Annotated in this window: 49 protein-coding genes, 1 tRNA gene and 1 pseudogene; 22 read left to right on the top strand and 29 right to left on the bottom strand. The window is 59.3% G+C overall.

Annotation, left to right across the window (positions count from 1 at the left end):
• The first annotated feature begins 573 nt into the window (after positions 1-573).
• Positions 574-1515, top strand: coding sequence for a DUF808 domain-containing protein (locus tag AACX99_RS19145; RefSeq protein ID WP_339414022.1), 942 nt, complete (start codon positions 574-576; stop codon positions 1513-1515).
• Between the two features lie 51 nt (positions 1516-1566).
• Here the strand turns inward: AACX99_RS19145 and AACX99_RS19140 are convergent, their stop codons facing one another.
• Both AACX99_RS19140 and AACX99_RS19135 read right to left on the bottom strand, forming a co-directional pair.
• Positions 1567-2679, bottom strand: a complete 1113-nt coding sequence (locus AACX99_RS19140) for an SO2930 family diheme c-type cytochrome (RefSeq protein ID WP_339414021.1) — start codon at positions 2677-2679, stop codon at positions 1567-1569.
• Positions 2679-3917: a parallel beta-helix domain-containing protein gene (locus AACX99_RS19135; RefSeq protein ID WP_339414020.1), complete on the bottom strand. Its 1239-nt coding sequence runs from the start codon at positions 3915-3917 to the stop codon at positions 2679-2681. The genes AACX99_RS19140 and AACX99_RS19135 overlap by 1 nt, the downstream gene beginning before the upstream one ends.
• 164 nt (positions 3918-4081) lie before the next feature.
• Here AACX99_RS19135 and AACX99_RS19130 point away from each other — a divergent pair, with 164 nt between their 5' ends.
• The 8 genes from AACX99_RS19130 to pgi all read left to right on the top strand — a co-directional run bounded on the left by AACX99_RS19130 (position 4082) and on the right by pgi (position 15044).
• Entirely contained in the window at positions 4082-4258 is a 177-nt protein-coding gene (locus AACX99_RS19130) for a hypothetical protein (protein WP_003244646.1), read from the top strand.
• 60 nt (positions 4259-4318) lie between these two features.
• Positions 4319-7273: a sensor histidine kinase gene (locus tag AACX99_RS19125; protein WP_339414018.1), complete on the top strand. Its 2955-nt coding sequence runs from the start codon at positions 4319-4321 to the stop codon at positions 7271-7273.
• Positions 7274-7349: 76 nt separating this feature from the next.
• Positions 7350-8777 (top strand): sigma-54-dependent transcriptional regulator, encoded by a 1428-nt coding sequence (locus AACX99_RS19120; protein ID WP_339414017.1) that lies wholly within the window; start codon positions 7350-7352, stop codon positions 8775-8777.
• Positions 8778-9477: 700 nt separating this feature from the next.
• The gene (locus tag AACX99_RS19115; RefSeq protein ID WP_339414016.1) at positions 9478-10884 is read left to right on the top strand and encodes a polynucleotide adenylyltransferase PcnB; all 1407 of its coding nucleotides are present in this window, start codon (positions 9478-9480) and stop codon (positions 10882-10884) included.
• The gene (gene folK, locus AACX99_RS19110; protein WP_339414015.1) at positions 10884-11381 is read left to right on the top strand and encodes a 2-amino-4-hydroxy-6-hydroxymethyldihydropteridine diphosphokinase; all 498 of its coding nucleotides are present in this window, start codon (positions 10884-10886) and stop codon (positions 11379-11381) included. The genes AACX99_RS19115 and folK overlap by 1 nt, the downstream gene beginning before the upstream one ends.
• A gap of 236 nt (positions 11382-11617) precedes the next feature.
• Positions 11618-12418, top strand: a complete 801-nt coding sequence (panB, locus tag AACX99_RS19105; RefSeq protein WP_339414014.1) for a 3-methyl-2-oxobutanoate hydroxymethyltransferase — start codon at positions 11618-11620, stop codon at positions 12416-12418.
• A complete protein-coding gene (panC, locus tag AACX99_RS19100; protein WP_339414013.1) occupies positions 12415-13275 on the top strand; it encodes a pantoate--beta-alanine ligase in 861 nt (286 codons plus the stop codon). The genes panB and panC overlap by 4 nt, the downstream gene beginning before the upstream one ends.
• Positions 13276-13379: 104 nt before the next feature.
• Complete coding sequence (pgi, locus tag AACX99_RS19095) at positions 13380-15044, top strand: glucose-6-phosphate isomerase (protein WP_339414012.1); 1665 nt, start codon at positions 13380-13382, stop codon at positions 15042-15044.
• Here the strand turns inward: pgi and AACX99_RS19090 are convergent.
• Positions 15041-16045 (bottom strand): GlxA family transcriptional regulator, encoded by a 1005-nt coding sequence (locus tag AACX99_RS19090; RefSeq protein ID WP_339414011.1) that lies wholly within the window; start codon positions 16043-16045, stop codon positions 15041-15043. The two genes, pgi and AACX99_RS19090, sit on opposite strands and share 4 nt — an antisense overlap.
• Positions 16046-16169: 124 nt before the next feature.
• On the opposite strand from AACX99_RS19090, the gene AACX99_RS19085 reads away from it, so the two are divergent.
• The 10 genes from AACX99_RS19085 (at position 16170) to AACX99_RS19040 (ending at position 27418) form a co-directional block, all read left to right on the top strand.
• Positions 16170-17279, top strand: a complete 1110-nt coding sequence (locus AACX99_RS19085; RefSeq protein WP_339414010.1) for a DJ-1/PfpI family protein — start codon at positions 16170-16172, stop codon at positions 17277-17279.
• 79 nt (positions 17280-17358) lie between these two features.
• Positions 17359-19296: an acetate--CoA ligase gene (gene acs, locus AACX99_RS19080; RefSeq protein WP_339414009.1), complete on the top strand. Its 1938-nt coding sequence runs from the start codon at positions 17359-17361 to the stop codon at positions 19294-19296.
• A 139-nt stretch (positions 19297-19435) separates the two neighbouring features.
• The gene (locus AACX99_RS19075; protein ID WP_339414008.1) at positions 19436-20314 is read left to right on the top strand and encodes an oxygenase MpaB family protein; all 879 of its coding nucleotides are present in this window, start codon (positions 19436-19438) and stop codon (positions 20312-20314) included.
• A gap of 97 nt (positions 20315-20411) precedes the next feature.
• A complete protein-coding gene (locus AACX99_RS19070; RefSeq protein ID WP_339414007.1) occupies positions 20412-21593 on the top strand; it encodes an acetyl-CoA C-acetyltransferase in 1182 nt (393 codons plus the stop codon).
• A gap of 177 nt (positions 21594-21770) precedes the next feature.
• Positions 21771-22223: a phage infection protein gene (locus AACX99_RS19065; protein ID WP_339414006.1), complete on the top strand. Its 453-nt coding sequence runs from the start codon at positions 21771-21773 to the stop codon at positions 22221-22223.
• Positions 22224-22343: 120 nt separating this feature from the next.
• On the top strand, positions 22344-23360 hold the full coding sequence (locus AACX99_RS19060) for a class I SAM-dependent rRNA methyltransferase (protein WP_339414005.1): 1017 nt from the start codon (positions 22344-22346) through the stop codon (positions 23358-23360).
• 101 nt (positions 23361-23461) lie between these two features.
• On the top strand, positions 23462-26473 hold the full coding sequence (locus AACX99_RS19055) for a DUF748 domain-containing protein (protein WP_339414004.1): 3012 nt from the start codon (positions 23462-23464) through the stop codon (positions 26471-26473).
• Positions 26474-26483: 10 nt separating this feature from the next.
• The gene (locus AACX99_RS19050; protein WP_339414003.1) at positions 26484-26780 is read left to right on the top strand and encodes a DUF2845 domain-containing protein; all 297 of its coding nucleotides are present in this window, start codon (positions 26484-26486) and stop codon (positions 26778-26780) included.
• 3 nt (positions 26781-26783) lie between these two features.
• On the top strand, positions 26784-27083 hold the full coding sequence (locus AACX99_RS19045; protein ID WP_339414002.1) for a DUF2845 domain-containing protein: 300 nt from the start codon (positions 26784-26786) through the stop codon (positions 27081-27083).
• Between the two features lie 44 nt (positions 27084-27127).
• Positions 27128-27418 carry a DUF2845 domain-containing protein gene (locus tag AACX99_RS19040; protein ID WP_339414001.1) on the top strand — a complete coding sequence of 97 codons (291 nt, stop codon included), beginning with the start codon at positions 27128-27130 and terminating at the stop codon, positions 27416-27418.
• Between the two features lie 181 nt (positions 27419-27599).
• On the opposite strand, the gene AACX99_RS19035 is transcribed toward AACX99_RS19040, so the two are convergent.
• From AACX99_RS19035 to rlmE, 16 genes are all read right to left on the bottom strand, one after another.
• A complete protein-coding gene (locus AACX99_RS19035; protein WP_339414000.1) occupies positions 27600-27797 on the bottom strand; it encodes a CsbD family protein in 198 nt (65 codons plus the stop codon).
• Positions 27798-27859: 62 nt separating this feature from the next.
• On the bottom strand, positions 27860-28228 hold the full coding sequence (locus tag AACX99_RS19030) for a BON domain-containing protein (RefSeq protein ID WP_339413999.1): 369 nt from the start codon (positions 28226-28228) through the stop codon (positions 27860-27862).
• 294 nt (positions 28229-28522) lie between these two features.
• Positions 28523-30628 carry a polyribonucleotide nucleotidyltransferase gene (gene pnp, locus AACX99_RS19025; RefSeq protein ID WP_339413998.1) on the bottom strand — a complete coding sequence of 702 codons (2106 nt, stop codon included), beginning with the start codon at positions 30626-30628 and terminating at the stop codon, positions 28523-28525.
• A 212-nt stretch (positions 30629-30840) separates the two neighbouring features.
• Positions 30841-31110 carry a 30S ribosomal protein S15 gene (rpsO, locus tag AACX99_RS19020; RefSeq protein WP_275961681.1) on the bottom strand — a complete coding sequence of 90 codons (270 nt, stop codon included), beginning with the start codon at positions 31108-31110 and terminating at the stop codon, positions 30841-30843.
• Positions 31111-31261: 151 nt separating this feature from the next.
• Positions 31262-32179 carry a tRNA pseudouridine(55) synthase TruB gene (truB, locus tag AACX99_RS19015; RefSeq protein WP_339413997.1) on the bottom strand — a complete coding sequence of 306 codons (918 nt, stop codon included), beginning with the start codon at positions 32177-32179 and terminating at the stop codon, positions 31262-31264.
• 4 nt (positions 32180-32183) lie between these two features.
• Positions 32184-32588, bottom strand: coding sequence for a 30S ribosome-binding factor RbfA (rbfA, locus tag AACX99_RS19010; protein ID WP_339413996.1), 405 nt, complete (start codon positions 32586-32588; stop codon positions 32184-32186).
• A 251-nt stretch (positions 32589-32839) separates the two neighbouring features.
• Entirely contained in the window at positions 32840-35329 is a 2490-nt protein-coding gene (gene infB, locus AACX99_RS19005; protein ID WP_339413995.1) for a translation initiation factor IF-2, read from the bottom strand.
• Positions 35330-35356: 27 nt separating this feature from the next.
• Positions 35357-36838, bottom strand: a complete 1482-nt coding sequence (nusA, locus tag AACX99_RS19000; protein ID WP_305594383.1) for a transcription termination factor NusA — start codon at positions 36836-36838, stop codon at positions 35357-35359.
• Positions 36839-36905: 67 nt separating this feature from the next.
• Positions 36906-37367, bottom strand: a complete 462-nt coding sequence (gene rimP / locus AACX99_RS18995; protein WP_339413994.1) for a ribosome maturation factor RimP — start codon at positions 37365-37367, stop codon at positions 36906-36908.
• 302 nt (positions 37368-37669) lie between these two features.
• Positions 37670-37755: transfer RNA gene (locus AACX99_RS18990), tRNA-Leu, on the bottom strand.
• A 33-nt stretch (positions 37756-37788) separates the two neighbouring features.
• On the bottom strand, positions 37789-38172 hold the full coding sequence (gene secG / locus AACX99_RS18985; protein WP_339413993.1) for a preprotein translocase subunit SecG: 384 nt from the start codon (positions 38170-38172) through the stop codon (positions 37789-37791).
• Positions 38173-38176: 4 nt separating this feature from the next.
• On the bottom strand, positions 38177-38932 hold the full coding sequence (gene tpiA, locus AACX99_RS18980; protein ID WP_339413992.1) for a triose-phosphate isomerase: 756 nt from the start codon (positions 38930-38932) through the stop codon (positions 38177-38179).
• A gap of 65 nt (positions 38933-38997) precedes the next feature.
• A complete protein-coding gene (gene glmM, locus AACX99_RS18975; RefSeq protein ID WP_339413991.1) occupies positions 38998-40335 on the bottom strand; it encodes a phosphoglucosamine mutase in 1338 nt (445 codons plus the stop codon).
• 19 nt (positions 40336-40354) lie between these two features.
• Positions 40355-41206, bottom strand: a complete 852-nt coding sequence (gene folP, locus AACX99_RS18970; RefSeq protein ID WP_339413990.1) for a dihydropteroate synthase — start codon at positions 41204-41206, stop codon at positions 40355-40357.
• A gap of 8 nt (positions 41207-41214) precedes the next feature.
• Positions 41215-43131, bottom strand: a complete 1917-nt coding sequence (gene ftsH, locus AACX99_RS18965) for an ATP-dependent zinc metalloprotease FtsH (protein ID WP_339413989.1) — start codon at positions 43129-43131, stop codon at positions 41215-41217.
• A 181-nt stretch (positions 43132-43312) separates the two neighbouring features.
• Positions 43313-43936, bottom strand: a complete 624-nt coding sequence (gene rlmE, locus AACX99_RS18960) for a 23S rRNA (uridine(2552)-2'-O)-methyltransferase RlmE (protein WP_339413988.1) — start codon at positions 43934-43936, stop codon at positions 43313-43315.
• Positions 43937-44038: 102 nt separating this feature from the next.
• Here rlmE and yhbY point away from each other — a divergent pair, with 102 nt between their 5' ends.
• Positions 44039-44350 carry a ribosome assembly RNA-binding protein YhbY gene (gene yhbY / locus AACX99_RS18955; protein ID WP_339413987.1) on the top strand — a complete coding sequence of 104 codons (312 nt, stop codon included), beginning with the start codon at positions 44039-44041 and terminating at the stop codon, positions 44348-44350.
• Positions 44351-44408: 58 nt separating this feature from the next.
• On the opposite strand, the gene AACX99_RS18950 is transcribed toward yhbY, so the two are convergent.
• The 8 genes from AACX99_RS18950 to grpE all read right to left on the bottom strand — a co-directional run bounded on the left by AACX99_RS18950 (position 44409) and on the right by grpE (position 54623).
• On the bottom strand, positions 44409-44861 hold the full coding sequence (locus AACX99_RS18950) for a DUF4149 domain-containing protein (RefSeq protein WP_339413986.1): 453 nt from the start codon (positions 44859-44861) through the stop codon (positions 44409-44411).
• Positions 44833-45309, bottom strand: a complete 477-nt coding sequence (greA, locus tag AACX99_RS18945) for a transcription elongation factor GreA (protein ID WP_339413985.1) — start codon at positions 45307-45309, stop codon at positions 44833-44835. The genes AACX99_RS18950 and greA overlap by 29 nt, the downstream gene beginning before the upstream one ends.
• Positions 45306-48527: a carbamoyl-phosphate synthase large subunit gene (carB, locus tag AACX99_RS18940; protein WP_339413984.1), complete on the bottom strand. Its 3222-nt coding sequence runs from the start codon at positions 48525-48527 to the stop codon at positions 45306-45308. The genes greA and carB overlap by 4 nt, the downstream gene beginning before the upstream one ends.
• A 35-nt stretch (positions 48528-48562) precedes the next feature.
• Positions 48563-49711, bottom strand: a complete 1149-nt coding sequence (gene carA / locus AACX99_RS18935) for a glutamine-hydrolyzing carbamoyl-phosphate synthase small subunit (protein ID WP_339413983.1) — start codon at positions 49709-49711, stop codon at positions 48563-48565.
• Between the two features lie 209 nt (positions 49712-49920).
• Positions 49921-50724, bottom strand: coding sequence for a 4-hydroxy-tetrahydrodipicolinate reductase (dapB, locus tag AACX99_RS18930; RefSeq protein ID WP_339413982.1), 804 nt, complete (start codon positions 50722-50724; stop codon positions 49921-49923).
• Positions 50725-50796: 72 nt separating this feature from the next.
• On the bottom strand, positions 50797-51915 hold the full coding sequence (gene dnaJ, locus AACX99_RS18925; protein ID WP_339413981.1) for a molecular chaperone DnaJ: 1119 nt from the start codon (positions 51913-51915) through the stop codon (positions 50797-50799).
• A 122-nt stretch (positions 51916-52037) separates the two neighbouring features.
• Positions 52038-53954, bottom strand: coding sequence for a molecular chaperone DnaK (dnaK, locus tag AACX99_RS18920; protein WP_339413980.1), 1917 nt, complete (start codon positions 53952-53954; stop codon positions 52038-52040).
• Between the two features lie 99 nt (positions 53955-54053).
• Positions 54054-54623 carry a nucleotide exchange factor GrpE gene (gene grpE, locus AACX99_RS18915; protein ID WP_339413979.1) on the bottom strand — a complete coding sequence of 190 codons (570 nt, stop codon included), beginning with the start codon at positions 54621-54623 and terminating at the stop codon, positions 54054-54056.
• A gap of 155 nt (positions 54624-54778) precedes the next feature.
• On the opposite strand from grpE, the gene recN reads away from it, so the two are divergent.
• Positions 54779-56452 carry a DNA repair protein RecN gene (recN, locus tag AACX99_RS18910; protein WP_339413978.1) on the top strand — a complete coding sequence of 558 codons (1674 nt, stop codon included), beginning with the start codon at positions 54779-54781 and terminating at the stop codon, positions 56450-56452.
• Positions 56453-56514: 62 nt separating this feature from the next.
• On the opposite strand, the gene fur is transcribed toward recN, so the two are convergent.
• On the bottom strand, positions 56515-56919 hold the full coding sequence (gene fur, locus AACX99_RS18905) for a ferric iron uptake transcriptional regulator (RefSeq protein WP_311090729.1): 405 nt from the start codon (positions 56917-56919) through the stop codon (positions 56515-56517).
• A gap of 97 nt (positions 56920-57016) precedes the next feature.
• Here fur and AACX99_RS18900 point away from each other — a divergent pair, with 97 nt between their 5' ends.
• Positions 57017-57535: an outer membrane protein assembly factor BamE gene (locus AACX99_RS18900; protein WP_339413977.1), complete on the top strand. Its 519-nt coding sequence runs from the start codon at positions 57017-57019 to the stop codon at positions 57533-57535.
• 19 nt (positions 57536-57554) lie between these two features.
• Here the strand turns inward: AACX99_RS18900 and AACX99_RS18895 are convergent.
• Positions 57555-57671 (bottom strand): annotated as a pseudogene (locus AACX99_RS18895) (IS1595 family transposase); the annotation flags it as partial.

The following is a 57671-nucleotide window of genomic DNA, read 5'->3' as shown; positions in this document are numbered from 1 at the left end:
CAACTTTAGCGCTACCCCATAACGACCTGAATAACCAGGCTAACCTGTTGTTTTTACGATAAATAACGGGCTGATCAAAAAGCGTACAAACATCGCAAGCGGCTATACGACTAGGCCTACAAGCGCCTACGCCCACCTTATCCACAGCTCGCTCCACAGTCTTTGTGCACAACTGAACAAGTTCTGCCGCAATGGCTGTACATAACACTAAAGCGGCTTTCGGCTATGACCCTCATCAAGACAATCAACAGCCCAACAGCAGGGTACAAGCGTAACGTCACTCCACCCACCAAGGAGATACGTCCATGCCGCTCAATGACCTATTACGCAGCCTGCTCGCCGCCTATGCCAGTGGCGCCTGTGGTTCGTGCGGAAATACCAGCGACTGAACTGTACCGGCGATTTTTCGTGTACTGCGGCAAAACTGGGTTTGTCGCCTATGGCTGATGCGTGCTGACTCACGTATAAATCTGCGCACTATTGCCTACAGATCTGCCTACAGATCTGCCTGCAGATCTGCCTGCAGTTCTGCCAGGCGATTCGCCCCAGAAACCGTAGAAAGGAATCCGACCCATGGCCGGCGCTAGCCTGTTAACCCTGCTCGATGATATTGCCGCCGTTCTTGACGATGTGGCGGTAATGACCAAAGTCGCCGCCAAGAAAACCGCCGGCGTACTCGGCGATGACCTGGCGCTGAATGCCCAGCAGGTCAGTGGCGTGCGCGCCGAACGTGAGCTGCCGGTGGTCTGGGCGGTGGCCAAAGGCTCGTTCAAGAACAAGCTGATTCTGGTGCCGGCCGCCCTACTGATCAGCGCCTTCGCACCTTGGGCGATTATCCCGCTGCTGATGTTCGGCGGCGCCTTCCTCTGCTACGAAGGCTTCGAGAAGCTGGCGCACAAATTTCTCCACAGCAAAGCCGACGATCAGGCGCAGCACGCAGAACTGCTGCACGCCGTGGCCGACCCTGAGGTAGATATGCTGGCCTTTGAGAAGGACAAGATCAAAGGCGCGATCCGCACCGACTTTATTCTCTCGGCGGAAATCATCGCCATCACCCTCGGCACCGTGGCCCTGGCCAGTTTCGGCAAACAAGTGGCCGTGCTGTCGGGCATTGCCATCGTGATGACCATCGGCGTGTATGGGCTGGTGGCGGGTATCGTCAAACTGGACGATGCCGGTCTGTACCTTAACCAGCGCGGCGGCGAAGGCTTGGGCGGCCGCCTGCAACGCAGCTTCGGTCGGGGCATTCTATTTACCGCACCGTACATGATGAAGGGCCTGTCGATTCTCGGCACCGCGGCGATGTTTATGGTCGGTGGTGGCATCCTCACCCACGGTGTGCCTGCGTTGCACCACGGCATCGAACACCTCGCCGTCGAACTGGCAACTAGCAACGGCCTACTCGCGGCCCTGCTGCCAACCTTACTCAACGCCATCGCTGGGATAATCGCCGGCGCCATCGCCCTGCTGCTGGTCAATCTAGCCACGCGCCTGCGGAAAACCATCAAGCGCTAGGCCGACAGCGGCCTGCCCGCGCCCCTGTCTAGGGGCGCGATAGATTCAAACTCAGCAATCCCCTTGCAGGCTGGCAATCCAGCGCTGCAGCACCTCGACGCCTTCGGCATGCACAGTGGAGCGGCCCAGCTCCGGCATCATAATGCTTGGATCGACGCTCTCCACACGAAACAGCAGCACCGACTTGTCCGGTTGGCCTGGGTGAATATCCACCAGCCGGTCACCCGAACCTTTACCGGCGGCCACCGGCTGTTTGCACAGACCGTAGCTGATGCCGATGGCCGTGGCCGGGTCGAGCAGCAGCCCTGAAGTACGCCCCGGACCCTTGGGGTTGTGGCAGTGGCTGCAGTTGGCATCCAGGTAACTGCGCGCCTGCTGCTCCAGGCTCTCGTCTGGGCGCGGGGCCGGCCATAAGGCGTTCTGCGGCACGCCCTGCAACTCGGCCGGCAAACCCTGCAGGCGGCCCAATTGCTGCCAGTGCTGCAACTGATTGTGCGTGCCATCGGCATAGGCAAAATCCTTGTTCAGTTGGCGCGCCTTGGGGCCCAGCGGATTAACGCCCTTGCCTGCGGTTTCCTCATGGCAACCAGCGCACTGGTTGGCGTCCGGCACCTGATAAGCCACCGCCTGAGTCGTGTCCTGGGCATCCAGCAGGCTCAGCTGGCGGCTGTCGCCAGCCCATTCCAGATGCGCCTCCTGTTGCTGTTCATCCCACACATAGGGCAATGCGACCCAGCCGTCCTGCTGTTTAAGCAGGATGCGCGTTTCGATCAACTGCACCCGTGCCAACTCCAGGCCGCGCTGCGGATCGCGATCATCCTGTTCATTAAGCAGCAGCCGGCCCTGGGCATCCTTGGGGTAGTAGAAGGTCTTGCTCAGCACCGTGCCAACCGGGTAGTCGAAATGCGCCTCGGCGTAGGTTGCAGCCGTGCCCGCCGGCATCCAGACGGTGCGCAGCTTGTGTGCGTAGTCGGTGAACAACGGGGTATTCAGGTCATAGGGCAACGCCTCGGCAATCGGCGCAATAAAGCCGTCGGCGCGTTGCAGCATGCCCCACTCGCTGAGTGTTTCTGGGTAGTTGTCACCTTGCGGTAGGTACAGCGGCGCCGGCTGCTGCTCGCAACCGGCGAGCAGCAATAACGCTCCCAGTAACAAGCGACGCATCAAGTCCCCTGGTCGGCGTCAGCCGAAGCCAGTTTGACTGCCGGCAGCGGCGGCAGGCTGCAACGGTAGTCGGCCATTTCCGTGCTGATGTTCTTGTAGTTGTTCGGCCCGTCGACGTTGATCATCCCCGCATCGCCGTTGTTGATGCAGATCGCTCGATCAGCCGGCAGCTTGCCGTCGACCAGAATGTCGAGGTTGACGTAGCCATCCCAGAGAATATCCGGCAGGCGGCCGTTCAAGCCGAACTGGCTGACCTTCAGGGCCTTCAGCTCCAGGTGATCCGGGCTCTCGCCACCAGGGCCAAAGCGGTTGCCGTGAATATGGATACCTTCGGGATAGGGGTCGAAGTTCTCGGCGGTGGAGAGGTCGGTGTAACCGGTGCTGAAGTAGCTGCTGATGATCACGTTGGCGGTCTTGTGGTCGCCAATATCGTTGTCGAACACCTCGACATCATCGTTGGAGTTGATCACCACACCGGAACCTGCTGGCACGCTGGCCACCGGCGTACCCTTGTGGCCGAAGTTCTTGTGGTTGTTGCCTTCGATCTTGTTGCGGAACACCCGCGTTACTCGGCCGGCCTGCGGTAGGTTGGGCATGTTGAACACCAGAATACCGCCGGTGTTGCCAGTGGCGACGTTGTCATACACGTCGGCGTCGATGGTGTTTTCGATCTCGATGCCGGCGACGTTGCGCTCGGCGCGGCTGTTGCGTACCACCACATTGCGCGACTGGCCGACATAGATGCCGGCATCGGAGGCGCCAATAGCCACCGCACCGTCGATCAGAGTGTTCTCGGTCTGCACCGGGTAGATGCCGTAGGCGCCGTTTTCGGTAGCCGGGCCGTTGGTCCACTCGGTGCGCACGCGGCGGATAATGATGTTCTTGCCGCCTACCACTTTCAGCGAGTCACCCAGGGTGTCCTCGAAGGCGATGTCTTCGATGGTGAAATCCGAAGCGTCCACCAGCAGGCCTTCGGCGCCGGACTTCTGCCCCTTGAAGCTCAAGATGGTCTTGTCCATGCCCGCGCCCTTGATGGTCACACCGCTGACTTTCAGGCTCAGGCTGCGGTCAAGCTGGTAGGTGCCGGCAGGAATCTCGATCACGCTGCCAGGCTTGGCCTTGATCAGCTGGGTCTGCAGGTCTTTCTGAAAATCCAGATCGGCCACCGGGGCCGGTTCTTCGCTACAGGCGGCAAGCAGCACGGACAGGGTGAGCACGGAAAACGGGGCAAGGCGCATGGCAATCTCCAGCGTTTTTCTTATTAAGTGGAACGATAGTACCAATTAATAAGAAAAAGCCAAGCCCCGCACCAGCACAGCGCAACCCTCCCGACCAACAGCCAACCTACGCAGAGCGCCATGCATCCGTTACCATCGTCGGCAATTAAGCGAAGAGATGCGGTATGTATATCTATCGATTGGTACTGATCCTGGTGGTGGGGATCTACCTGTTCTCCCCGGCCATCATGGACTGGTGGATCGACCCCAACGGGGCCTGGTACCGCCCCTATCTGCTGTGGCTGATCCTGATAGTCGTGACCTTCATCCTTCAGAGTCAGCGGGATGCCGATGAACTCTGACCTGCTGCGGCGCGACGTACGTGACCACTCCTCACCCTTATTCGCTTCAGAGCCAACGTGATGCTGACGAGCTTTAGCCTGAGCCAGCTGATCCTGATCAGCGCGGCCTACCTTCTTATCCTGTTCGGCGTGGCCTGGATCAGTGAACACGGCCTGATTCCGCGCTGGGTGATCCGTCACCCGCTGACCTACACCTTGTCACTCGGCGTCTACGCCAGCGCCTGGGCCTTTTACGGCACAGTGGGCCTGGCCTACCAATATGGCTATGGCTTTCTCGCCAGTTACCTGGGGGTGTCCGGGGCGTTTCTGCTGGCTCCGGTGCTGCTCTACCCGATTCTGCGCATCACCCGCACCTACCAGCTGTCATCACTGGCCGACCTGTTCGCTTTCCGTTTTCGCAGCACCTGGGCTGGCGCCCTGACCACGTTATTTATGCTGGTCGGCGTATTGCCCTTGCTGGCGTTGCAGATTCAGGCGGTGGCCGACTCCATCGGCATTCTCACCCGCGAGCCGGTGCAGGAGCGTGTGGCGCTGGCCTACTGCGGGCTGATCATTCTGTTCACCATCCTGTTCGGCGCTCGGCATATCGCCACCCGCGAAAAACATGAAGGGCTGGTGTTCGCCATCGCCTTCGAGTCGGTGGTCAAACTGGTAGCAATCAGCGCTATTGGCCTGTACGCCCTGTATGGCGTATTCGATGGCCCGCAAGAGCTGCAATCCTGGCTGGTGCAGAACCAGTCCTCGCTGACCAGCCTGCACACCCCGCTGCAGGAAGGCCCCTGGCGCACCCTGTTGCTGGTGTTCTTCGCCTCAGCCATCGTCATGCCGCACATGTACCACATGACCTTTACCGAGAACCTCAACCCGCGCGCCATGGTCAGTGCCAGCTGGGGCCTGCCGCTGTTTCTACTGCTGATGAGCCTGGCGGTGCCGCTGATTCTCTGGGCCGGGCTGAAGCTGGGCGCAACCACCAACCCGGAATACTTCACCCTCGGCGTCGGCATCGCGGTCAACAGCCAAACCCTGGCGCTGATTGCCTATGTCGGTGGCCTCTCAGCCTCCAGTGGATTGATCATCGTCACCACCCTGGCGCTGTCCGGCATGGTGCTCAACCATGTGGTGCTGCCGCTGTATCAGCCACCGTCGGAAGGCAATATCTACCGCTGGCTGAAGTGGACCCGCCGCGCGCTGATTTTGCTGGTCATCATGGCCGGCTACGGCTTCTATCTATTGCTCGGCGCCGAACAGGATCTGGCCAACCTGGGCATCGTTGCCTTTGTCGCCACCCTGCAGTTCCTCCCTGGCGTACTCTCGGTGCTGTACTGGCCGACCGCCAACCGCAAAGGCTTTATCGCTGGGTTGCTGGCGGGGATCGGCGTGTGGGTGGTGAGCATGCTGCTGCCGATGCTCGGCAACCTGCAGGGGCTGTACCTGCCCTGGTTCAACGTCATCTATGTACTGGATGACAGCAGCTGGCACCTGGCGGCCATCGGCTCGCTGGCGGCCAACGTACTGGTGTTCACCCTGGTGTCGCTGTTTACCGAAGCCAGCCCGGAAGAAAAAAGCGCCGCCGAAGCCTGCGCCGTGGATAACGTACGCCGCCCGCAGCGCCGCGAACTGCTGGCGGCCTCGCCGCAGGAATTTGCCGCGCAACTGGCCAAACCCCTGGGCGCCAAGACCGCCCAGCATGAGGTCGAGCAGGCCCTGCGCGACCTGCATTTGCCGTTCGATGAAGGCCGCCCCTATGCCCTGCGTCGCCTGCGTGATCGCATCGAGGCCAACCTCTCCGGCCTGATGGGCCCCAGCGTGGCCCAGGACATTGTCGAAACCTTCCTGCCTTATAAAGCCGGCAGCGAAACCTACGTCACCGAAGACATCCACTTTATCGAGAACCGCCTGGAGGACTACCACTCGCGCCTCACGGGCCTGGCGGCCGAACTCGACACCCTGCGCCGTTACCACCGCCAGACCCTGCAGGAGCTGCCGATGGGCGTCTGCTCGCTGGCCAAGGATCAGGAAATCCTGATGTGGAACAAGGCCATGGAGGAGCTCACCGAAATCCCCGCGCAACGCGTGGTCGGTTCGCGCTTAAATACCCTGGGCGAGCCCTGGCGCGGCCTGCTGCAGAACTTTATCGAACTGCCCGACGAGCACTTGCACAAACAGCGCCTGGCCCTTGATGGCCAGACACGCTGGCTCAACCTGCACAAGGCGGCCATCGACGAGCCCCTGGCGCCCGGTAACAGTGGCCTGGTGTTGCTGGTTGAAGACCTCACGGAAACGCAGATGCTCGAAGACAAGCTGGTGCATTCCGAGCGCCTGGCCTCCATCGGTCGCCTGGCCGCCGGGGTGGCGCATGAGATCGGCAACCCGATAACCGGTATCGCCTGCCTGGCGCAGAACCTGCGCGAAGAGCGCGAAGGCGACAGCGAGCTGACCGAGATCAGCGAGCAGATCATCGAACAGACCAAGCGCGTGTCGCGCATCGTGCAGTCGCTGATGAGCTTTGCCCATTCCGGCAGCCATCAGAACAGCGAAGAGCCGGTGTGCCTGGCCCAGGTGGCACAGGACGCCATCGCCCTGTTGGCCCTCAACCGGCGCAGCGTCGAAGTGCAGTTCTTCAATTTGTGCGATTCCGACCACTGGGTGGTCGGTGACCCGCAACGCCTGGCCCAGGTGCTGATCAACCTGCTGTCCAACGCCCGCGATGCTTCACCGCCGGGCAGCGCGATCCGCGTCAAGAGCGAACGTTTCGAGCACACCGTCGACCTCATCGTCGAGGACGAAGGCAGCGGTATTCCCAAGGCGATCATCGATCGTTTGTTCGAACCCTTCTTCACCACCAAGGACCCGGGCAAAGGTACGGGACTGGGCCTTGCACTGGTCTATTCGATCGTGGAAGAGCATTATGGACAGATAACAATCGACAGCCCGGCCGACCCCGAGCTTCAACGCGGCACCCGCATTAGGGTCAGCCTGCCGAGGCATGTCGAGGCGACGTCCATAGCGACTTAAACCAGCTACCAGCGAGCATGCCTGCCAGGCCCCTTAGCCCAGCGGCATGCCCCGAGACCGTCGAGAGACCGAATTGATGCCTCATATTTTGATCGTCGAAGACGAAACCATTATCCGCTCTGCCTTGCGTCGCCTGCTGGAACGTAACCAATACGAAGTCAGCGAAGCCGGCTCGGTGCAAGAAGCGCAAGAGCGCTTCAGCATCCCTAGCTTCGACCTGATCGTCAGCGACCTGCGCCTACCGGGCGCACCCGGCACCGAGCTGATCAAGCTCGGCCAGGGCACGCCAGTGCTGATCATGACCAGCTACGCCAGCCTGCGTTCGGCAGTCGACTCGATGAAGATGGGCGCGGTCGATTACATCGCCAAACCCTTCGACCACGACGAAATGCTTCAGGCCGTGGCACGCATTCTGCGCGACCACCAACAGGCCAAAAACACACCAGCGCCTGCTACCGGCACGGCGAAACCCAGCGCCGACAAGGTGGTGGATAACAGTAACGGCGAAATCGGCATCATCGGCTCCTGCGCCTCCATGCAGGAGATGTACAGCAAGATCCGCAAGGTCGCGCCCACCGACTCCAACGTACTGATTCAAGGTGAGTCCGGCACCGGTAAAGAGCTGGTTGCCCGCGCCTTGCACAACCTCTCACGCCGCGCCAAAGCGCCGCTGATTTCGGTAAACTGCGCCGCCATCCCGGAATCGCTGATCGAATCCGAACTGTTCGGCCACGAGAAAGGTGCCTTTACCGGCGCCAGCGCCGGCCGCGCAGGCCTGGTCGAAGCCGCTGACGGCGGTACATTGTTCCTCGATGAAATCGGTGAACTGCCCCTGGAAGCCCAGGCCCGTCTGCTGCGCGTACTACAGGAAGGCGAGATTCGCCGGGTTGGCTCGGTGCAATCGCAAAAAGTCGATGTGCGACTGATCGCCGCAACCCACCGTGACCTGAAAACCCTGTCGAAGATCGGCCAGTTCCGTGAAGACCTGTATTACCGCCTGCACGTGATCGCCCTGAAACTGCCACCGCTGCGTGAGCGCGGGGCTGACGTGATCGAAATCGCCCGCGCCTTCCTGATCCGTCAGAGCACTCGCCAGGGCCGGCTCGACCTGAGCTTTGCCAACGATGCCGAACAGGCCATCCGCCATTACCCCTGGCCAGGTAACGTGCGCGAACTGGAGAACGCCATTGAGCGCGCGGTGATTCTCTGCGAAGGCAACAGCATCTCGGCCGAACTACTGGGCATCGATATCGAGCTGGACGACCTGGAAGACGACTTCACCGGCCTGCCCACGCAAAGCGGCGGTCTGGGGCATGAGCCGAGCGAACCGACCGAAGACCTGTCACTGGAAGACTACTTCCAGCACTTCGTACTGGAACATCAGGACCATATGACCGAGACCGAACTGGCACGCAAACTCGGTATCAGCCGAAAATGCTTGTGGGAGCGCCGCCAGCGCCTGGGTATTCCACGGCGCAAATCTTCGGGCGCAACAGCAGGCTAGAGCGTCGCAGCTGGGTGACAGATGCGTGCGACAGAGGTTCCACAGTCTGTTACCCATTCAACACTTAGTAACAAAAGCCGGGTCTTATGGTAACGAGAACCCGGCTTTTTTATGCCGCACCGCCACCCCCATACCAGCTCAAGTCATTGTTTTTAAAGGATTTGTAAAAGCTGGCACGGGTTCTGCTTTATTGCTGGCACAACAACAATAACAAGCACGCTTCAAACCTAATAAAAATAAGACGTACCGACTCCAGCACAATAAAAACAACAACGCGGAGGCGCAGCTAACTGATTCTTTTGGAAAGGAATTGCCTTTGGGGTTCGCCCCAAAACCAGGCTGAGAATAATAAAACTGCCCTAAGGCAGCGCCAGAACTGGTTGGGTCACTGTGTGATCATGGCAGCATCAGCATCCAAAGAAATCCGTTTGCTCTTGATTCCCAGCTTGGGAAGTTTTCCAAAAGTCCTTGACTGGATGGAACGGGTAAATCAACAAAAACAACAAGCCCGCCATAATAATAAAAAAAGAGCACGCACCAATTTGGGGGGGAGCTTCGGCTCCCCCAGTAGCTTCAAACTCCCCGCCTGCAGTAGTCTCCCGCCGTTTCCTGCATCAACCCCCGACTCAATGCTAGAATCCGCGCCATTCCTGCGGCCGGCATATACTCTGGCCAGTCATTTAGTCAAACAGTGCCTCCCATGCTGAAAAAGCTGTTCAAGTCCTTTCGTACCCCCATCCGCCGTGGCAAACACTCGCACAGCACGCCCGAAGTGTTGAGCCGCAGCCAGCACCCTATCGAGCGCGGTGAAATCAGCCGCTACGCCATCAGCGTGGTCGAACGCCTACAACAGGCCGGCTACCAGGCGTATCTGGTCGGTGGTTGCGTGCGCGACCTGCTGCTGGATATCGACCCCAAGGATTTCGACGTGGCCACCAGCGCTACGCCGGAACAAGTGCGTGCCGAGTTCCGCAACGCGCGGGTAATCGGTCGGCGCTTCAAGCTGGTTCACGTGCATTTCGGCCGCGAGATCATCGAAGTCGCCACCTTCCGCGCCAACCATCCCGAAGGCGATGAAGAAGAGAACAGCAGCCTGTCCTCACGCAACGAGAGCGGACGCATCCTGCGCGACAACGTGTATGGCAGCCTGGAAGACGACGCTCAGCGCCGCGACTTCACCATCAATGCGCTGTATTACGACCCAAGCACCGAGCGCATTCTCGATTACGCCAATGGCGTGCACGATATTCGCAATCACCTGATCCGCCTGATCGGTGACCCGACCCAGCGCTACCAGGAAGACCCGGTGCGCATGCTCCGTGCCGTGCGTTTTGCCGCCAAGTTGGATTTCGACATCGAGAAACACAGCGCCGCGCCGATCTACAAACTGGCTCCGCTGCTCGGCGGCATCCCCGCCGCACGCCTGTTCGATGAAGTGCTCAAGCTGTTTCTCGCTGGCTACGCGGTGTACACCTACGAGTTGCTGGTCGACTACGGCCTGTTCGGTCAACTGTTTCCGGCCAGCGCCGAAGCGCTAAAACTCAACCCGGACTACACCGACCTGTTGATCCGTAACGCGCTGGATAATACCGACCTACGTATCCATCAGGGCAAGACAGTTACTCCGGCGTTCCTTCTTGCAGCACTGCTGTGGCCAGCTCTGCCGGCCCGCGTGATCAAACTGCAGGACCGCGGCATGCCGCCGATCCCGGCCATGCAGGAAGCGGCTCACGAGCTGATCAGCGAGCAATGCCAGCGTATCGCCGTGCCCAAGCGCTTCACCATGCCGATCCGCGAAATCTGGGATATGCAGGAACGCCTGCCGCGTCGCAGCGGCAAACGCGCCGATATGCTGCTGGAAAATCCACGCTTCCGCGCCGGTTACGATTTCCTTCTGCTGCGTGAAAGCGCCGGCGAGCAAACCGGCGGCCTCGGCGACTGGTGGACCCGCTATCAGGACGTCAGCGACAGCGAACGCCGCAATATGATCCGCGACCTCAGCAGCAAGGACGACGGCCCCGGTGCGCCGCGCAAGCGCAAACGCAGCAACAGCAAGCGCAAACGTGGCCCAGGTAGTGACGCCAGCAGCCCCGCCGCGAGTGAATAATGGAGCGCGTGTATATTGGCCTGGGCAGTAACCTGGCCACCCCGCTCGAACAACTACGCAGCGCCCTGGCCGCCCTGGCCGCGCTGCCGCACTCCCACCTGATCGCTCAATCGTCCTTCTATGCCAGCGACCCACTGGGCCCCGCGGATCAGCCGCGCTATGTAAACGCGGTGGCTGCGCTGGATACCCAGCTCAGACCTCTGGAGCTGCTCGATGCCCTGCAAACCATCGAGCAGGAACAGGGCCGCACGCGCAAAGCCGAACGCTGGGGACCACGCACCCTCGATCTGGATATCCTGCTGTTCGGTGAACGCCAGCTGAATGAACCACGCCTGACCGTGCCGCACTACCATATGCACGCCCGTGCTTTTGTCCTTTACCCGCTGGCTGAGATCGCCCCTGACCTACAGCTGCCGAATGGCCGAACACTGGCTGAGCTGCTTGATGCCTGCCCTTACATAGGGCTGGAGCGCCTCAGCGCAGCAGAGCTGACCTGAAAGCAGGGCGATCTCGACTGCCGGGTCATGCAGCCGCTGCAGCACTAACCCCGGCGGCCAGTCGGCACATTGGCGGTAACGCCAGTAACAGGCCGGTAACACCTGCAATTGACTTCGAGCCCCCCCATCAGGACTATAGGCGTCCCGTTGCCCCGCACCGGTGCAATTCGCGGCCAATGCAGGCCAACTTGAAGCAGCACAACTGCTGACTGAACGCCTGAGTGAGGACAGTTTTCATGCCTGATGTAACCCTGACCACCCTGCAAAGCCTCAAGCAGAGCGGCGAGAAAATCGCCATGCTGACCTGCTATGACGCCACGTTCGCCCAGACGGCCTGCCAGGCCGGTGTCGATGTGCTGCTGGTGGGCGATTCCCTCGGCATGGTCTTGCAAGGCCATGACAGCACGCTGCCCGTCACTGTCGCCGAAATGGCGTACCACACCGCCAGCGTCAAGCGTGGCAATCAGGGCGCGCTGATCCTCGCCGACCTGCCGTTTATGGCTTACGCCACCCTTGAGCAAACCCTGAATAACAGCGCAGCGCTGATGCAGGCGGGCGCGCATATGGTCAAGCTCGAAGGCGCGGCCTGGCTGGCCGAGCCGATTCGCCAACTGGCCGAACGTGGTGTACCGGTGTGCGCCCACCTCGGCCTCACCCCACAGGCGGTGAATATCCTCGGCGGCTACAAGGTTCAGGGCCGTCAGGAAGCCCAGGCTCGGCAGATGCGTGCCGACGCCATGGCCCTGGAGCAGGCAGGCGCCGCCATGCTGCTGCTCGAATGTGTGCCCAGCGATCTGGCCGCAGAAATCAGCCAGGCGGTGAAGATCCCGGTGATCGGCATCGGTGCTGGCGGCGCAACAGACGGCCAGGTACTGGTGCTGCACGACATGCTTGGTCTCTCCCTGAGCGGGCGCACACCGAAATTCGTAAAGAACTTTATGGCCGGCCAGAGCAGCATCCAGCACGCTATCAGCGCCTACGTCAAAGCCGTTAAAGACCAAAGCTTCCCAGCAGCCGAACACGGATTTTCTGCATGAACACAGTTAAGAGCGTGCGCGAATTACGCGCCGCTATCGCCCAGGCTCGCGCCGAAGGCAAACAGATCGCCTTCGTTCCGACCATGGGCAACCTGCATGCAGGCCATGCCGCGCTGGTGGAAAAAGCCGCGCAACGCGCCGATTTCGTGGTCGCCAGTATCTTTGTCAATCCACTGCAGTTCGGCCCCAGCGAAGACCTCGACAAATACCCGCGCACCCTACTCGCCGACCAGAAAAAACTGGTAGAAGCCGGTTGCCAACTGCTGTTTACCCCGGACGTCGAGGAAATCTACCCGCACGGTATGCAAGGCCAGACCCGCGTCAGCGTGCCGGGAGTTTCTGAGGGCCTGTGTGGCGCAAGTCGTCCAGGGCACTTCGAAGGAGTCGCCACCGTAGTCTGTAAGCTGTTCAATATGGTGCAGCCGGACCTGGCAATTTTCGGTCAGAAAGACTTCCAGCAACTGGCGGTGATCCGCACCCTGGTGCGCGACCTGAATATGCCGATCCAGATTATCGGCGAGCCCACCGTTCGCGCCGAAGATGGCCTGGCGCTGTCCTCGCGCAATGGTTACCTGAATGCCGAACAGCGTGAAGCTGCGCCAGTGCTGTACCGTTCACTGCAGGAGATGGCCGCAGCAATTCGCGCTGGCGAACGTGACTACGCCAAGCTGGTTACCACTGCTCAGCAGCAACACAGCGCCGCTGGCTTTCGTCGGGACTACTTGGAAGTGCGTGAAGCAAACAGCCTACGACCGGCCACTGCCGATGATCGCCAGCTGGTGATTCTGGTGGCAGCCTTTATCGGCAGCACCCGCCTGATCGACAACCTGGCCTTCGATCTCGACACGCCAACCTGAGCAGCAGGTTGCTTCCCCCCCACACCCTCCAGTTACACTCAAGGCCCGGATCATCCGGGCTTTTTTGTATGATTTGCCGCACCTAGCACAAGGAACACGCACCAATGGCCTATTACCAGCAACCGCATGACGTCACCACCTTGCCCGCCTGGCAAGCGCTACGCGAGCAGCGAGAGCAGATGAACGACTTCAGCATGCGCGAGGCCTTTGCCAGCGATCCGCAGCGTTTTAACCGCTTCTCCCTGAGCAGCTGCGGCCTGCTGCTGGATTACTCGAAAAACCTGATCGACGAAAAGACCCTCGAGCTGCTGGTGCAACTGGCCGAACAGACCCAGCTACAGGAGTCCATTCAATCCCTGTTCAATGGCGAGCAGATCAATGCGTCCGAAGGCCGAGCCGCCCTGCACACCGCTCTGCGTAGCCCGATTGGTCGCAGCCTAGAACTCGATGGCGTCGACCTGATTCCGCAAGTTCACCGTGTGCTGCATCAGATGACCGAACTGGTCAGCCGCATTCACAGCGGCCTGTGGCGCGGCTACAGCGAAAAACCGATCACCGAGGTGGTGAATATCGGTATCGGCGGTTCGTTCCTCGGCCCACAGTTGGTTTCAGAGGCGCTGCGTCCTTTTACCCAACGCGGCGTGCGCTGCCATTACCTGGCCAATATCGATGGCAGCGAGTTTCGCGAACTGACCGCCCGGCTGGACCCGGAAACCACCCTGTTTATCGTGTCATCAAAATCTTTCAGCACCCTGGAAACCCTGAAAAACGCCCTGGCCGCACGCGACTGGTACTTGGCTATGGGCGCCCCGGAAGCCGAACTGCACAAGCATTTTATTGCCGTCACCAGCAATCCCACCGCCGCGATCGAGTTTGGCATCAAGGAGGAAAATATCTTCCCGATGTGGGACTGGGTCGGCGGGCGTTATTCGCTGTGGTCGGCCATCGGCCTGCCGATTGCTCTGGCGATTGGCGTCTCCAACTTCAAGGAGCTGCTGGCTGGCGCCTACGCCATGGACCAGCACTTTACCCAGGCGCCACTGGCCGAGAACATGCCGGTACTGATGGCTCTACTGGGCATCTGGTACGGCAACTTCTGGGGTGCGAAAAGTCAGGCGATCCTGCCCTACGACCACTACCTGCGTAACTTCACCAAGCACTTGCAACAGCTGGATATGGAGTCCAATGGCAAGAGCGTGCGCCAGGACGGCAGCCCCGTGGACTTCAGCACCGGGCCGGTGATCTGGGGCGGCGTCGGCTGCAACGGTCAGCACGCCTACCACCAGCTACTGCACCAGGGCACCGAGCTGATCCCGGCGGACTTTATCGTGCCGGTCAACAGCTTCAGCCCGTTGGCCGACCATCATCAGTGGCTGTTCGCCAACTGCCTGTCGCAGAGCCAGGCATTGATGCACGGCAAGACCCGCGCCGAGGCTGAAAGCGAGCTGCGCGGCAAGGGGCTGGATGAAGCTGAAGTACAACGCCTGGCGTCGCACAAGATGATTCCTGGCAACCGGCCGAGCAATATCCTCGTGCTCAACCGGATCGACCCGTTCGGCCTCGGCGCACTGGTTGCGCTGTATGAGCACAAGGTCTTTGTGCAGAGCGCCATCTGGGGCATCAACGCCTTCGATCAGTGGGGCGTCGAACTAGGCAAGGAGCTGGGCCAGGGCGTCTACCAACGCTTGACCGGGCAGCTCGACGCGCCAGCCAGTGACGCTTCGACCGAGGGACTGATCCAGCACTTCCGTGATCGTCACCGCGGCTAACTGCGGCAGAATCGCTGACGATACTCATCCGGAGTAACCCCCAGGCGCTGACTAAAGCAACGCCGCAGGTTGTACAGCGAAACAAAGCCGCATTGCTCTGCCACTCGTTTGAGTGAGCGTGCGCCCTGCTCCAACTGACGACAAGCTGCCTCCAGGCGCAGTTGCTGCAGAAAGTGCCCCGGCGTCATCTGCAGCTCCTCACGGCAGCGGCGGTGCAAGGTACGCACCGACAGCGCCAGCCCCGCCGCCATCGCCTGGGTATCCAGTTGCTGCTGCAGCCTGGGCTGCAGCCACTGTTTGAGGCTTTCCGCCAGACCGCCGGGCGCCCCGGTCTGCGCCAACAATTCGGCACTGAACTGGCGTTGCCCACCGCTGCGTCTGAGCGGCAGCACCAGGTCCTTGGCCACGTCCAAGGCCATTGTCGGCCCGCAGTCCTCCTCTACCAGCGCCAGGCACAGGTCAATCCCGGCAGTCACGCCAGCCGAGCTGTAGCAGTTGCCATCCTTGATAAACAAGGCATCGGCGCACACCTCAATTTGCGCAAAGCTGCGCTGCAGCAGCTCGACATAGCGCCAATGGGTAACCGCCATACGGCCATCCAGCAGCCCGGCCTGACCCAACAGAAAAGCCCCGGTGCACACCGAACAACAACGTGCCAGCGGCTCGGCGGCCTGACGTAACCAGGTGGCCAGTTGTCCGCCAGCCAGCGCCTGCATTACGCCGAAACCACCGGCCACCAGCAGCGTCGCCCCAGCCAGCTGGGCAATTGCCGGCAGGGGCTCGGTCAGCATCACCACACCCGCCGAAGCACGCACCTCGCCGCCATATTGCGAGACTAGGCGCAGGCGATAACGCGGCGGCAAGCCGGCAGCCGCCAGCCGATCATTAACCACGGCAAAGACTTCCAGCGGCCCACTGGCATCGAGCAACTGGAAGTTGTCGAAGACCAGCAGCAAAACATCCTGCAGCTCACCAGGCGGCGACAGTGGCAATTCGTGCATCTCAATCATCCTTGGCGCCTGTTCAAAGGCGCGCGAGCCCGCGGCACTGGCAGATATTCACTCAACAATGGCATTACTGCCAAACACAGACAGGCGAGACTCAAACCTCGACTGGAGACTACCCATGCCTACTCGCCTTCTGCTGCTCAGCCTGTGCCTTAGCCTATTGCTCGACACAACCACAGCGCACGCCGCAACCTCGCCACCGATAAGCGACGAAGCCATCGCCGCCTATGTGCCGCGCCACGGCCGCACACGCCCGGTGATTGCCGTGCTGGGCGAGAACCGCATGACCGAACTGGTCGACTTCGTGGTGCCCTACGGGATTCTCAAGCGCGCCGATATTGCCGAGGTGCTAGCCGTCGCCCCCGACCCCGGCACCATCAAAATGCTGCCGGCATTGAGCGTTGCCGCCGACATCAGCACAGCCGAATTCGACGCACGACATCCGCAGGGCGCCGACTACCTGATCGTGGCGGCGACTCACCATAACGACGATGCGCGCCTGCTCGCCTGGATCCGCGCGCAAGCGGGCAAAGGCGCAACCCTGCTGGGAATTTGCGACGGCGTATTCAGCCTGGCTCACGCCGGCCTGCTGAACGGGCGGCGTGCTACCGGGCATTGGTACTCGGCCAACAACCGCCAAGCACAATTCCCCAAGACTCAATGGCTGGAGCAGCGCCGCTATGTGGTCGATGGCCCGATAATCAGCAGCTCGGGGGTCAGCGCCGCCATGCCAGTATCCCTGGCCCTGGTCGAGGCCATTGCCGGACGCACACGGGCGCAACAGCTGGCCGATGAACTTGGGCTGGCCGATTGGTCGGCCACACACGATAGCCGCGCCTTTACCCTGCAGCGCGCCGACTACCTGACCCTGGCCGGCAACTGGCTGGCGTTTTGGGGGCATGAAACGCTGATCATCCCCGTACAGGCCGGGATTGATGAAATTGCCCTGGCCCTGACTGCCGATGCCCACGCCCGCACCTACCGCTCACAGGTACTAAGCAGCGCCACCGCGCCGCTGCTGACGCGCAGCGGCCTGCGCCTGATACCTGACCGCGTACACGGCGAGCCGGGCATGCACAGCCTGAGCATCGGCAAGGGCCCGGCAAGCCATGCCTTGCACCAAGCCCTGGCGGATATTGCCAATCGTCATGGCGCAGCGACTGCGCGCCTGGTCGCCCTGCAGCTGGAATACCCCAGCCCCTACCTTGCCTCGGTCACGGCGCCCTGAGCGGCCACAGCACTTGTACCAAGCACTCGCTTGGGTGCACCCTTATGGGCATCGCGGAACACAACGACAAGGACCCGCCATGTTCGACATTACCCGCCACCCCGTGCCCGACGCCGTGCGCCAACACGCCCACCTGAACAACGACGACTACTTGCGTCTTTACCAGCAGTCGATTGAACAGCCGGAAATTTTCTGGGCCGAGCAGGCCAAGGCCTTCCTCGACTGGAGCAAGCCCTGGACCAGCGTGCAGCAGGGCGACCTGCTCAGTGGTCAAGGCTCCTGGTTCAAGGGTGGCCAGTTGAACGTCAGCTACAACTGCATCGACCGCCATCTGGAGCAACGCGGCGAACAGATCGCGCTGATCTGGGAAGGCGACAACCCCAGCGAGTCGGCGCATATCACCTACAACAAACTGCACCATAACGTTTGCCGACTGGCCAATGTGCTGAAAAGCCGTGGGGTGAAGAAAGGCGACCGCGTGTGCATCTACATGCCGATGATCCCCGAAGCCACCTACGCCATGCTCGCCTGCACGCGCATCGGCGCGGTGCATTCGGTGGTATTTGGCGGCTTCTCCCCGGACGCGCTGCGCGACCGCATCCTGGACTCCGACTGCCACACGGTGATCACCGCCGATGAAGGCGTGCGCGGCGGCAAGTATGTGGCACTCAAAGCCAACGTCGACAAGGCACTGCAAAGTTGCCCGGCTGTCAGCACCGTAGTGGTGGTTGAACGCACCCAAGGCGAGATCGACTGGGTAGAGGGCCGCGATATCTGGTACCACCAGGCACTCAAGGATGTCAGCGGCGAATGCCCACCAGAGCCGATGGACGCCGAAGACCCGCTGTTTATCCTCTATACCTCTGGCTCCACCGGCAAACCCAAGGGCGTGCTGCACAGCACCGGCGGCTATCTGCTGATGGCGGCCATGACCCACAAATATGTGTTCGACTACCACGAAGGCGATATCTACTGGTGCACCGCCGACGTCGGCTGGGTCACCGGGCACAGTTATATCGTCTACGGCCCACTGGCCAACGGCGCGACCAGTCTGATTTTCGAAGGTGTGCCCAACTACCCGACAGCCTCGCGCTTCTGGCAGGTGATCGACAAACACCAGGTGAATATCTTCTACACCGCGCCCACCGCCCTGCGTGCGCTGATGCGTGAAGGCAGCGGCCCGGTCGAATGCACCGAGCGCACCAGCCTGCGCCTGCTCGGCTCGGTGGGTGAACCGATCAACCCGGAAGCCTGGGAGTGGTATTTCAATGTAGTCGGCGAGCGCCGCTGCCCGATCGTCGATACCTGGTGGCAGACTGAAACCGGCGCCATCCTGATCACCCCGCTGCCCGGTGCCACCGACCTCAAGCCCGGCTCGGCCACCCGGCCGTTCTTCGGCGTGCAGCCGGTGCTGCTGGATGAACAGGGCAAGGAAATCGAGGGGCCAGGCAGCGGCGTGCTGGCGATCAAGGACAGCTGGCCGAGCCAGATCCGCAGCGTCTACGGTGACCATCAGCGGATGATCGACACCTACCTCAAACCCTACCCCGGTTACTACTTCAGCGGCGACGGCGCACGCCGCGACGAGGACGGTTACTACTGGATCACCGGGCGGGTGGATGACGTGATCAACGTCTCCGGTCACCGCATCGGCACCGCCGAAGTGGAAAGCGCCCTGGTGCAGCACGACGCCGTGGCCGAGGCCGCGGTGGTCGGCTACCCGCACGACCTCAAAGGCCAGGGCATCTACGCCTTCGTCACGCCGATGAATGGCGTGGAAATCAACGACGCGCTGAAGAAGGAATTGCTGGCCCTGGTCGGCAAGGAAATCGGTAGCTTCGCCAAACCCGAGCTGATCCAGTGGGCACCCGGCCTGCCGAAAACCCGTTCGGGCAAGATCATGCGGCGTATCCTGCGCAAGATCGCCTGCAACGAGCTGGAAAACATGGGCGACACCTCGACCCTGGCCGACCCTGCTGTAGTGGACGGACTAATCGAGCAGCGCCTGAACCAATAACCGCAATCTCGGATGTAGGGTGGATGACGTTTCGCTCATCCACCCTTCGCCCCGCGTGGTGGAGCGCCACCCGGTGGATCACCACGCGGCGGATCGGTGAAGCGAGCCACCCTACACCAGCAAGCGAACAGCCAATTCCATGGAATTCCTGCGCCGCCGTATCGAAAGCCAAGTTCTTAGCCTCAGCGGCATCGCCCTTGGCCAAATCGACTTCGAACAGCCCCAGGGTGACCCCGGCCTGTTCGGCCCCAACTCGGTGAGCTGGCAGGTGCATGGCGACTTCACCAGTATGCTGATCGGCGGCATCAGCGCCCTGCTCTTGCAGGCCCTGCATCCACTGGCGCTGGCCGGGGTGTGGGATCATTCGAATTTCCGTGACGACCTGCTCGGCCGCCTGCGTCGCACCGGGCAATTTATTTCCGGCACCACCTACGGTTCACGCGCCGATGCAGATTGGCTGATCGACAAGGTCAAGACTATTCACCTCAAGGTTACGGGCACCGCTCCGGATGGCCGACCCTACGCCGCCAGTGATCCGGCGCTGCTGACCTGGGTGCATGTGGCCGAGGTACACAGTTTCCTCCAGGCCCACCTGCGTTACCGTAACCCGCAACTGAGCGAAGCCGATCAAGACCGTTACTACGCGGAAATCGCTCTGATCGCCGAACGCCTGGGCGCCACCCAGGTGCCGCGTTCACGCGCCGAAGTCGCCGCCTACCTAGCGACGGTGCGCCCTGAGCTGCTCTGCGACGAACGTTCGCTGGAGATTCTGCGCATTCTGTTAAACGCCCCTGCCCCCAGCTTTATCGCAGCACCGGTGGCCAAATTATTGATGCAAGCGGGCATCGACCTGTTGCCCGGCTGGGGACAGAAGATGCTCGGCCAACAGGTCAGTCCGGCACGCAGCCGCATGATCCAGGCCGGCGTACATAGCCTGGCCCCTGTGCTGCGCTGGGCCGTACGCAGTGGCGCCATCCACCGCGCGCGCAAACGCCTGCAACCGCCATGCAACAGCTGACTGGCCAGTTCGCGTGCTGGTCGTGCACAAAGCCGCTGTGCCAACATAGCGGCCTTTCGCGGCCTAGCCCGCACCGGCTATTTGAGAGGATCACGCTATGCAAGACGTCGTCATCGTTGCCGCCACCCGCACCGCCATCGGCAGCTTCCAAGGTTCACTGGCGAATATCCCGGCCCCTGAGCTGGGCGCAGCGGTGATCCGCCGCCTGCTTGAACAGACAGGTCTGGACGGCGCGCAGGTTGATGAAGTGATCCTCGGCCAGGTGCTGACCGCCGGCAGCGGCCAGAACCCGGCGCGCCAAGCAGCGATTCTTGCCGGCCTGCCCCACGCTGTGCCGGCCCTGACCTTGAACAAAGTCTGCGGCTCGGGCCTCAAGGCCCTGCACCTGGGTGCTCAGGCGATTCGTTGTGGCGACGCCGAGGTCATCATCGCCGGCGGCATGGAGAACATGAGTCTGGCCCCCTACGTCATGCCTGGTGCGCGCACCGGCCTGCGCATGGGCCATGGCAAAGTAATCGACACGATGATCACCGACGGCCTGTGGGACGCTTTCAACGATTACCACATGGGTATCACCGCCGAGAACTTGGTGGACAAGTACGACATCAGCCGCGAAGCGCAGGACGCCTTCGCCGCTGCCTCGCAGCAGAAAGCCGTGGCGGCCATCGAAGCCGGACGCTTTGTCGCTGAAATCACCCCGGTCATGATCCCCCAGCGCAAAGGCGACCCAGTGGCTTTCGCCACGGACGAGCAGCCACGCGCCGGGACAACCGCCGAGTCCCTGGGCAAACTGAAACCAGCATTCAAAAAAGACGGCAGCGTTACCGCCGGCAACGCCTCCAGCCTGAATGACGGGGCCTCGGCCGTACTGCTGATGAGCGCTGCAAAAGCCCAGGCCCTCGGCCTGCCGGTACTGGCAAAAATCGCCAGCTACGCCAACGCTGGCGTCGACCCAGCCATCATGGGCATCGGCCCGGTCAGCGCCACCCAGCGTTGCCTGGCCAAGGCCGGCTGGCAGCTGGCCGACCTGGACCTGATCGAAGCCAACGAAGCCTTCGCCGCGCAAGCCCTAGCAGTGGGCAAAGAGCTGAACTGGGATTCCAGCAAGGTCAACGTCAACGGCGGCGCCATCGCCCTCGGCCACCCGATTGGCGGTTCCGGCTGCCGCGTGCTGGTCACCCTGCTGCACGAGATGATCAAACGCGACGCCAAGAAAGGCCTCGCCACCCTGTGCATCGGCGGCGGTCAGGGCGTGGCACTGGCGATCGAGCGAGCCTGATAACAGCGCTTAGTTATAGCTAGAAAAAAGCCGGCCCCATCAATCAGAGGGCCGGCTTTTTTATTTACCATCGACAGCAATGATGATTGCTATTGACCACCTGCGTTTCTCAAGAGTCGGGCTGCGGCGCAACATTAGCCCCGTAGCCACTTACCCCACTCTTCCGAGGACACCCAGATGAACAAGTACCTGATCGCTTCCCTGCTTGCCGCCAGCCTGACCAGCAATGTGTTCGCTGCTGATGGTGCCGAACGTACCCTGAGCAACCGTATCGCCGCCGACGGTTTTGACCGTACCAGCATCAACCGTATCGCCGAAGGTGGTGCTGATCGCACCGGCCGTAACCGCGTAGCTGCTGACGGCGCTGACCGTACTGGTGCTAACCGTATCGCAGCCGACGGCTTCGACCGTACCAGCATCAACCGTATCGCCGAAGGTGGTGCTGATCGCACCGGCCGTAACCGCGTAGCTGCTGACGGCGCTGATCGCACTGGTACTAACCGTATCGCAGCCGACGGCTTCGACCGTACCAGCATCAACCGTATCGCCGAGGGTGGTGCAGACCGCACCGATGGCAACCGCGTAGCCGCTGATGGTGCCGACCGCACCGGCGTCAACCGCATCGTCTGATTACCTAGTTACTCGCAAATTGAAGGGCACCTTAGGGTGCCCTTGCTGTTTTTACCGACCCTGCGTCCCCGCAGGTGAATCTTGATAAACTGCGCACCCTCCATTTTCGAGTCGCCGCGCATGTCCTCTCTCGATCAGGCGCTGCGCGCCGCACTGCTCAACCGCCAAGACCTGCTGGCCGAACTGCATAGCCAAGGCACAGATTGTTACCGCCTGTTCCATGGTAGCCAGGAAGGTGCCGGCGGCCTGACCATCGACCGTTACGGCCCACAATTGCTGGTGCAGAGCTTCCACCAGAGCCTGAACCGCGACGAACTGCTGCAACTAACCAAGCAGTGCCAGGCCAGCCTCGGCACGCAACTGCTACTGGTGTACAACGACCGTTCCCAGGGCAACTCGCGGATCGACCGCACTGATTCGGTCTACCACGCCGAGCCTGCTGCTTTGGAAGATATGATCGGCCATGAGTGGGGCCTTAATTACCGCGTACGCGGCCGCCATGCCGGGCAAGACCCGCTGCTGTTTCTCGACCTGCGCAACGCCCGTGGCTGGGTCAAAGCTCACAGCAGGGGCAAGTCGGTGCTCAATTTGTTCGCCTACACCTGCGGCGTCGGTTTGAGCGCCGCCGCAGGCGGAGCCAGCGAAGTCGTCAATCTGGATTTTGCTGAAGGCAATCTGGCGGTCGGTCGTGAGAATGGTCAGCTCAACCCGCAGCTGGCACCCATGCAATTTGTCCAGTCGGACTATTTCCCGGCGATCCGCCAACTCGCCGGCCTGCCAATCAACGCTCGGCGCGGGCAAAAGCTGCCGCATTATCCGCGCCTTGAGCAACGTCAGTTCGACGTGGTGCTGCTCGACCCGCCCGCCTGGGCCAAGAGCGCTTTCGGTACGGTCGACCTGCTGCGCGATTACCAGAGCTTGCTCAAGCCAGCGATCCTCGCCACCGCCGATGATGGCGTGCTGATCTGCTGCAATAACCTGGCAAAAGTCGCCATGGCCGATTGGCGCGAACAGGTGCTGCGCTGCGCGGAAAAACTCGGACGTCCGGCGCGGGATTGCCAGGTACTGCCACCAGCCGGCGACTTCCCCTCTCAAGACGGCCAACCGCCACTGAAGACGCTGATCCTGCATTTCTGACCCCCCGGCAATTCAAAGGAAAACGCCACCTAGAGCCTCTGCGGAACTGCCCACGCGTGCCATACTCCAAGGCACTTCTCGTCGGGATAGATGACGTTTTTATGCTTAAAGGAATCAAGCGCGCTGCCAGCGCCATTGCCATCGCCGTTGCCCTTTACAGCCTGCTGGGCTTTCTGATTCTGCCCGGTATCGGCCTGCGCATCGCCAACCAGCAGCTGGCTCAATACGCCGAAGTACCCGCCACGCTGCAGCGCCTGCAACTCAACCCATTCAGCCTGGAGCTCAGCCTCTGGGGCCTACAGATTGGCGAAGCCGACCAGCAGCAGATCGCCTTCGAACGCCTGTATGCCAATCTGCAACTCGACAGCCTATGGAGCGGTGCACTACATCTAGCCGATATCGAGCTGGATCAGCCACACAGTGAAGTGCTGTTCGGCAAGGACGGCCGGCTCAACCTGTCCCAACTGTTCAAGGTCCCGCCCATCCAGCAATCTGCGGACGAAGAACCGGCCGGCGAACCGTTCCCACTGCGTATTTCGCGGATCAAGCTAAATGGCGGCAACCTGCACTTTCAGGATCTGCGCCCCAGCGAGCCGATTGAGTTTATCTACGACGATCTGAATTTCGAACTGCACAACCTCAGCACCCTGCAAGGCGACAATGCCGACATGAATCTGGTCGCCACTGGCCCCCAGGGCGGGCGTATCGACTGGGTCGGGCAAATCGGCCTGGTGCCGATCAGCTCCAGCGGCAGCCTGAAAGTCACTGACGGCAAGCTAAAAGGCGTGTGGCCCTACGTGCGCGACGCCGTACCACTGGTGCTGGAGGATGGCACCGTCAACCTCAGTAGCGACTACAGCCTAAATCTCGCCAAAGGTACCGAACTGCTGCTGAGCAACACCCAGCTCAGCGTCAGCAGCCTTGCCATCAAGAGCCCGACTGACAAACCGCTGCTGCGCCTGGAAAGCCTGGAGATAAGCGAAGCCAGCGTGGACTTGGTCAAGCAACAAGTCATAGTCGGCAAGGTTCGTAGCCAAAAGCTGGAAACCTGGGCCGCGCGCGAAGCCGATGGCCAGCTCGACTGGCAAAAGTTGTTGGCCAGCCAACCCGCTAAACCGGCTCCAGCTCCAGCTCCAGCTCCAGCTCCAGCTCCAAATGAGGGTGGCGCAGGCTCGATAGCGACGGAACCCGAGCCGGTAAAGAACCCAATTGAACCGGCTACAGCACAACAATCAGCGGAGCTGGAAACCGCCACTGCTGGCCAGCCGGAAGAGCCCAGCAAACCTTGGCAAGTCATCCTGCGTGACGTGCAATTGCGCGACTATCAGGTGCACCTGGCCGACCGCGCCGGCGGTGCGGAAGTCAAAATCGACCTCACTCCACTCAATCTCGATCTGAGCGACTTCAACAGCCTTGGCTCCTCGCCCTTCGCTCTCAAGCTCGACACCGGAGTAAACAAAACCGGGCAGATCAAGGCCGACGGTCAGGTGCAACTGACCCCGACCACGGCCAAGTTGCAGGTTGCCACCCGCGATATCGACCTGCGCCTGGCACAGACCTACCTGAGCCCCTTCGTGCGCCTGGAACTGCGCAGTGGCAAGCTCGGCAGCGACCTGACGGTTGACCTGCAAAGCATCGAGCCGCTGGCCTTCAGCATTGGCGGGCACGCCGAGATCAACCAGCTGCATACCCTCGACACGCTCAAAGACCGCGATTTCCTCAAGTGGCAACAGGTCGTGGTAGAAGGGCTCGATTACCAGCACGGCAAGGGCCTGGCAATCAGCCAGGTCAAGCTGCAACAGCCCTATGTGCGCTTTATCATCAACGAAGACCTGAGCACCAATATCAACGACCTGATGGTGCCTCAACCGGCCAGCACCGAGCCTGCCAAAGTACCGACCGAGAAACCGCTGCCAATCCGCATTGACGGCATCAGCATCCAGAATGGTTCAGCCAACTTCGCCGACTTCAGCCTACGGCCCAATTTCGCCACTGCGATTGGTCAGCTCAATGGCCAGATCGGCACCCTGGATAACCAGAGCCCAAAGGCCGCCAGCGTGGACGTCCAAGGTAAAGTCGACAAGTACGCACCGGTCAGCATCAAGGGGCAGCTCACCCCGTTCGACCCGATGAACAGCCTGGATATCGCCACCAGCTTCAAGAACGTCGAGCTGACCACCCTCACGCCCTATTCCGGCAAGTTCGCCGGCTTCCGTATCCGCAAGGGGCGGCTCAACCTTGATCTGCATTACCAGATCGAAAAAGGCCAGCTGAACGCCACGAACAAGCTGCTGCTGGAAGACCTGCAACTGGGTGAGAAAGTCGACAGCAAGGACGCCATGGATCTGCCGATCCGCCTGGCCGTGGCCCTGCTCAAGGACACCAAAGGCAATATCGAAATTCAGCTGCCGGTGCAGGGCAACCTCAACAGCCCGGAGTTCAGCGTGATGCCGATTGTTTGGCAAACCCTGCGCAATCTGGTGCTGCGCGCGGCCCAGGCGCCGTTCAAGTTTATCGGCGGGCTGGTCAGCGGCGGCAGCGATGTCGACCTAAGCACGGTGCACTTTACTGCCGGCAACAGCGAGCTCAACGATGACGCACAGAAGGCGCTGGATACCCTGGCCAGTGCCTTGAAGGAACGTCCAACCCTGCGCTTGGAAGTCGAAGGCATGAGCGCGCAGAGCAGCGACGGCCCGCCACTAGCTAACGATCGCCTGGAGCGCGAATACCAGAACACCTGGTACAAGATGCTGCAACGCCGTGGCGATGATGTGCCTGCCGAAGCCAGTGAACTGGTGGTGGAGAATGACGACAAAGCGGTGCTGCTCGAAGGCATCTACCGCACCCGCCTCAAGCAGCAACCGCCGGCCGAATGGGCCGAACTAGAAGATGAAGTGCGCAGCGCGAAAATGCGTGACGCTGTGCTGCAGTCCTGGGCACAGAGCAAACTGCTACAGCGTCAGCTGGCTCAGGCACGGGCAGCAGAAATAAAGAGCTATCTGGTCGAGCGCGGCGGTCTGGCCGCCGAACGCATCTACCTGCTGGATGTCAACATTGCACAGGCTGGCGCCGATGGCCGCGTCGCCACCACCCTGCACCTCGGCAGCGAGTAAGGTTTCATATATGCGCATATTGGCAACAACGCTGCTCTTTACCCTGGTAGGGGTATCGTCCCTGGCCCAGGCCGAAACGTTACGTTGCGGCAGCCAACTGGTAAGCCTGGGTGATAGGCGCTTCGAGGTACTGCAGAAATGCGGTGAGCCGGCCTTTCGCGATTTAGTCGGCTACTCCCTCGGCCCGAACGAGCGCCGCGAATACCAGATCGAGGAATGGGTCTATGGTCCCGATAACGGCATGCTGAGCATTCTTACCTTCGAGGGCACGCGCCTGCGTGCCATCGAACGTCGTCGTAGCCACTAACCAATGAAAGCACTGATTAGCGCCCTGCTATTACTGACGCCCCTCTACGCACAGGCCTCATCAACCCTGCGCTGCGACAGCGGGCTGGTCAGCCTTGATGACACCACCAGCGAAGTCAGCAGCAAATGCGGCGAACCACTGAGCCGTGACTTTCTCGGCTACCGCGAAGTGCTGGATGAATATGGTTTCTACAATGAAGTCGCGGTCGAAGAGTGGTCATACGGACCGCGCAATGGCATGTACCAATTTCTGCGTTTCCAAGGCAATCGACTGATCAAGATCGACAGTAAACGCCGTAACTAGCAACACAAAACACTCACCCAATCCAACGATAAGGACATTGCACCATGCAACGGATAGCACTCAGCCTCACCCTGCTCGCGCTGGCAACCAGTGCCCAAGCAAGCACCTTGCGCTGCGAGAAAGGCATCGCCAGCACCGGTGATCGAACTACAGAGGTCTCCAGTAAATGCGGCGAACCGGTAGCCCGCGACATGTTGGGCTACACCTTGGATGCCCACGGCAATAACGAGTTTCTTGTCGAAGAGTGGGTCTATGGCCCGCGTAACGGCATGAATTACTACCTGCGATTCGAAGGCGGTCGGCTGAAGAGCGTGGAAAGCAAACGCGGCAGCTAACACCTGCCGAGTAACCATTGGCAGCAGTTGAGAGCGCTAACGAGGCAGCCAACGCAAGATGAAAGCGGCGTTTAAGAGCCGTAAATGGGCGATTTTAAACGCAGCCTTACAAGGTAGTGGCGTTGCAAGCGCCTACTAAAAAGCCCCGCAGGCATTACCTGCGGGGCTTTTTTACGCCTGATTACAGCTTGCTGCTGAAATCACGCAGCTCTTCCTGAGCCTTTTCCTTACTCCAGCCATAACGCTCTTGGAGTTTGCCGGTTAGATACTCGGTATGGCCTTCGGCGACATCCAAGTCATCGTCAGTCAGATTGCCCCAACGCTCCTTAATGCGGCCGTTGAGTTGCTTCCATTTGCCTTTAATTACGTCGCTATTCATCGCTCAATCCTCGTAATAGTAGGGACGGAGAGCTCTTGTGCGAGCTCGCTCAGGGCATGGGTTTAATCTGCAGTTTTCAACGCTTCAGCAGATACTGCAGTTACACCTTTGATTTCTTTGGCCTTAGCTACAGCCAGATCGTGCTCCTCGTCATTGGCGACAACGCCTGACAGGGTAACTACGCCTTTGTTGGTTTCAACTTTGATATCGATACCGCTCAGCTTGCTGTCTGCCAGAAAGGTCGACTTCACTTTGCTGGTAATCCAAGTATCGCTTACCGCATCTTCCGCGTTATCCACCGCTTCACTGGCTGCCAGCATAATTGGCTGTACGGACGGGGCATCGGCAGCCATTACCGGCCCGGTAAGTAGCAGGCCCAGAGCGGTTGCTGTCATGGCGGTTACGGCGAAATGCTTGATTGGCTTTTTCATGGGTAATGCCTCCTGCGTCTACTAGTAATCTGCAAGCCTCTACAAGCTGCAGCCTCCCCAGTAATATCGCAAGTGCTGTGCCAATTTTCTTTTAAAAAATATTCTTTATAAATCAATAAGTTAATTTAAAATAAAAGTTATAACCCTCGTGCAACTTGCATGCTGGAGGCAACTCTGCAAGGCATATTGCACGACACTCTTGAGCCACACCATGGCCAGACATAGCAGTCTTTTCTCAGGCAAAAAAAAGAGCCCCGAAGGGCTCTCTTATATAGTTGCGAAGCAACCGGACGATTAAACGCCCGACGCTTTTGCAGCTGCAACATCCTTGATCGACAGCTTGATACGGCCGCGGTTGTCCACGTCCAGCACCAAAACTTCAACTTCCTGACCTTCTTTAAGAATGTCAGTCACCTTCTCAACACGAGCGTCGCTCAGCATGGAGATGTGCACCAGACCGTCTTTGCCCGGCAGGATGTTGACGAATGCACCGAAGTCGACGATGCGCTCAACCTTACCGACGTAGATCTTGCCGATCTCAGCTTCCGCGGTGATGCCCAGTACGCGCTGACGCGCAGCCTCGGCCGCTTCCTTGGTTTCGCCGAAGATCTTGATCGAACCGTCGTCTTCGATATCGATCGAGGCCTTGGTTTCTTCGCAGATCGCGCGGATGGTCGCGCCACCTTTGCCGATCACGTCGCGAATTTTGTCCTGGTCGATCTTCATCGCAATCATGGTTGGGGCGTTTGCCGACAACTCGGTGCGCGAGGTAGCGATAACCTGGTTCATCTGGCCGAGGATATTCAGGCGCGCTTCCAGGGCTTGGCCCAGAGCGATTTCCATGATTTCTTCGGTGATGCCCTGGATCTTGATGTCCATCTGCAGAGCAGTAACGCCGTTAGCGGTACCTGCAACCTTGAAGTCCATGTCACCCAGGTGATCTTCGTCGCCAAGGATGTCGGTCAGAACAGCAAACTTCTCGCCTTCCTTAACCAGCCCCATGGCAATACCTGCAACCGGCGCCTTCATCGGCACACCAGCGTCCATCAGAGCCAGGGAAGCACCACAAACGGAAGCCATGGAGCTGGAACCGTTGGACTCGGTGATTTCCGAAACCACACGAATGGTGTACGGGAATACGTCAGCAGCCGGCAGCATGGCAGCGATGGAGCGACGAGCCAGACGGCCGTGACCGATTTCGCGGCGGCCAGTAGCGCCCATACGACCACACTCACCAACCGAGTACGGTGGGAAGTTGTAGTGCAGCATAAAGGGGTCTTTACGCTCGCCTTCAAGAGTGTCGAGCAGCTGAGCGTCACGCGCGGTACCGAGGGTGGCAACGACCAGCGCCTGGGTTTCACCACGGGTGAACAGCGCCGAACCGTGGGTCTTGTCCAGCACACCCACTTCGATGTTCAGGCCGCGTACGGTACGGGTGTCACGGCCATCGATACGCGGCTTACCGTTAACGATGTTCTCGCGCACGGTACGGTATTCGATTTCGCCAAAGATTTCTTTAACTTCACCAGCCGAAGGCTGGCCTTCTTCACCTGCGAACTTGGCAACGATTTCATTGCGCAGCTCACCCAGACGGGCATAACGCTCGTGCTTAACGGTGATGGTGTAAGCCTGGGAGATGGCATCACCGAACTCGCCACGAATAGCGCTCAGCAGTGCAGTATTCTCGGCCTTCGGCTGCCAGTCCCACGTAGGCTTGGCGGCTTCAGCAGCCAGCTCGGCAACCGCGTCGATGACAACCTGGAACTCGTCGTGGGCGAACAGCACGGCGCCCAGCATCTGGTCTTCGGTCAGCTCTTTGGCTTCCGACTCAACCATCAGTACGGCGTCTTTAGTACCAGCTACGACCATGTCCAGGCTGGAAGCCTTGAGCTGCTCATAGTTCGGGTTCAGCAGGTAGCCAGTTTCCGGATGGAAGGCAACGCGCGCAGCACCGATTGGGCCGTTGAACGGAATGCCGGAAATGGCCAGGGCAGCCGAGGTACCGATCATCGCAGCGATGTCCGGATCGGTTTTCTTGCTGGTGGATATCACGGTGCAGATAACCTGCACTTCGTTCTGGAAACCTTCTGGGAACAGCGGACGGATCGGACGATCGATCAGGCGCGAGGTCAGGGTTTCTTTCTCGGAAGGACGGGCCTCACGCTTGAAGAAACCGCCTGGAATCTTGCCGGCTGCGTAGGTTTTTTCCTGGTAATGCACGGACAGCGGGAAAAAGCCTTTGCTTGGGTCGGCAGTCTTGGCGCCGGTTACGGCGACCAGTACGGCGACGTCGTCGTCAACGGTGACCAGCACTGCGCCGGAGGCTTGACGGGCGATACGGCCTGTCTCGAGGGTAACGGTCGATTGACCGAACTGGAACTTCTTGATTACCGGGTTCACGGTGTTTTCCTTCTCTTTGTTGCCCTTGGGGAAAGCGGTTCTTGCAACCGTTCTATCACTGCAACGTGAACAAACGGGTCTTGCAGAATGTGCGGGCGGTTACGGGAATCGGACCCGCTATCGTCCAAAACAGCTAAAGCAGAAAAGCAAAAGCTGGAAGCAGGGGTGAACCCCACTTCCAGCTTCGGCAGTCAGCTACGCGTAAGCATTGCTTAGCGACGCAGACCCAGGCGACCGATCAGGGCGCTGTAACGACTAACATCCTTACCCTTCAGGTAATCCAGCAGCTTACGACGCTGGTTAACCATACGGATCAGGCCACGACGCGAGTGGTGGTCTTTACCGTTGGCCTTGAAGTGGCCTTGCAGCTTGTTGATGTTGGCGGACAGCAGTGCAACTTGCACTTCCGGGCTACCGGTGTCGCCAGCAGCTTGCTGGTAGTCAGTTACGATCTGGGCTTTTTCTTCAACGCTGAGTGCCATGTGGGCAATCCTCTCAGTTAGGCAACTGCCGAAACAGTCGCAATAGGCCGGGAATCGCTTCCCGTGTTTTTAAGTGAGGTATGACCGTGCCTATTAACAGCCACCCTCGATACACGCAGACCAGAGCCGAAACCCCTTGTCTACGCTACGGTCATGCCGACCGAATCAAACGACGCGGCGCTATGCGCCCGTCTTCACTCACTTCACCGATACCGATAAAGCGACCGTTGTGATCTTGCACCCGAACCATGCCGAACTTCGGCGCTTCCGGGGCGCGTACCGGCTGCCCTTGCAGCCAGTAAAACGAACTGTGCTCGGAGAACTGCAGCAGCGGCCAGTGTTGCAGACCGCTGTCGACCGGTTGCAGGAACTGGTCAACCGCCTCACAGCCACCTTCGCCATGCACCCGCTCCAGCTCTTCGAGCGTTACGGTGCGGCTCAAGTCGAAGGGACCGGCTTTGGTTCTGCGCAGCTCTGCAACGTGTGCACCACAACCCAGCAGGTGGCCAATGTCTTCGACCAGGGTACGGATATAGGTGCCTTTGCTGCAATCGACCGCCAGGCGCGCCTGCTCCGCCTCACAGCCCAATAATTCCAGGCGCGCAATAGTAACAGAACGCGGCTCGCGCTCCACTATTTCACCAGCACGAGCCAGCTTGTAAAGTGGCTGGCCGTCGCGTTTGAGCGCCGAGTACATCGGCGGTATCTGGCTGATTTCACCACGAAAACCGGGCAAAACCGCTTCGATATCGGCGCGACCAACGGTCACCGGGCGACGCTCCAGCACTTCGCCTTCAGCATCGGCGGTGGTGGTAGTGACGCCCAACTGCATCAGAGTTTCGTAGCCCTTGTCGGCATCCAGCAGGTACTGGGAGAACTTGGTCGCCTCGCCGAAGCACAGCGGCAACACGCCAGTTGCCAAGGGATCGAGACTGCCGGTGTGCCCGGCCTTCTCGGCATTGAGTAACCAACGCACCTTTTGCAGCGCCGCGTTGGAGCTAAAGCCTTTGGGCTTATCCAGCAGAATGATGCCATCGACGGCACGACGAATACGTTTGACCTGGGCCACGCGCTTACTCCTTGGCCTCGGGGTCATCACCGTGCTGACGGTCTTCGCTGACTGCCCGCTCGATCAGCGCCGACAGCTGCGCACCGCGAATCACGCTTTCGTCGTAATGGAAACGCAGGTTCGGCACGCTGCGCAGCTTCATCGCCTTACCCAACTGCATGCGCAGGAAACCGCTGGCATCGTTGAGCACCTTGAGACTCTGCACGACGGGATCGACACCCTCTTCAGGCTCGTTACCCATGATGGTGACGAACACCTTGGCGTGGCTGGAGTCACGGCTGACCTCCACTGCCGTCACGGTCACCAAACCACCCAGACGCGGGTCTTTGACTTCCAGGCGGATCAACTGCGCCAATTCGCGCTGTATCTGGTCGCCGATGCGCTGGGCCCGGCTAAATTCTTTGGCCATTTCTACTACCTTCACTCGTCACGCTGCTCGATAAAGCAGCGGACCTAAAAGCGGCAAACGCCCGGCCGCGCAAAAGCGGGGCCGGGCGCTGCATATTGCGACTCGTGCTTAGAACCAGTCTCGGATCAGCTGCGCGTCGGCGATACTGCGTTAAAAATGGCCTCGGATGCTCATTTACAATTCGTAAACTCCGCTTCCTAGGCCATTTTTGCCTTGTCTCGCTCTAGCTCGCTTGAACCCGAAACAGATTCTTACAGGCTACGAGCCACTTGGACTTTCTCGAACACTTCGATCTTGTCGCCGACCTTGACGTCGTTGTAGCTCTTCACGCCGATACCGCACTCCATGCCATTACGCACTTCGGAGGCATCGTCTTTGAAGCGACGCAGGGATTCCAGCTCGCCTTCGAAGATCACCACGTCATCGCGCAGTACACGGATCGGACGGTTACGGTGAACCGTACCCTCGACCACCATACAACCGGCAATCGCACCGAACTTCGGCGAACGGAACACGTCACGCACTTCGGCGATACCGAGGATGTTCTCGCGAACATCGCTGCCGAGCATGCCGGTCAGGGCTTTCTTGACGTCTTCAATAATGTCGTAGATCACGTTGTAATAACGCATATCCAGACCTTCCTGCTCGACGATCTTGCGGGCGCCAGCATCGGCACGCACGTTGAAGCCGAACAGTACAGCGTTGGAGGCCAGCGCCAGGTTGGCATCGGATTCGGTGATACCACCGACGCCGCCACCGACCACACGCACTTGCACTTCATCGTTACCCAGGCCGCCGAGCGAGCCCTGCAGTGCTTCCAAGGAACCACGGACGTCAGATTTGAGGACGATATTGAGCGTCTTCTTCTCTTCCTGGCCCATGTTCTCGAAGATGTTTTCCAGCTTGCCAGCGTGAGCACGGGCCAGTTTCACTTCGCGGAACTTGCCTTGACGGAACAGCGCGACTTCGCGGGCCTTCTTCTCGTCAGCCAGCACGCTCATGTCATCGCCAGCTTCCGGCGTGCCATCCAAGCCAAGAATCTCGACTGGAATCGACGGGCCAGCTTCTTTAATCGGCTTACCGTTTTCATCGAGCATGGCGCGAATACGGCCGTAGTTGGAACCGATCAACACCATGTCGCCTTGGCGCAGGGTACCGTCTTGAACGAGTACGGTAGCAACTGGACCGCGGCCTTTATCCAAGCGCGACTCAACCACCACACCACGACCCGGAGCTGACGGCGTAGCTTTCAGCTCAAGAACTTCGGCTTGCAGCAGTACAGCTTCGAGCAGGTCATCGACACCAGTACCGGCTTTTGCCGACACGGAGACGAACGGTGTATCACCACCCCACTCTTCCGAAGTCACGCCGTGCACAGACAATTCGCTACGGATACGATCGAGATCAGCACCCGGCTTATCGATCTTGTTCACCGCGACCACTAGCGGCACACCAGCCGCCTTAGCGTGCTGAACAGCTTCAATGGTTTGCGGCATCACGCCGTCGTCCGCTGCAACTACCAGAATCACGATGTCAGTCGCCTTGGCACCACGGGCACGCATCGCGGTAAACGCGGCGTGGCCAGGGGTGTCGAGGAAGGTGACCATGCCGCGGTCGGTTTCTACGTGGTAGGCACCGATGTGCTGGGTGATGCCACCAGCCTCGCCAGCAGCAACCTTGGCGCGCCGAATGTAGTCGAGCAACGAGGTTTTACCGTGGTCAACGTGACCCATTACGGTAACAACCGGCGCACGAGCAAAGGTCTCGCCTTCGAACTTCAACGATTCAGCCAGGGAGTCTTCCAAAGCCGTGTCGCTGACCAGGGTGACCTTGTGACCTAACTCCTCAGCAACCAGCTGGGCAGTTTCCTGATCCAGAACCTGGTTGATGGTCGCAGGTGTACCCAGCTTGAACATGAACTTGATGATTTCAGCAGCCTTGACCGACATCTGCTGGGCCAGATCGCCCACAGTGATGGTCTCGCCAATCTTCACTTCACGCACGATCGGACCTGTTGGGCTCTGGAAGCCGTGAGCATTACGCTTCTTCAGCTTGGCCTTGCCACGACCGCCACGACGGAAGCTATCGCTTTCCTCGTCGATAGTGCGCGGGGCAACACGTGGTGCAGGAGCTTTTTCCTTGACGGTCGGACGATGCTGGGTGGTCTTGCGCTCACCACCACGACGATCGGCATCATCGTTACGCGCCTTGTCCGGACGACGCGGCTCGTCCTTCTTACGCTCGTCTGCCGCAGGAGCAGCCACTACCGGCAACTCAACTGCTGCAGCCGGGGCCTCTTCAACGACCGCCTCACCAGCAACTGCCGCTGGACGCTGTGCTTCTTCAGCGGCGCGGCGCTTGGCTTCTTCATCAGCCTTTGCCTTGGCAGCTTCAGCTACAGCACGCTGCTCAGCCAGCTCACGCTGCTTTTCAGCTTCGATTTCTTCAGCGCTGCGCTTGACGAAGGTTTTCTTCTTGCGCACTTCAACGCTGATGGTCTTGCTACCGGCAACTCGAAGGGTGCTGGTAGTTTTGCGCTGCAAGGTAATCTTGCGCGGCTCTTCTGTCTTGCTGTCGCCGTGACTGCTCTTGAGATGGGCCAACAGGGCCTGCTTCTCGCTGTCGGTCACCGCTTGCTCAGCACTCTTGTGCGGCAAACCAGCCTCACTCATTTGCTGGAGCAGGCGTTCAACCGGCGTATTGACCACTTGGGCCAGTTCTTTAACCGTGACTTGCGTCATGCATTTCTCTCCTCAGGCCGCAACTGCTTACTCGAACCAATGGGCTCGGGCGGCCATGATCAACTTGCCGGCTCGCTCAGCGTCGATACCGTCGATGTCGAGCAGGTCATCAATCGACTGCTCGGCCAGGTCTTCGCGGTTAACAACGCCGCGCACTGCCAGTTCATGCGCAAGCGCCTTATCCATCCCCTCAAGCGAGAGCAAGTCTTCGGCTGGGTGGGCATCTGCCAGCTTTTCCTCGTTGGCGATGGCTTTAGTCAGCAGGCGATCTTTGGCACGGGCGCGGAGCTCGTTGACGATATCCTCGTCAAAGCCATCAATGCTGAGCATTTCTTCCATCGGTACGTAGGCAATTTCTTCAAGGCTGGTGAAGCCCTCTTCGACCAACACCTGGGCCAGCTCTTCATCGACTTCCAGCTCGTCGATAAAGCGCTGCAGGATGTCGCCTGTTTCCGCTTGCTGCTTGGCCTGAATGTCCGCCTCGGTCATCACGTTGAGGGTCCAACCAGTCAGCTGACTGGCCAAACGCACGTTCTGACCGCCGCGGCCAATGGCCTGAGCAAGGTTGTCTGCGCCAACGGCGATGTCCATGGCGTGGGCATCTTCGTCAACAATAATGGCGGCCACTTCAGCAGGCGACATGGCGTTGATTACGAACTGCGCAGGATTGTCATCCCACAGCACGATATCCACACGCTCACCCGCCAACTCACCGGAGACCGCCTGCACGCGCGAACCGCGCATACCGATACAGGCACCCTGCGGGTCGATACGCTTGTCTTTGGAACGCACGGCCAGCTTGGCGCGCGAACCTGGATCACGGGACGCGCCCATGACTTCAATAAGCTCTTCGGCAATTTCCGGCACTTCGATGCGGAACAACTCAATCAGCATTTCCGGCGCGGTGCGCGAGAGGATCAGCTGCGGACCGCGGTTCTCGGTGCGGATTTCCTTGAGCAGGGCACGCAGGCGCACACCGACACGGAAGGTTTCGCGGGAGATGATGTCTTCGCGAGCCAGCATGGCTTCTGCGTTGTTACCCAGATCAACGATCACGCTGTCACGGGTAACTTTCTTCACGGTGCCGGAGATGATTTCACCCAGACGCTCGCGATAAGCCTCGACCACCTGAGCACGCTCAGCTTCGCGAACTTTCTGCACAATCACTTGCTTGGCGGTTTGCGCGGCAATACGACCGAACTCGATGGAGTCGATCTTCTCTTCCAGCACTTCACCAACTTTTGCATTGGCTTCAACTGCACGCGGCATGTCAGTGGTGACCTGGTGTGCAGGATCATCAAAGTCAGCTTCTTCAACCACTGTCCAGCAGCGGAATGTCTCGTAGTTGCCGGTCTGACGATTGATCGCCACACGCAACTCGACTTCATCTTCAAAACGCTTCTTGGTAGCAGTGGCCAAAGCCAGCTCCAGCGCTTCAAAAATTACGCTAGCCGGTACGCCCTTTTCGTTGGATACCGACTCAACAACCAGCAGTACTTCTTTGCTCATCGTACGCCTCGCCTTTCGCAATCCATTGGATCCGCGCTATCCGCGCCACTTGCGGGGGATCCGCGTCTCAATCAAACCTGGGGATAATGTTGGCCTTGTCGATCATGTCGATCGGCAACAGGAACTCGTGGTCATCCACCTGCACTACCACGTCCTGCTCTTCCACACCGCGCAGAAGGCCCTGGAAGTTGCGTCGACCTTCAAAAGGCGAACGCAGCTTGATCTTCACTTGCTCACCGGCATGACTGGCGAACTGTTCAAGGGTGAACAGCGGCCGATCCATACCTGGCGAGGACACCTCAAGGGTGTACTCGGCACTGATCGGGTCCTCGACATCGAGAACACCACTGATCTGCCGACTGACAACTTCACAGTCTTCGATCAACACGCCGTCAGGCTGTTTATCAATATAAATTCGCAGCAGAGAATGCCGCCCTTGTGACAGGAACTCGACACCCCAGCATTCGTAGCCAAGAGCCTCGACTACCGGGGCCACCAAGGCCTGCAACTGTTCTAGCTTGCTCGACACCTGAACCCCTCGCGCATGCTGTAAAAATAAAAAATGGGCGAATCGCCCATCATCAAACCGCCCTCTAAAGGCCGGCAAAGCTGTCGCCCAGCTAGCAAAAAGCCCCTTAAAAGGGGCTCCTCTGCAACTCAATGCGGGGGGCTGGTTTTACCCAGCCAGCTTCGGATTAAACATCCGAGGAGCGACCTTGCTGCTCAATCCCACATCAAAGCTGGGGCCGGATTATACGACTGAACCTTAAGCAGGGTCAATCGACACTCCAGCAACAAAAAGGCCCGCATCGAGCGGGCCTTTTTGAAAATTGGTACCGAGAAGGGGACTCGAACCCCTACAGCCTATGGCCACTACCACCTCAAGGTAGCGTGTCTACCAATTCCACCACCTCGGCAAAAATCATTTACTGCGTACAACCTACTGCGTATTACTGCTGCTCAGGAGCCTGAGGTACGTCCGCCGCTTCAGTAGCCGGCTTAGCTGCATCAAGAACAGGTACATCTTCAACAGCTGGCTTAGCCTGTTGCACTTCCAGAACTGCCGGATCAGGCAAACCAACCTGAGCCATACCATCAGCTTTTTCTTTAGCAAAGTAGCCTAAGCCCAAGCTAGTCATGAAAAAAGCGGTGGCAAGTATAGCAGTAACGCGACTCAAAAAGGTAGTAGTTCCTTGACTACCGAAAACGGTAGATGAAGCACCAGCACCAAAAGAAGCGCCTGCATCAGCACCTTTACCCTGCTGCAGCAGAACCAGCGCAACAACACCGATAGCACCCAGCAGATGAAGAACAACGATAACTGTTTCCAGCATTTCTTTAGCTTCCTGCGGCGCGACAGATCGCACCGAACTCATCCGCATTCAGAGAGGCTCCACCTACAAGCCCCCCATCGATATCCGGCATACCGAACAACTCGGCTGCACTGGCGGCCTTGACACTGCCGCCATAAAGAATCCTTACCTTGCCCGCCAACTCAGCGCTTTTCGCCGCCAACTGCGCGCGAATTGCCGCATGCACTTCCTGCGCTTGCTCTGGCGATGCCGTCAGACCAGTACCAATGGCCCAAACTGGCTCATAGGCAATGACTGCATCGGCAAACACCTCAACACCCAAAGCATCAACCACCGCAGACAACTGCGCAGCAACCACCTCAAGTGTTTGCCCCGCCTCACGCTGAGCTAGGGTTTCACCAACACACAGCACCGGAAGCAGACCTGAAGACTGCGCAGCCGCAAATTTGCGCGCCACAATCTCATCACCCTCACCCAGCAGCGATCTACGCTCGGAGTGACCGACCAGCACCAGCGAACAGCTCGCGTCATGCAACTGACTTGCCGCCACTTCGCCAGTCAAAGCACCTTGTTGCGCCTCTGTTGCGCAATCTTGCGCACCTACCGCAACAGCCTTGCCTGCCAGACCATCAACCACCTGACAGAGATGCAAACAAGACGGGAAAACCGCTATATCCACATCAGCAGGCAATACCTGCTGAGTGAGACCGTTGATCAGCTCTGCAACGCTGGCGCGGGTACCGTGCATTTTCCAGTTACCAGCAACCATTGGGCGACGCATGCTTTACCTCGTCGGTCAAAGAGGGCGCAGATGTTACCCAACAGCTACCCGACTGGCAAGCCGAATCAAGCACATACATCCGCAACAACTTTAGCCAATTCATCGGCATAGCCGCGCACCTGGCCTTCATCGTCGCCTTCGACCATAACCCGCACCAACGGCTCGGTGCCGGACTTACGCAGCAGCACCCGACCCCGTCCGGCCATTTGCTCGGTCACCCGCGCGCTAGCCTGCTGTACAGCCGGATGTTCCAACGGATCAACACCGCCAGCAAAACGCACATTGATCAGCACCTGTGGGCACTTCTGCATACCCAACCGCGCCTCGCCCAGGGTCTGCCCGCGGCGCTTAAGCGCCATCAGCACCTGCAACGCAGCAATGATCGCATCCCCCGTGGTGGTGTGCTGGAAACACACCAGATGGCCAGAGTTTTCCCCGCCCAGCTGCCAGTTGCGCGACAACAACTCGGCAATCACATAACGGTCGCCGACCTTGGCGCGGACAAACAGAATGCCAAGATCAGCCAGGGCCAGCTCCAGCCCGAGATTGCTCATCAGCGTACCAACCACCCCGCCCTGCAGCTTGCCGCGCTCCAGCAGGTCACGGGCGATGATAAACAGCAACTCATCGCCATCAACCACCGCACCGGAGTGATCGACCATCAGCACGCGATCCGCGTCACCATCGAAGGCGATCCCCAGATCGGCCTGCTGCGCCAGCACTTCAGCCTGCAGCGCCTCGACGTGGGTCGAGCCGCAGTTGTCATTGATATTCAAGCCATTGGGCTGCGCCGACAGTACGGTCACCTCCGCACCCAATTCACGAAATACGCTTGGCGCCACCTTATACGCCGCACCGTGAGCGCAATCGACAACAACTTTCAAGCCGGCAAAGTCGGTGCTGCTCGGTACGCTGCTCTTACAGAATTCGATATAGCGGCCGGCGGCATCATTGATCCGCGAGACTTTGCCCAACTGCTCGGAATCCACCACAGTCATCGGTTGATCAAGCAGTTCTTCGATCATCAGCTCGATCTCATCCGGCAGCTTGGTGCCCTGCCCCGAGAAGAACTTAATGCCATTGTCGTGATGCGGATTGTGCGAGGCGCTGATAACAATTCCGGCCTCAGCATGAAAAGTACGGGTCAGATAGGCGATTGCCGGCGTCGGCATCGGGCCGAGCAGCATTACATCGGCACCTGCTGCAGACAGACCCGCCTCCAGGGCAGACTCGAACATATAACCGGAGATGCGCGTGTCTTTGCCGATCAGAATGCGGCACTTACCCTGCTTGCGAAACGCCATCCCGGCCGCCCAGCCGAGCTTGAGCATGAATTCCGGGGTTATGGGGAAGTCACCGACACGCCCACGAATACCGTCAGTACCGAAATATTTTCTACCCATCCCACAATTCCTTTCTAACTTATTCGGCCGCTTCAACCGCAGCGATCATCCGTACTACATCAACCGTTTGCGCCACGTCGTGGACCCGCAGGATGTGCGCACCTTTGCTCAACGCCAGCGCTGCCAAGGCCAGGCTGCCATAGAGGCGCTCGCCCACTTCATGCCCCAACACCTTACCGATCATACTCTTGCGCGACACCCCGACCAGCAAAGGTCGCCCCAACGCATGCAACGCAGGCAGATGTTTGAACAGCGACAGATTGTGCTCAAGGGTTTTCGCAAATCCAAACCCCGGATCAAGAATGATGCGTTCAGCGCCAATCCCTGCCGCCTCACAGGCAGCCAGCCGATCCAGCAAAAACTCACGCACTTCTGCCACGACATCAGGGTATTGGGGATTTTGCTGCATGGTGGTGGGCTCGCCGCGCATATGCATCAGGCACACCGGCAAGCCACTATCCGCCGCCGCATCCAGGGCGCCGTCGCGCTGCAGCGAACGCACATCGTTGATTAAGCCAGCGCCCAGCCTTGCAGTTTCGCGGATGACTGCTGGTGTTGAGGTATCCACCGAGATGATCACATCCAACTCGCGCGCGATGGCCTCAACGATGGGCGCAACCCGCTCCAACTCCTCAACCGGAGATACCGCACGAGCACCGGGTCGCGTCGACTCACCACCGACATCAATCAGCGTCGCCCCCGCCCGCAGCATCGCTTCGGCATGGCGCAAGGCCGCATCACGCTGACCATAGCGCCCACCATCGGAAAACGAGTCAGGAGTAACGTTGAGGATACCCATCACTTGCGGACGGCTTAAATCAAGAAACCGGCTGCCACAGGGCAGCCGGTCAAAGGTTGGCGCTACAGACATGGAGAACCCTAAAGCTCGGCGGCTGGACCACCAATTGGCTTCTCTTTGGACTCAGCGACTTCAACAGGTGCCGTCGGCGTACCGTTGTTGTCGTCACCGCCTTGCCAGCCTTTCGGCTCACGCGGCGCGAGACCATTCATGATGTCTTCGATTTGCTCGGCATCGATGGTTTCGTACTTCATCAGCGCTTCGGCCATAGCATCGAGCTTGTCGCGATTTTCCAGCAGCAGGCGTTTGGCTGTGCCATAACACTCATCAATGATGCTGCGCACTTCCTGATCGATCAGCTTGGCGGTGTCGGCAGAGACGTTGCTCTGGTTACTGCCCATGCTACGGCCGAGGAAAACCTCACCCTCTTCTTCTGCATACATCAGCGGGCCGAGTTTTTCCGACAAACCCCACTTGGTGACCATGTTCTTGGCCAACTGGGTGGCGCGCATGATGTCGTTGGACGCACCAGTGGTGACTCCATCGAAGCCCAGAGTCATTTCTTCGGCGATACGACCACCAAACAACGAGCAGATCTGACTGGTCAGCGCACGCTTGCTAAGACTGTAACGATCTTCCTCGGGTAGGAACATGGTCACGCCCAGAGCACGACCGCGCGGGATGATCGACACCTTGTAGACCGGATCATGCTCAGGCACCAAGCGCCCGACAATCGCGTGGCCGGCTTCGTGGAATGCGGTGTTGAGCTTTTCCTTGTCCGACATGACCATAGTCTTGCGCTCGGCGCCCATCATGATCTTGTCTTTAGCCAGCTCGAACTCTTTCATCTCGACGACGCGCTTACCCGAACGGGCAGCGAACAGCGAAGCCTCGTTGACCAGGTTAGCCAGGTCGGCACCGGAGAACCCCGGCGTACCGCGCGCAATCACCGCAGGGGCAACGTCTTCGCCCATCGGCACTTTGCGCATGTGTACTTTGAGAATCTGCTCACGGCCACGGATATCCGGCAAGCCAACCACGACCTGGCGGTCGAAACGACCTGGGCGCAGCAATGCAGGGTCAAGCACGTCAGGACGGTTGGTGGCGGCAATCACGATGATGCCATCGTTCATTTCGAAGCCGTCCATCTCAACCAGCAACTGGTTGAGAGTCTGCTCACGCTCGTCGTGACCACCGCCCATGCCAGCGCCACGATGGCGACCCACGGCGTCGATTTCGTCGATAAAGATGATGCACGGCGCGTGCTTCTTAGCTTGCTCGAACATGTCGCGCACCCGGGACGCACCGACACCAACGAACATTTCAACGAAGTCCGAACCGGAAATGGTGAAGAACGGCACCTTGGCTTCGCCAGCAACAGCCTTGGCCAGCAAGGTTTTACCGGTACCTGGCGAGCCAACCATTAGCACGCCACGCGGGATGCGCCCGCCAAGGCGCTGGAATTTGCCCGGATCACGCAGAAACTCGACCAGCTCGCTGACTTCCTCCTTGGCTTCGTCGCAACCGGCGACGTCAGCGAAGGTGGTCTTGACCTGATCTTCCGAGAGCAGGCGCGCCTTGCTCTTACCGAAACTCATCGGCCCGCCTTTGCCGCCTGCGCCACCTTGCATCTGGCGCATAAAGAACATGAACACGGCGATAATCACCAGAATCGGGAAGCTGGCCACCAGCAATTGAGTCCATATGCTCTGTTGCTCAGGCTGCTTACCGACGATCTCGACGTTGTTGTCCATCAGGTCCTTGATCAGGCCGTTGTCCTGAATCGCAGGACGCACCGTCTCGAACGAGGAACCATCAGTACGGGTACCGCTGATGATGAAGCCATCCACCGTCACCCGCTTAACGCCGCCATCCTGAACCTGCTGGATAAACTGCGAATAGTTGAGTTTATTCGACTCAGTCGGGCTGGAAAAATTGTTCATCACCGTCACCAAGACGGCGGCGATGATCAGCCACAGGACCAGATTCTTTGCCATGTCGTTCAATTAGCTACCCTCTGAAGCAGGCCCCGTGTCGAAGCGCGCTTCGCATGACGACCAGTTATGTACCGATCTAACTTACTACACAACGCCCACCCCTGGCAGACGCCGTCTGTAACCCTTTATTTGCTGTGAGACCGCAAAGCCCCACCACAATTCGCCGTAAAGCCTGCAACCATCAGATACCGCGAAAGCCCCGAGCCAGCATATATTGCTCGCGCGAGCGATCACGCGAAGACAGCGGCTTGCGCATCTGCACCTTGTCGAACAGCTGACGCACCTGCTTGTGGTACAGATCGAAACCTTCGCCCTGGAAGATCTTGATCAGAAAGTCGCCGCCCGGACGTAGCACCCGAGTCGACAGATCCAGCGCCAACTCACACAAGTACATAGCGCGCGGCTGATCCGATTCCCTCACTCCACTCATATTGGGGGCCATATCGGAAATCACAAGGTCTACCGGGTGTTCACCGATAGCATCGAGAATCTGCGCGAACACCGCATCATCGGTAAAGTCGCCCTTGATGAAAGTAACGTCAGGGATGCTGTCCATCTCCAGAATATCTGAAGCGATCAAACGCCCTTTGTCACCGATCACCCGACTGGTGACCTGCGACCAGCCGCCCGGCGCTGCGCCCAGATCGACTACAGTGATGCCAGGCCGCAAGATGCGATCCTTCTCCTGAATCTCCAGCAGCTTGTAGCTGGCGCGCGAGCGATAGCCATCCTTCTGCGCCATTTTGACGTAGGGGTCGTTGAAATGCTCTTTCAGCCAACCTTGACTGGTCTTGGAACGGGCCACGCAATACCTCGAATGTGCAACGCATGAATATCTGGGCGGCCCCGAAGGCGCTCGGGTAAACTAACCGCCGTTTTTTACCAGATTAAATGCAGGAATCAGATTATGCCGCTCACTCAAGAGCAGAAGAAACAATTCAAATCTATCGGTCACCATTTGAAGCCTGTATTGATCGTGGCTGACAACGGTCTGACCGAAGGTGTGCTGACTGAACTGGAACGCGCACTGAGCGATCATGAACTGATTAAAGTGCAACTACGCATCACTGAGCGTGAAGACCGCCTAACGGCCATCAACGAACTGTGCAAAACCAGCAAAGCCGACCTAGTTCAGGTGATTGGCAAGATGGCGCTGATCTACCGAAAAAACCCGAAAGTGAACAAGAACCTGTCCAACGTTCATCGTCATCACGGCTGATAACTCAGCCGCTGCAAGGCGCGCTCAGCGCCTTTGCAACCTCCCATCCTGCCCAATCTTACTGCTTAGAGCCTATGCCTGAGCTTTGCGGCACTGGCTGCAAGACCAATAACAACCCGCAAAACGCCATGACCATGTAACTGAACATCAACCAAAGTTCTGCTCCTGGCAGCAGCTGGCGCACCGCGAAGTAACTGCCCGCCATTGTCACAACAACCAGCAGCAACTGCCCACGGCTATCACGCCACAGGCCTGCCAGACGCTCGGCGCGAATCAGCACCAGCACCTGCAACCCGGCGCATACCGCCGCTAAGCCAACTAACAATGGCCGCAGGGTATTGCTGATCTCTTCGACCAGCAACGAAGCCAGGCCGATCTTGGCAATTGCCGGCAACAGCAGAAAATGCAGCAACCAGAGGCCACCAACCCAAAGCGTCTGAGCCAGCAGCCAGCTGATCGCGCCGGCATCACGCGCGCCCGACTTAGAGATGGCGAACCTCGACGATCTCATACTCCAGCGCACCGCCTGGCGTCTGCACCACCACCACGTCACCTTCGCTCTTGCCGATCAGGGCGCGGGCGATAGGTGAACCCACGGAAATCTTGCGCTGTTTGATGTCCGCCTCGTCCTCACCGACGATCTGGTAAGTCACGCTTTCATCGGTTTCGCAGTTGGCGATTTCAACGGTGGTACCGAAAATTACCTTACCGGTGTGCTCAATGGTGGTGACATCAATGATCACTGCATTCTGCAGACGACCCTCGATATCTCGCACTCGCGCTTCAACCATGCCCTGCTGCTCACGCGCGGCATGATATTCGGCGTTTTCCTTGAGGTCACCGAGCTCACGCGCGGTGCCGATATCCTGGCTGAGCTTGGGGCGCACGACCTTGGTCAGGTGCGCCAGCTCCTCTTCCAGGGCGCGCGCGCCCTGAACGGTCATGGGGTATTTAGTCATGCCTTGATTCCTGCATGCAGATCCTGCAGCCGGCGCACGGTCTTCTCGGGACCGAACTTCAGCGCCTCACAGATCGCCTGACCCGCCGCAATGGTGGTGGTGCAGTAGATCTTGTGCTGCAGAGCGTTACGACGAATGGAGTAGGAGTCAGCGATGGACTGGCGACCCTCGGTGGTGTTGATGATCAGGGTGACTTCGTCATTCTTGATCATGTCGACCACGTGTGGGCGGCCTTCGGTCACCTTGTTCACGCGACGCACTGGCAAGCCAGCGGCCTCGATCAGCTTGGCGGTACCAGCGGTGGCCACCACTTCAAAGCCCAGGTCAATCAGGTCGCGAGCAACGCCTTCCACCAACGGCTTGTCGTCATCACGCACACTGATAAAGGCCACGCCGGCGTTTGGCAGAATCTCGCTGGCACCCGACTGCGCCTTGGCAAAGGCCTCGCCGAAAGTATCGCCGACGCCCATCACTTCACCAGTGGACTTCATTTCTGGGCCGAGGATCGGGTCGACGCCTGGGAACTTGGCGAACGGGAACACCGCTTCCTTGACGCTGAAGTACGGCGGGATGATTTCCTTGGTGTAACCAGCCTCAGCCAGCGACTTGCCTGCCATGACGCGGGCAGCCACCTTGGCCAGCGAGACACCGACGCACTTGGAGACGAACGGTACGGTACGCGAAGCGCGCGGGTTCACTTCGATAACGAAGATGTCCTCGCCCTGTACGGCCATCTGCACGTTCATCAGACCAACTACATTAAGCTCCAGAGCCATTTTCTTGACCTGGTCACGAATCTCGTCCTGGATGTGCATCGGCAGCGAGTAAGGCGGCAGCGAGCAGGCCGAGTCACCGGAGTGCACGCCAGCCTGTTCAATGTGCTGCATGATCGCGCCAATCACCACGGTTTCGCCGTCGCACACCGCATCCACGTCCACTTCAATGGCGCAGTTGAGGAAGTGGTCGAGCAGCACCGGGCTGTCGTTAGAGACTTTTACCGCTTCGCGCATATAACGTTTGAGCTCGTCTTCCTGGTAGACGATTTCCATCGCCCGGCCGCCCAGTACATAGGACGGACGCACCACCAGCGGATAACCGATGGTCTTGGAGTGAGCCAGGGCTTCATCTTCGCTGCGCGCAGTGGCGTTAGCCGGTTGACGCAGACCGAGACGCTGCACCATCTGCTGGAAACGCTCGCGGTCTTCGGCGCGGTCGATGGCGTCAGGGCTGGTGCCGATGATCGGCACGCCGGCTTCTTCCAGAGCGCGACAGATCTTCAGCGGAGTTTGCCCGCCGTACTGCACGATCACGCCTTTCGGCTGCTCGACGCGGACGATTTCCAGTACGTCTTCCAAGGTTACTGGCTCGAAGTACAGGCGGTCGGAGGTGTCGTAATCGGTGGAGACGGTTTCCGGGTTGCAGTTGACCATGATGGTCTCGTAGCCGTCTTCACGCAGCGCCAGCGCCGCGTGTACGCAGCAGTAGTCGAACTCGATACCCTGACCAATACGGTTCGGGCCGCCACCCAGAATCATGATCTTGTCGCGGCTCGACGGATTGGCTTCGCACTCTTCCTCGTAGGTCGAGTACATGTAAGCGGTGTCGGTGGCGAATTCGGCGGCGCAGGTGTCGACGCGCTTGTACACCGGCAGCACTTTCAACTTGTGACGCTGGCTACGCAGGGTCTTCTCGGTCACACCCAGCAGCTTGGCCAGGCGAATATCGGAGAAGCCTTTGCGCTTGAGCTTGTACATCGAGTCACGATCAATGCTGGACAGTGCCAGGGTCTTGATGCGCTCTTCGTCCTTGATCAGATCTTCGATCTGCACCAGGAACCATTCATCGATATTGGTCAGCGCGAAGACTTCGGCCACGGTCTTACCCGCACGGAAGGCATCGCCGATGTACCAGATACGGTCAGCGCTTGGCACGGTCAGTTCGCGACGCAGGGTGCTTTCGGCTTCAGGATCGGCCAGATCGAGCATCGGATCGAGGCCCGAAACACCCACCTCCAGACCGCGCAGGGCTTTCTGCAGGGATTCTTGGAAGGTGCGACCGATGGCCATGACTTCACCGACGGACTTCATCTGGGTGGTCAGGCGGGCATCAGCTTTCGGGAACTTCTCGAAGGCAAAACGCGGGATCTTGGTTACGACGTAGTCAATGGCCGGCTCGAAAGAGGCCGGGGTACGACCGCCGGTGATGTCGTTGCTCAGCTCATCAAGGGTGTAACCCACCGCCAGCTTGGCGGCGATCTTGGCGATCGGGAAGCCGGTGGCCTTGGAGGCCAGCGCCGAGGAACGCGACACGCGCGGGTTCATCTCGATAACGACCATACGGCCAGTGTTCGGGCAGATGCCGAACTGCACGTTGGAGCCGCCGGTTTCCACGCCGATCTCGCGCAATACCGCCAGGGAGGCGTTACGCAGGATCTGGTATTCCTTGTCGGTCAGAGTTTGCGCCGGGGCCACGGTGATCGAGTCGCCGGTGTGCACGCCCATCGGGTCGAAGTTTTCAATGGCGCAGACGATGATGCAGTTGTCCTTTTTATCGCGGACCACCTCCATCTCGTACTCTTTCCAGCCGATCAGCGATTCGTCGATCAGCAGTTCGCTGGTTGGCGACAGATCGATACCGCGGGCGCAGATTTCTTCGAACTCTTCACGGTTATAAGCAATACCGCCGCCGGTGCCACCCATGGTGAAGGACGGACGGATGATGCACGGGAAGCCAACCTTCTCCAGCACGCCGTAGGCTTCTTCCATGTTGTGCGCGATGCCGGAAACCGGGCAGGCCAGACCGATGTCTTTCATCGCCTTGTCGAAGCGCGAACGGTCTTCGGCCTTGTCGATGGTGTCGGCATTGGCACCGATCATCTCGACGCCGAATTTCTCCAGGACGCCGTGCTTTTCCAGGTCCAGTGCGCAGTTCAGCGCGGTCTGGCCACCCATGGTCGGCAGCAGCGCATCCGGACGCTCCTTCTCGATGATCTTGGCCACGGTGGACCACTTGATCGGCTCGATATAGGTGGCGTCCGCCATGGCCGGGTCAGTCATGATGGTGGCTGGGTTGGAGTTCACCAGAATGACGCGGTAACCCTCTTCTTTCAGCGCTTTACACGCCTGGGCACCGGAATAGTCGAACTCGCAGGCCTGGCCGATAACAATCGGGCCAGCGCCGAGGATCAGGATGCTTTTAATGTCTGTACGCTTTGGCATTTTCTCTCTCTCGAATCCTGGGTCAGTCGGCTGGCTTAACGGCGCTTGGCCATGGCTTCGATAAAACGGTCGAACAGCGGCGCCACATCGGCTGGGCCGGGGCTCGCTTCGGGGTGACCCTGGAAGCTGAAGGCGTCCTTGTCGGTACGCTCGATACCCTGCAGGGAACCGTCGAACAGCGACTTGTGGATGGCGCGCAGGTTGCTCGGCAGCGTGGCCTCGTCCACGGCAAAGCCGTGGTTCTGGCTGGTGATCATCACCACACCCGTATCCAGATCCTGCACCGGGTGGTTAGCACCATGGTGGCCGTGGCCCATTTTCAGGGTCTTGGCACCGGAAGCCAGGGCCAGCAGCTGGTGGCCGAGGCAGATGCCGAATACCGGGATCTCGGTTTCCAGCACATCCTTGATCGCGGCAATGGCGTAATCGCACGGTTCGGGATCGCCTGGGCCGTTGGACAGGAACACGCCATCTGGATTCAGCGCCAGCACATCGCTAGCAGGAGTCTGCGCAGGCACCACAGTCACACGGCAACCGCGCTCGACCAGCATGCGCAGGATGTTCAGTTTGACGCCGTAGTCGTAGGCAACCACGTGGTACGGCAGCTCACCGGCTGGAATTTCTGGATGGCTGTCGTCTTTCAGATCCCACACACTGGAACGCCACTCGTAACGCTCGGTGCAGCTGACCACCTTGGCCAGGTCCATGCCTTTCAGCCCGGGGAAGCTGCGCGCCAGTTCCAGCGCCTTCTCTTCGGTGGCGTCATCGCCAACCAGAATGCAGCCGTTTTGCGAGCCTTTCTCACGCAGGATGCGGGTCAGGCGGCGGGTGTCGATACCGGCAATGGCGACGGTGCCGTTTTCCTTGAGATATTCATCCAGTGGCTGCTTGTTGCGCCAGTTACTGGAGGTCAGCGGCAGGTCACGGATAATCAGGCCAGCTGCCCATACGCGGTTGGACTCGGCGTCTTCCGGCGTAGTGCCGGTGTTGCCGATGTGCGGATAGGTCAGGGTGACAATCTGCTGGGCATAGGAAGGATCGGTAAGGATTTCCTGATAGCCGGTCATGGCAGTGTTAAAAACCACCTCACCAATAGTCTGGCCATCGGCACCGATGGCCTCGCCGCGAAAAATACTGCCATCAGCAAGAGCCAAAATGGCAGGTTTAAGGGCTGGCTTACTCAAGAAAACCTCCGGAAATCAAAACGTGAAGCAAACGCAGATTGTAAAAAAGCGGGATGACGTATCAACCGTCACCCCGCTTTTTTATCTGATTCATTCTGCGCAACTTTAGTGGACACACTAAAGCAGGAAGCTTACAGGAAACTGCCTTTTTGGTCCACCGCCAGTTAAGCCTGAGACCCAGGCAAAAGGCATTCCTGCGACAGAATGTCTCAGTTGAGACCCAGAACGTCCTGCATGTCGTACAGGCCTGGCTGACGCTGGCGCAGCCACAACGCAGCGCGCACAGCGCCTTTGGCGAAGGTCATACGACTGGATGCCTTGTGGGTGATTTCCACGCGCTCGCCATCGGCAGCAAACAGCACGGTGTGATCACCGACCACATCACCAGCGCGCACCGTGGCAAAACCGATGGTTTCGCGCTCGCGCGCACCGGTCTGACCTTCACGACCATACACCGCGACTTTCTGCAGATCGCGCCCCAGGGCATTAGCCACTACCTCCCCCATACGTAGGGCGGTGCCGGACGGCGCATCGACCTTGTGGCGGTGGTGGGCTTCGATGATCTCGATATCCACATCATCACCGAGCACCCGCGCCGCGGTGTCGAGTAATTTCAGGCAGAGATTGACACCGACGCTGAAGTTAGCGGCAAACACAATGGAAATCTGTTTGCCGGCCTCAGCCAGCAGCTGCTTTTCTTCCGGCGAAAACCCGGTAGTGCCGATCACCATGGCCTTGCCGGCCTGGCGGCAGATTTCCAGGTTTTTCAGGGTGACCGACGGGTGAGTGAAGTCGATCAGCACATCAAATTGATCGAGCACCGCAGTCAGATCGCCGGACAGATTGACGCCAATCTTGCCCTGCGCCACCAGCTCACCGACATCCGCGCCAACCAGGCTGCTGTCGGCACGATCAATCGCCGCGCTCAGGCTTGCGCCATCGACCAGCTGCACGGCTTCGATCAGAGTCTTACCCATGCGCCCGGCGGCACCCATCACAGCAATACGTTGCATAGCTATCAGCTCCAAGCTGTTGTCCCAGGCTGCAACCGCCGCTCAGCGACCAGCGCAGCCTGTCTGCGGGGTTTACAAATCGCCAAAGAAACGTTTAACGCCCTCGAACCAACCATTGGCTTTCGGCGAATGTGAGCTATCGCCCTCCAAGGTCTTGCGAAACTCGTCCAACAGCTCGCGCTGACGCCTGCCCAGGTTGACCGGGGTTTCCACCGCCACCTTGCACATCAGGTCGCCTGCACCGCCGCCACGCACCGGGGCCACGCCCTTGCCACGCAGGCGGAACATCTTGCCGGTCTGCGTGCCTTCCGGGATCTTCAGCTTGACCCGACCATCCAGAGTCGGCACTTCCAGCTCACCACCCAGGGCCGCATCGGCAAAGCTGATCGGCACTTCGCAGTACAGGTGCTTGCCGTCGCGCTGGAAGATCGCGTGCTCACGCACATTCACTACCACATACAGATCGCCAGCCGGGCCACCCATGGCACCCGCCTCGCCTTCGCCGGACAGACGAATGCGATCGCCGGTATCGACACCAGCCGGGACTTTCACCGACAGGGTTTTGTGTTCTTCTACCCGGCCATGGCCATGGCAGGAGCCGCAAGGATCGGTGATCATCTTGCCGCTGCCGTGGCAGCGCGGACAGGTCTGCTGCACCGAAAAGAAGCCTTGCTGCATACGCACCTGGCCAATACCGCCACAGGTGGTACAGGTCACCGGCGTAGTGCCCTTCTTCGCGCCTGAGCCATCGCAAGGCTTGCAATTGACCAGGGTCGGTACGCGAATGGTTACCGTAGTGCCACGCACCGCCTCTTCCAGATCCAGCTCCAGGGTGTAACGCAGATCGCTGCCGCGCTGTGCGCCGCCCCGCTGACCGCCGCGACCACCGCCACCGAAGAAATCACTGAATACATCACCGAAGATATCGGAGAAGTTGGCGCCGCCAGGACCGCCACCCATCTGCGGATCAACACCGGCATGCCCGTACTGATCGTACGCCGAGCGCTTGCCCGCGTCGGACAACACTTCATAGGCCTCGTTGGCTTCCTTGAACTTCTCTTCCGAGGCTTTATCGTCAGGATTGCGATCCGGGTGATGCTTCATGGCCAGGCGGCGGTAAGCTTTTTTCAGCTCCGCTTCACTGGCACCGCGCTCGACACCGAGCACCTCGTAAAAGTCACGTTTAGCCATAAGTCTTCAACACCTTAAAATCGTCTACTCCAGACACGCCAACGCGGGAGCAAGCTCCCGCGCGACGAATCATGCCGGGCGCAACTTGCGTCACACCCGACCAGAACGGCATAAGCTCGCGCTTACTTGTTGTCCTTGACCTCTTCAAACTCAGCATCGACCACATCATCGCCTGCGTCCTGAGCTTGCTCTGCGCCTTGCTCGGCAGCACCTGGCTGCGCCTGCTCGGCGTACATCTTCTGCGCAAGTGGTGCGGTCACTTCGGACAGCGCGGTCATCTTGGCTTCGATTTCAGCCTTGTCGTCGCCCTTCACTGCTACTTCCAGTGCACTTAGCGCAGCCTCGATAGCAGTCTTCTCGTCAGCGGTAGCCTTGTCGCCAGCTTCGGTGATCATCTTACGGGTGGCGTGCACCAGTTGATCCCCTTGGTTGCGTGCGGTCGCCAGCTCTTCGAACTTGCGATCTTCCTCAGCGTTGACTTCGGCGTCACGGACCATCTGCTGAATTTCTTCTTCAGACAGACCGGAGTTGGCCTTGATCACGATGGACTGAGTCTTGCCAGTGGCTTTGTCTTTCGCGCCAACATGCAGAATGCCGTTAGCGTCGATATCAAAAGTCACTTCGATCTGCGGCACGCCACGCGGTGCTGGCGGAATCTCAGCCAGATCGAATTTACCCAGCGACTTGTTACCACTGGCTTGCTTACGCTCGCCCTGCAGTACGTGAATAGTCACAGCGCCCTGGTTGTCGTCGGCAGTCGAAAACACTTGCGATTTCTTGGTTGGAATCGTGGTGTTCTTTTCGATCAACGCAGTCATCACGCCGCCCATGGTTTCGATACCCAGGGTCAGCGGGCTAACGTCGAGCAGCAGCACGTCTTTCACATCACCCGACAGTACCGCACCCTGGATAGCAGCGCCCATGGCCACAGCTTCGTCCGGGTTAACGTCTTTACGAGCTTCTTTACCGAAGAACTCAGTGACCAGCTTCTGCACCAACGGCATGCGGGTCTGACCACCGACCAGGATCACGTCGTTGATCGCGCCAACGTCGATACCGGAGTCTTTCAGCGCAATACGGCAAGGCTCGATAGTGCGCTGAACCAAGTCCTCTACCAACGCTTCAAGCTTGGCGCGGGAGATTTTTACGTTCAAATGCTTAGGGCCGCTGGCGTCTGCAGTGATGTACGGCAGGTTCACATCGGTCGAATTGCTCGAAGACAGTTCGATTTTGGCTTTTTCAGCGGCTTCTTTCAGGCGCTGCATGGCCAGCGGGTCACCTTTAAGGTTAATGCCGCTTTCTTTCTTGAACTCGTCAACGAGATAGTCGATCAGACGAATATCGAAATCTTCACCGCCGAGGAAGGTGTCACCGTTAGTGGCCAACACCTCGAACTGGTGCTCGCCATCGACTTCGGCAATCTCGATTACGGAAACGTCGAAGGTACCGCCACCCAGGTCATATACGATCACGGTGTGATCGCCCTTGGCCTTGTCCATACCGTAAGCCAGCGCAGCTGCGGTCGGCTCGTTGATGATGCGCTTGACGTCCAGACCGGCGATACGGCCGGCGTCTTTGGTGGCCTGACGCTGGCTGTCGTTGAAGTAGGCCGGTACGGTAATCACCGCTTCGGTCACCGCTTCACCGAGGTAGTCCTCAGCGGTTTTCTTCATCTTTTTCAAGATTTCAGCCGAGATTTGTGGCGGCGACATTTTCTGGCCGTTCACCTCAACCCAAGCATCACCGTTATCTGCCTTGGAAATCTTGTAAGGCACCATCTGGATGTCTTTCTGCACGACTTCTTCGTCAAAACGACGACCGATCAGACGCTTCACCGCATACAGGGTGTTGTGCGGATTGGTCACTGCCTGACGCTTGGCCGACTGGCCAACCAGGATCTCGCCATCATTTGCGTAGGCAATGATCGACGGCGTAGTACGCGCGCCTTCGGCGTTCTCAATAACTTTAGCGACACCATTTTCCAGAACCGAGACGCACGAGTTGGTGGTCCCCAGGTCGATACCAATAATTTTGCCCATCTTTACTCTCCCGAAACTTTGATAATCCCGCCGCTGATCGTTGTCAGCGGCGGTAGCACTAAAACGCTTGACTGTTTAATGGGGGCAGCTCGGCGAATTTCAAGCCTGCTCATCGATCGATGGCGGCGCGTCCACCGGAGCCTTGCTGACCACCACCATGGCGGGGCGCAGCAGACGACCATTGAGTATGTAGCCCTTCTGGAACACCTTGAGCACGCTGTTGGGCTCGACGTTGGTGCTTTCCTGCATCGCCATCGCCTGATGGTGCTCGGCATTGAACGGCGCGCCATGCGGATCAATCGCTTCCAGCTGGTGGCGCTTGAGGGTGTCGCCAAACAGCTTGAGCGTCAGCTCCATGCCCTCACGTACGGACTTGATCGCCTCATCATCCGGATTCGACAGTTCAAGGCCACGCTCCAGGCTATCCACCACCGGCAACAGATCGTTGGCGAATTTCTCCAGAGCGAATTTGTGCGCTTTTTCTACATCCTGCTCGGCGCGGCGGCGCACGTTCTGCAGATCGGCAGCCATGCGCAGCGACTGATCCTGCGCAGTGGCCAGTTGCTCTTCCAGCGCTTGCACGCGGGCAACCAGGTCATCACCCGCAACCGCTTCGGCGGTTGTTTGTACATCGGGGTTCTGCGTATCCAGGGTCTGTTCGTCAGCCATGCGTCTCTCCTCTTAAAATCCGACGCGAGCCTTAACTCACGTGCCTGACCGCTATATGGGGTCAAAAAATGTGGTTTCAAGGACAGCAGACGGATTGTCAGCCTACAAAAAAACACTGTATAAATAACCAGACATGAACTTGGGAGGCCCTCGCCATGCTGGTGCACCTGTCCGTACACAACTACGCCATCGTTGAACACCTTGATCTAGAGCTGGACGCCGGCATGAGCGTAATCAGCGGCGAAACCGGCGCCGGCAAGTCGATCATGCTCGACGCCCTCGGCCTGACCCTGGGTGATCGCGCCGACAGCGGCGTGGTACGCCCAGGCGCGGACAAGGCGGACATCCTCGCCAGCTTCGACCTGCACGATATTCCCGAAGCCCGCGCCTGGTTGGCCGAACGTGATCTAGACAATGACGGCCCGTGCATCCTCCGTCGCGTGATCACTGCAGAAGGCCGCTCGCGTGGCTATATCAACGGCGCGCCTAGCCCGCTAGGTGACCTCAAGGCTCTGGGCGAACTGCTGATCGACATCCACAGCCAGCATGAGCACCAATCCCTGCTCAAGCCCGACACCCACCGCCGCCTGCTCGACGAATACGCCGGCAGCCAAGAGTTGGCGCGCCAGGTGCAGCTCGCCGCGCAGCGCTGGAAACAAACCAAGAGCGAGCTGGAGCGGATTTCCAGCATCGGCGACGAACAGCGCGCGCGCCATCAACTGCTTAGCTACCAGTTAGAAGAACTCGACAACCTAGCCCTCGGCGAAGACGAGCTGGACAACCTGGAGCAGGAACACAAGAACCTGACCAACGCCGAAAGCCTTCTCAGCGCCTGCCGCCTGGTAATCGAGCAATGTAGCGAGAATGACGCTGGCAACGTGCTGTCCGCCCTGACCAGCAGTCTTAATCGCCTCAGCGCCTTCCAGGGCCAACCCGGCGCACTAAGCGAAGCCACCAACCTGCTGGCCAGCGCGCAGATTCAGGTAGAAGAAGCCGTCGGCGAGCTGAACCGTTTTCTCGATCATTTCGACGCCGACCCTGAGCGCCTGCGACAGATGGAAGAGCGCCTGGACGCGATCTACACCCTGGCGCGCAAACACCGCATCCAGCCAACAGAGCTGAGCGTCATGCAGCAACAGTTGTTCGAAGAGCTGGAAAGCCTCAATGCCGACGACCAGGTCGCCGAACGCCTGAGCGACGAGCTGGCCGCCTTCGAGCGGCATTATCAGGAAAAAGCGGCGGAGCTCAGCACCCTGCGCAACAACGCCGCCAGTCAGCTGGCCAGCGCAGTCGAGCAGGAAATGCAAACTCTGGGCATGCCCGGCGGGCGTTTCAACATCAAGCTGAGCGCCAACAGCAACAGCGAACCGCACCCCAACGGCCTGGAACAGCTGGAATTTCTGGTTAGCGCCAACCCTGGCCAACCGCTGAAAGCCCTGACCAAGGTCGCCTCGGGTGGCGAACTGTCGCGCATCAGCCTGGCGATTCAGGTGATCACCGCGCAAACCTCGCGGGTGCCAACCCTGGTATTCGATGAAGTCGACGTTGGCATCGGCGGCCCCACCGCCGAAGTGGTCGGCCAGCTACTGCGCCGCCTCGGTGAACGCGGCCAGGTACTCACCGTCACCCACCTGCCGCAAGTTGCCGCGCAAGGACATCAGCACCTGTTCGTGCACAAGGTGCGTGAAAGCGATGCCACCCGCACCGCGGTGAGCAAACTAAGCCCAGCGCAGCGGGTCGAGGAAATCGCCCGCATGCTCGGCGGCGTGGATCTCACCGAAGAATCCCTGGCCCATGCCCGGCAGATGGTGGGCAGCGCTCAGGCCTGATTGCGCAGGCCCTAGAAAGCACAAAGGCGACCCTAGGGTCGCCTTTGTTATGCCTGCATCAATCAGGTTTTCTTGCGCACATACAGCACAAGATTGTGATCGACCAGCTCGAAACCGTGCTCTTTGACGATTTCTTTCTGACGTTTTTCGATCTCGGCGTCGAAGAACTCGATCACGTCACCGGAATCGACACAGACCATATGGTCGTGATGGCCGCTGTCCGCCAACTCGAAGACCGCATGACCGCCATCGAAGTTATGACGAACCACCAGACCTGCTGCTTCAAACTGGGTCAGTACGCGGTACACAGTCGCCAAACCTACATCGTCACCCGCCTCCATCAGCGCCTTGTAGACATCTTCAGCGCTCATGTGACGCTGACCGGCGTGGTCGAGCATTTGCAGTATCTTGACCCGTGGCAGGGTCACTTTCAGGCCAGCCTTGCGTAGTTCGCTATTTTCAACCATGGTCTGCTTTCTCACGGAAGCGGCTTCGCAGCTTCCTTTATTGCGGGTATGATCCGGGGTTATATTGCCCAGCCAAGATAGTGGAAGTCGCCCACCGATGCAAAAAACCAAACTCCTGCTGACCAGCCTCACCCTTACGGGGCTACTCGCACTCGCCGGTTGTTCATTCCCCGGGGTTTATAAAATCGACATCCAACAGGGCAATGTCGTCACGCAGGACATGATAGACCAGTTGCGGCCGGGAATGACCCGCAAGCAAGTGCGGTTTATCATGGGCAACCCCCTGCTCACCGACACCTTCCACGCCAATCGTTGGGATTACCTCTACAGCATCCAGCCAGGCGGTGGTCAACGTCTGCAGGAACGCGTCAGCGTTAACTTCAACACCGAAGACCAACTGGTCGGTCTGTCCGGCGACTTTATGCCGGGCGTCAGCCGCGATCAGGCTATCCTAGGCGAAGACAGCGGCGTTACCACGCCACAAGCTACACAGCGCCCTCAGGTAGAAGAGAAACCCGCTCCAGGCTCACTGCTTGAACAGATTCAGCGCGAAGTGGACGACGTGAAAGTCGTGCCAGTGCCGACGCCAGAGCCCCTGGAAAGCACCCCGCAGTAAAATTTACTGATAAAAAAGGCTATGTCCCAATCGCGTGTTGCATGGTCCGACCAACCGCCTCCTGGATACAGTGAACGGGCTGAATACGCTGCTGATAGCGTTCAAGCATGCGGCGCCAGCCCAGGTAGTTCGGGAG

The sequence above is a fragment of the Pseudomonas sp. EA_35y_Pfl2_R5 genome, assembly GCF_963970805.1.
GTDB lineage: Bacteria > Pseudomonadota > Gammaproteobacteria > Pseudomonadales > Pseudomonadaceae > Aquipseudomonas.
This window is presented reverse-complemented; position numbering and strand designations above follow the sequence as displayed.

Bases quoted from the DNA above. Each gene is read 5' to 3' on its own strand.
- AACX99_RS19145 (WP_339414022.1), top strand. From the start codon at position 574: ATGGCCGGCGCTAGCCTGTTAACCCTGCTCGATGATATTGCCGCCGTT.
- AACX99_RS19140 (WP_339414021.1), bottom strand. From the start codon at position 2,679: ATGCGTCGCTTGTTACTGGGAGCGTTATTGCTGCTCGCCGGTTGCGAG.
- AACX99_RS19135 (WP_339414020.1), bottom strand. From the start codon at position 3,917: ATGCGCCTTGCCCCGTTTTCCGTGCTCACCCTGTCCGTGCTGCTTGCC.
- AACX99_RS19130 (WP_003244646.1), top strand. From the start codon at position 4,082: ATGTATATCTATCGATTGGTACTGATCCTGGTGGTGGGGATCTACCTG.
- AACX99_RS19125 (WP_339414018.1), top strand. From the start codon at position 4,319: ATGCTGACGAGCTTTAGCCTGAGCCAGCTGATCCTGATCAGCGCGGCC.
- AACX99_RS19120 (WP_339414017.1), top strand. From the start codon at position 7,350: ATGCCTCATATTTTGATCGTCGAAGACGAAACCATTATCCGCTCTGCC.
- AACX99_RS19115 (WP_339414016.1), top strand. From the start codon at position 9,478: ATGCTGAAAAAGCTGTTCAAGTCCTTTCGTACCCCCATCCGCCGTGGC.
- folK (WP_339414015.1), top strand. From the start codon at position 10,884: ATGGAGCGCGTGTATATTGGCCTGGGCAGTAACCTGGCCACCCCGCTC.
- panB (WP_339414014.1), top strand. From the start codon at position 11,618: ATGCCTGATGTAACCCTGACCACCCTGCAAAGCCTCAAGCAGAGCGGC.
- panC (WP_339414013.1), top strand. From the start codon at position 12,415: ATGAACACAGTTAAGAGCGTGCGCGAATTACGCGCCGCTATCGCCCAG.
- pgi (WP_339414012.1), top strand. From the start codon at position 13,380: ATGGCCTATTACCAGCAACCGCATGACGTCACCACCTTGCCCGCCTGG.
- AACX99_RS19090 (WP_339414011.1), bottom strand. From the start codon at position 16,045: ATGCACGAATTGCCACTGTCGCCGCCTGGTGAGCTGCAGGATGTTTTG.
- AACX99_RS19085 (WP_339414010.1), top strand. From the start codon at position 16,170: ATGCCTACTCGCCTTCTGCTGCTCAGCCTGTGCCTTAGCCTATTGCTC.
- acs (WP_339414009.1), top strand. From the start codon at position 17,359: ATGTTCGACATTACCCGCCACCCCGTGCCCGACGCCGTGCGCCAACAC.
- AACX99_RS19075 (WP_339414008.1), top strand. From the start codon at position 19,436: ATGGAATTCCTGCGCCGCCGTATCGAAAGCCAAGTTCTTAGCCTCAGC.
- AACX99_RS19070 (WP_339414007.1), top strand. From the start codon at position 20,412: ATGCAAGACGTCGTCATCGTTGCCGCCACCCGCACCGCCATCGGCAGC.
- AACX99_RS19065 (WP_339414006.1), top strand. From the start codon at position 21,771: ATGAACAAGTACCTGATCGCTTCCCTGCTTGCCGCCAGCCTGACCAGC.
- AACX99_RS19060 (WP_339414005.1), top strand. From the start codon at position 22,344: ATGTCCTCTCTCGATCAGGCGCTGCGCGCCGCACTGCTCAACCGCCAA.
- AACX99_RS19055 (WP_339414004.1), top strand. From the start codon at position 23,462: ATGCTTAAAGGAATCAAGCGCGCTGCCAGCGCCATTGCCATCGCCGTT.
- AACX99_RS19050 (WP_339414003.1), top strand. From the start codon at position 26,484: ATGCGCATATTGGCAACAACGCTGCTCTTTACCCTGGTAGGGGTATCG.
- AACX99_RS19045 (WP_339414002.1), top strand. From the start codon at position 26,784: ATGAAAGCACTGATTAGCGCCCTGCTATTACTGACGCCCCTCTACGCA.
- AACX99_RS19040 (WP_339414001.1), top strand. From the start codon at position 27,128: ATGCAACGGATAGCACTCAGCCTCACCCTGCTCGCGCTGGCAACCAGT.
- AACX99_RS19035 (WP_339414000.1), bottom strand. From the start codon at position 27,797: ATGAATAGCGACGTAATTAAAGGCAAATGGAAGCAACTCAACGGCCGC.
- AACX99_RS19030 (WP_339413999.1), bottom strand. From the start codon at position 28,228: ATGAAAAAGCCAATCAAGCATTTCGCCGTAACCGCCATGACAGCAACC.
- rpsO (WP_275961681.1), bottom strand. From the start codon at position 31,110: ATGGCACTCAGCGTTGAAGAAAAAGCCCAGATCGTAACTGACTACCAG.
- rbfA (WP_339413996.1), bottom strand. From the start codon at position 32,588: ATGGCCAAAGAATTTAGCCGGGCCCAGCGCATCGGCGACCAGATACAG.
- infB (WP_339413995.1), bottom strand. From the start codon at position 35,329: ATGACGCAAGTCACGGTTAAAGAACTGGCCCAAGTGGTCAATACGCCG.
- nusA (WP_305594383.1), bottom strand. From the start codon at position 36,838: ATGAGCAAAGAAGTACTGCTGGTTGTTGAGTCGGTATCCAACGAAAAG.
- secG (WP_339413993.1), bottom strand. From the start codon at position 38,172: ATGCTGGAAACAGTTATCGTTGTTCTTCATCTGCTGGGTGCTATCGGT.
- tpiA (WP_339413992.1), bottom strand. From the start codon at position 38,932: ATGCGTCGCCCAATGGTTGCTGGTAACTGGAAAATGCACGGTACCCGC.
- glmM (WP_339413991.1), bottom strand. From the start codon at position 40,335: ATGGGTAGAAAATATTTCGGTACTGACGGTATTCGTGGGCGTGTCGGT.
- folP (WP_339413990.1), bottom strand. From the start codon at position 41,206: ATGTCTGTAGCGCCAACCTTTGACCGGCTGCCCTGTGGCAGCCGGTTT.
- ftsH (WP_339413989.1), bottom strand. From the start codon at position 43,131: ATGGCAAAGAATCTGGTCCTGTGGCTGATCATCGCCGCCGTCTTGGTG.
- yhbY (WP_339413987.1), top strand. From the start codon at position 44,039: ATGCCGCTCACTCAAGAGCAGAAGAAACAATTCAAATCTATCGGTCAC.
- AACX99_RS18950 (WP_339413986.1), bottom strand. From the start codon at position 44,861: ATGAGATCGTCGAGGTTCGCCATCTCTAAGTCGGGCGCGCGTGATGCC.
- greA (WP_339413985.1), bottom strand. From the start codon at position 45,309: ATGACTAAATACCCCATGACCGTTCAGGGCGCGCGCGCCCTGGAAGAG.
- carB (WP_339413984.1), bottom strand. From the start codon at position 48,527: ATGCCAAAGCGTACAGACATTAAAAGCATCCTGATCCTCGGCGCTGGC.
- dapB (WP_339413982.1), bottom strand. From the start codon at position 50,724: ATGCAACGTATTGCTGTGATGGGTGCCGCCGGGCGCATGGGTAAGACT.
- dnaJ (WP_339413981.1), bottom strand. From the start codon at position 51,915: ATGGCTAAACGTGACTTTTACGAGGTGCTCGGTGTCGAGCGCGGTGCC.
- dnaK (WP_339413980.1), bottom strand. From the start codon at position 53,954: ATGGGCAAAATTATTGGTATCGACCTGGGGACCACCAACTCGTGCGTC.
- grpE (WP_339413979.1), bottom strand. From the start codon at position 54,623: ATGGCTGACGAACAGACCCTGGATACGCAGAACCCCGATGTACAAACA.
- recN (WP_339413978.1), top strand. From the start codon at position 54,779: ATGCTGGTGCACCTGTCCGTACACAACTACGCCATCGTTGAACACCTT.
- fur (WP_311090729.1), bottom strand. From the start codon at position 56,919: ATGGTTGAAAATAGCGAACTACGCAAGGCTGGCCTGAAAGTGACCCTG.
- AACX99_RS18900 (WP_339413977.1), top strand. From the start codon at position 57,017: ATGCAAAAAACCAAACTCCTGCTGACCAGCCTCACCCTTACGGGGCTA.